Below are 56504 nucleotides of genomic sequence, written 5' to 3' on the forward strand. Positions count from 1 at the left end.
AGCGAATCGCAGTTCGCATACTGGGAGCACACACAGTTGATCATCGATTGCGTGAAGGGCAACGGCGGCATGTTCTCGCTTGAGCGGCCCACGGGTCTGCGTTTTCTGACACGCTCGCGTCTTTATGACGACACCGAATGGGCGTGGCTCGAACAGCATCCCGTCGAGCACGTACAAAACTGATCGCCTGTATGATCGCCGGGTTGTTTCGAGGCGCATCGTCGACGGTGTGTGCACAACTTAAGTGATTTCTTCGAGGATTCCCACATCATGGTGAAAGCATCTTCATACGCCGCGCAATCAGCCGAGTCGCCGCTCGGGCCGTTCGAAATCCAGCGACGCGACGTCAAGGAACATGACGTACGCATCGACATCCTGTATTGCGGCGTTTGCCATTCAGACTTGCACACGGTGCGCAACGAATGGGGCAACGCGGTATATCCGGTGGTGCCGGGGCACGAGATCGTTGGACGTGTGTCCGAGGTCGGTTCGCAAGTGACGAAGTTCAAGGTGGGTCAACTAGCGGGCGTCGGCTGCATGGTCGATTCGTGCCGCACCTGCGCGGCGTGCAAGGAAGGACTCGAGCAATACTGCGAAGGCCCCGAGAGCTTCACGCAAACCTACAACTCGCCCGACAAGCATACAGGCGGCTTGACGTTCGGCGGTTATTCATCGTCGATCGTGGCCGACGAAGCCTTCACGCTGCGGATACCGGAAAACCTCGAACTCGCGGGCGTCGCGCCGCTCTTGTGCGCGGGCATCACGACGTACTCGCCGTTGCGTCACTGGAATGTGCAGAAGGGCCACAAGGTGGGCATCGTGGGGCTCGGCGGGCTCGGGCACATGGGCGTGAAAATCGCGGCGGCCTTGGGCGCGCATGTCGTGCTGTTCACGACATCGCCGGGCAAGATCGAAGATGGCAAGCGACTCGGAGCGCATGAAGTCGTGGTCTCGAAGGACCCGGATCAAATGTCCGCGCACGCGAACAGCTTCGACTTCATTCTGAACACCGTAGCGGCGTCGCATGACCTCGATCAGTTCGTTGCGCTGCTCAAGCGTGACGGGACGATGACGCTCGTCGGCGCGCCCGAGCATCCGCACCCGTCTCCGTCGGTCATGAACATGATCTTCAAGCGGCGCTCGCTGGCGGGATCGCTGATTGGTGGCGTTGCTGAGACGCAGGAGATGCTCGATTTCTGCGGCAAGCACGGCATAACGTCCGACATCGAGATGATCAGGATCGACCAGATCAACGAGGCCTATGAACGAATGCTCAAGAGCGATGTGAAGTATCGCTTCGTCATCGACATGGCTTCTCTCAATTAACGTAACGCAGAACGCAAAGGGTCGCGCCACGAGCGCGATCTTTTTCGTAAGGCCGCTATTGCCGAGGCGCAGGCGTGTTCGTCGTCCACGTATCGCGATACATTTTCCAGTGCCCGTTCACGCGCTTCCAGATCACGATGTAGTCGCCCGCGTCGTACACCTTGCCTGCTTCGCCGGGGACCATCCATTTGCCGACTTCATACGCCGTGTCGCCGCGCGCTTCCAGTTCGACTGTGCTGAGTTTTATTGCCTTGAATCCCGAGTTGATTGCTTCCTGCCAATACGCAGTGATCGCTTTGTGTCCGCTCACTACCTGACCGTTGGCCGGAAGAAGTTTCGCGTTATCAGAATACGTGGAAGCAATGCCGGCCGCATCGCCACGGCTCACAGCCTTTTCAAAAACCTTGTTGCTTGCTTCGACCGACGTTCGCACGTTGCCTTGCGCAAGCGCGGCAGCTTCGACACTGCAAAGCGCAACAAAGATTGCGACTGAAGCGAATGCTGCTTTCAATGTGCGATGCATACGTCCCCCTCCGGTCGACTACATCATCTGGAAGGTTAACGTAAGCGTTTCGCGACACCAAAACTTTATGCTGCATGTATGTGCGGTGGACCGCAAATCGTTTGCAACCGGGGAGGGACGGGATTCACTCCCCGGCGATCATCCTCAATCGAATCACGCCACTTCCTCGGTCTGCGCCACGCGCGGCAGCATCCGGTCGAATTCCCGCTTGACGATGCCATAGCATTCGCATGCACGTGCTTCGAGTCCTGCACGGTCGAGCACTTTGATGCAGCCGCGGCTGTGATGAATCAAACCGTCGTCATGCAGCTTGCCCGCCGCTTCCGTCACGCCTTCGCGACGCACGCCCAGCATGTCGGCGATCATCTGTTGCGTCACTTGCAGCGAGTCCGACGGCGTACGGTCGATCTCGATCAAAAGCCAGCGGCACAACTGCTTGCTCAGCGAATGGTGACGATTGCACGCGGCGGTTTGCGCAACCTGCGTCAGCAGGGCTTGCATATAAAGCAGCATCAGGCGGCGCAGGAAGTCCGAGCGTTCGAACTGGTCACGCAGCGCGCTTGCGCTCATGCGATAAGCGAAACCGGGGCATTGAACCTGTACGCGGGTCGGCATCGTATCGCCGCCAGTCAGGATCGGAACGCCCGTCATCCCTTCACGGCCGACCGCCGCGATTTCGACCGAGCCGCCGTCTTCCATCGTATGCAGAAGCGAGACGACGGCTGTCGTCGGAAAATACACGTGATGAATGCGTTGTCCCGAATCGCACAGCAACTGGCCGGTACGAAGCTGAACGAGTTCCAGGTGAGGCGTCAGCGCTTGCCATTCGTGCGCCGGAAGCGCGCCCAACAGATGATTGCCGTGCAGGTCCGATTTAAGGGTCAACATTTTTTTCTTCTCTTTTTTGCGCTGTGCGCCGTACTTTTTATTCCGGTCAACTCCGCGCCTTGCGATGCTCTGACGGCATCCATCGAGATCGCGTTGCTGACCAGCCCCGTAAGCAGCTCCGTCACGGTCGTTGGCTTGATATGGGTTTCGACCGCAACGAGTGCTGCACCACATACTTAGCGAAGACTGTGCCAGGGGGCGTCAATCCCAATGCCAGCAAGGAACGGGCTGAAATATGCCGCACCGCACACAGCGGGCTGACCGGGTTTTGTTGCATTCGTGAACCGTCAAGCCGCGTTAAGGGGCAATCTGTATGAGCAGGCGGTCACACGCTTTGATCGGCCTAATGCCCGGCTGGAAGCCCGGCCAGCATGTAAATGTCCGCTGAATGCCGGGTCAAAACGCGCGATGGCGAAGGCATTTGTACGGTGTTTGAAAAACGATACAAATTTGGTCAACGATTCGATGCGTCTCACGAGGACTTCGCGCTTTGGATGAACTCGACGCAAGCGGGGCGCGGATAGACGGCTATTGGTCATTCATTCGATTGGCGCGGCGCCGACCGATTTACCGCGTGGGCGTAAATCGAAAAACGTTGCATTCTTGGCAACTAGCGGACTTTGCCGTTCTAAACGGCGGGTGGCGCGCCGTACGGACCAGCATCGCGCGCTCGGATGCGCGGCCGTTAGCGAAATTAATGCTCACCACATCCAAGGCATGAGTGTCTGTTCCCAGCCGACATTGCGCGGTGCGCTGTTGTTTTTGGCCCTAGTAGTCAGCGCCTCCAGGCGTTGGAGTGCGTTGGAGAAATCACGGAAGCGAACACGCTACGTCAGTTATTCGACGTTTTTCGTGTTTTGCGGCATTGGCATGGGGCGTGCAAACGTTAAACCGAGCGTCTTACCGTCGCTCCTTTTCCCATTCACTCCGTGGAGACCAGTATGAACACCCTCAGAATCACCGATTTGCCCGCTGCCGAAACAATGGACCACAAGGCAATGTCCGCCGTACGCGGCGGCATCGCGTATATAACGAAGCCCGGCACTTCGCCTGTCGGCCCGGGCGGGCTTCCTCCGCTCGACTCGCTGCCGTATCCCTTCGGTTCGGTTTTCAAGGATCTGCATTTGCCGGGCTGGCCTCAATCGCCCGCGCATCCGGCGCTCGATCCACGATTGCAATAGAGAAGCCTCCGAGCAGCCTCGGTGGCCGAGGCTGCCGCTTATGTGGCAACACGTTCGACCGCGTCGCACGACTTCACCGGAAAACTCGTACGGCAAATGTTTCGCGCGACTTCATCATGGCCTTCATCACCACAACGATCTCAACGGAGAAGGCAATGAACATCATCACTCGCATCGCGCGGCATGTCGGCGCCGCGCTTCTCTTCGCGGCAACACTTCATACACCCGCGCACGCTGCGCCGGCCCCGTCGATACAAGCTCATTCGATCAAGGCGAACGGCGTCGAGCTGAACTATCTCGAAGCGGGAGCGGGCACGGACGGTACGCCCGTCGTGCTCCTGCACGGCTACACGGAAACGAGCCACATGTGGCTGCCGCTGATGAAGCAGCTCGACGGAAGACACGTCGTGATCGCGCCCGATTTGCCGGGCGCGGGCAACTCGTCGATGCCTGCAAGCGGCTACGACAAGAAAACGATGGCGCAGGACATCCACGCAATGGTTCACGCGCTCGGCTATCGCAAGGTGAAGCTCGTCGGTCACGACATCGGCCTGATGGTGGCCTACGCATACGCCGCGCAGTATCCGGACGAAGTGGATAGCATTGTGCTGATGGATGCGTTCTTGCCGGGCGTTGGCGACTGGCAGAAGGTCTGGCTGTTGCGCGACAAGTGGCACTTCAACTTTTACGGAGACACACCGGAGAAGCTGGTGCAGGGACGCGAGCGCATCTACTTCGAGCACTTCTGGAACGACTTCGCGGCCGATCCTTCGCATGCGATGCCCGAGGCGGACCGCCGTCTCTATGCTGCCGCTTACGCGCAGCCCGGCCGGATGCGTGCGGGCTTCGAATACTTCCACACGTTCAGCCAGGATGCGCAGGACTTCGCGGGCTTTGCGAAGACGCCCCTGCCGATGCCCATGCTCGTCCTCGCAGGCGAAAAGGCCTCGGGCACTTTTTTGATCGATCAGGCGCGGCTGGTGGCGCCTGACGTGCGCGGCGTCATCGTCAAGGGCAGCGGGCATTGGCTGCTTGAAGAGGCGCCGGCGCAGACTATCGCTGAGCTCGTGAAGTTCATCGACTGACGAGGCATCTATGGCATCGAGCATCGCCGCGGGACGTTGCTCTTGTTCCGGATCAGCACAAGTGTTGTACTCCCGCGGGCGTTTACGCTCACTGCTTCCCTGCAGATAATGCCTGCAACTACCGCGAACCAGAGTTAGCGGCCGACGAAGGCAGTGATGATGGGCAATTAAGAAAGCATTTGCTCGGGATTTGCATCGCTCCTTCCATCCAGGGACTTTGCAAACAGGAGCTTGTATGTCAAACGATCCTCTTCCACAAATTTCGTCGCGCCGCCGATTCATCGGTGTGGCTGCGGCGGCCGTAGTCGCGGGCTCATTGAGCCGGCTCGCTTTTGCAGACACCGACCAATCAATCGCTCAACTCGCACCGCCTGCGGCCAACGACAAGACGGCGCTTCGTCCGCTTCGCGTGCACGTACCGGAATCGCAACTCGCCGACTTGCGACGCCGCATCAAGGCGACGCGGTGGCCCGAGCGCGAAACGGTAACGGATGCATCGCAAGGCGTGCAGCTCGCGACGATGCAAAGACTCGCGCGTTATTGGGAATCGAGCTATGACTGGCGCAAGGTCGAAGCGAAGCTGAATGCGCTGCCGCAATTCGTGACCGAGATCGATGGACTCGATATTCACTTCATCCACGTTCGTTCGAAACAGGCGAATGCGTTACCGCTTATCGTCACACACGGCTGGCCCGGTTCGATCATCGAGCAACTCAAGATCATCGATCCGTTGACCAATCCGACCGCGCATGGCGGCAACGCTTCGGACGCGTTCGATATCGTGATTCCGTCGCTGCCGGGCTATGGGTTTTCAGGCAAGCCGACGGCGACCGGCTGGGATCCCGCTCGCATCGCACGCGCGTGGGTCGCGTTGATGAAGCGCCTCGGATACACGCGCTATGTCGCGCAAGGCGGCGATTGGGGGAACGCTGTCACCGAACAGATGGCGTTGCTGGCGCCGCCGGAATTGCTGGCCATTCACACCAACATGCCAGCCACGGTCCCCGACGACATCGCAAACGCACTCAAGTCGGGCGCCCCGGCACCGGCCGGCCTCTCGGATGACGAGAAGCACGCGTACGATCAACTCGATTTCTTCTACAAGCACGGGCTTGGATACGCGCAGGAGATGGCGGGCCGCCCGCAAACGCTTTACGCGCTCGAAGATTCACCCGTCGGTCTCGCCGCATGGATACTCGATCACGATGCGAGCAGTCAGGCGCTCATCGCACGCGTGTTCGATGGTCAGTCCGAGGGCCTCTCGCGCGATGACATCCTCGACAACATCACGCTCTATTGGCTGACGAACACGGCGGTCTCTTCGGCTCGTTTGTATTGGGAAAACAAGCTCAACTTCTTTGCGCCGAAGCATGTCACGATTCCCGTCGCCGTCAGCGTCTTTCCTGACGAGATCTACGCGGCGCCGCGTAGCTGGACCGAGAAGGCGTATCCTCAACTGATTCATTACAACCGTCTGCCCAAAGGCGGGCACTTCGCGGCGTGGGAACAGCCGCGCGCTTTCACTGAAGAGGTGCGCGTGAGCTTTCGATCGTTGCGGTGACGGCGAGTTAGGCCATCTATGACAACAGTGACCGCGCTTGTTCAAGCAACGCATGTGACGCCTCAAAAGCGTTGCGTCCTGCCAGATCAAGCGCGGCTTGCGCGGTGAGTGCGAACAGCCGGTCGTCGGATGTCGTTGTCGTTGCCGAATCAAGCGCTGGATTGTCGTAACGGCGAAAGAATGCGAGCAACTGGAACGCATCCAGCCGCCCATCGGAAGGACCCGCCTTCGCCAGTATTTCGGCGGCTGCAGCCAACTGCCGTATTGCTGCGAGGAATTCAGCGCGTTGCATTTGATTGGTCGAAAGTTAGACGAACTTCGTGAGTTTAGGGCCAGGTCGGCGGACACGCGAGAAATTCGTCGCGTTCGCGCATCGTCACGCTCATCGTGCATTACACTGCAAATCCCCGCAGCAAAACTCCAGCCTTGAGCATTGGGAGACCTTCTGATGAAAGTCCTCGTGGTCGACGATTACCGCACTACCACCGACTTGCTCGCCGACGTCGCATGCTCCATGGGTCATGCTGTCACGCGAGCCTACACCGGCAAGGAGGCATTGGTCGCGGCCAATGGCGAAGGCGCGTTCGAGCTGATTCTTCTGGATATTGGTTTGCCCGACATGAACGGCCACGAGTTATGCATGCGACTGCGTGCGTCGGAGAAGTACGCTTCGCGGCGCATCTTTTCTCTCACGGCGCACGACGACGTCCATGAGCGCTTCGATATGTCCTGCTTCGATGGCCAGCTTTCGAAGCCGCTGTCGCTCGAGTTGTTCGAGTCTCTGCTCTCGGGCAAGAAGCTCGCGGAGCAAAGCGCTCCATAATCTTCCGTCAGTTGCAGCCGTATCCCGTACGGCGACTCCACCAGCAAATCGCCTGACCATCCGTGCATACGTACATGTTGCCCACGGTGTCGCATTGAACCGTTGATTGATGACGTGTGGCCGGAGTGTCCTTCGCGATCTCCAGGTCCGACGAGGCCACCGCGGCCTCGGTTGCCGCACGAACCTTTGCAACGCCTTCGGCAGGCTTCTTTGCGGGCGCAGAGGCTGGCGTGACGCTACATGCCGAAAAGAGACAGCTAGTGCAGATCGATATCAGCTTCAAGTTGGTCGTCGATGAAAACATGGCCGTTCCCCTTTTTTGTGACCGGCAGAATGCCTGAGTGTCTGTTGTGTGGTCTTGCGCACACGCTGCTATGACCCCAAGCATACGTCGAAGCGTCTCGCTATGCGCAACGAAGAGCGGTAGTGAATTAGTTATCTGCCGCACGGAATAGAATGGTCGTTAGCCCCAGACTCGCCGCTAGAGGCTGGAGACCAATCATGCTTAGAATTCTGGCAAACGCCATCTTGATCACGTCGATGCTGATCGCGTCATCGAGTCATGCGGAAGAGCCGTTTTACACCTCGGGTGATAGCGCAATCCGCGCATGCGCGGAGTTGACCGACTACACGCGGCGTCATTATGGACGCACGTTCGAATGCGATTCGTTCAATGATACCGGCCGTACAACGGGCGATAGCGTCGCCGTGCTCGATAGAGTGAATACGGTTGTCGCCGTGCTCAATTTCACCGTGTTGAATGAAGACCCTTCGTCGAATCGCAAGGGTTATTCGCTGTCGTCGGAAGACATGACGCAATTCCTCGCACTGCTGTGGCAGCGAGGACTCACGACGACCGAGTGGCTCAAGATGAGCTTTGCACAGTCTCACTGGCATACGGAGCACGAGTATGCGACGGCGCTGCAACGGGCAGGCGATGACGCTGTGGCAAGAATGAAAATCGTCGCTGCGCATGAGCGCGATCTCGAGGCACATCGCCGAGTCAGTGAGCAAGTGATCGCCAAAGGTTACGCACTGGACCCTGTGGACATCGCCTACTTCAGCAAGACATCGCCTTAGCGTTTTGTTTTCACGTTGCCGACGAGCGTGAGTCTGAAAATCTCGACGAGCGGCCGCAAGTTTATCCTGTGCCATGCCGCCCACAACGGCGTGCGGTAAGTGAACCACGGCACCTCTCGTAACACGACGCCCGCAGGCGCCTGATGGCGAAGGCTGCTCTGAATCATCGCAACACCAAGACCTGCCGCCACCAGCCCTAGCGCTGTCAAAGGCTCCGGCGCTTGCATCGAAATGCTTGGCGTAAAGCCGGCGCGCGCACAAGCCGCGACGAAGTTGTCGTGCTTGAGCATGCTCTCCTTGTGCTGCACGGCGATCCAGTCGAGTTTGCCGAGCGCAGCAGGCGTGAGCTTCGATGTTCCCGCCAGCCGATGCGAATCGGGTAACGCTAGCAGCATCGGATCGTTCAGAAGTTGCGCGCGGTCGAGGTCGGGGTCGTCCTCGAGCGGCGGCTCGCAGACGAGCGCCACATCGAGACTCCGTTGACGCAGCCCTTCCAGTTGCTCGGCCGACGGCAGGTTATAGAGCGCGACATGCACGGCAGGCCGATCCTTTCGCAACGTGCGAAGCGCGTCGGACAGCATGCCCGAATGCATCGCGTTTTCCAGATAGCCGATACATAGTCCCCCTTCATCACCACGACCCAGCCGGCGCGCGAGCGACTCGAGCCGGTTCGCATGCGTCAATAGCGCGCGTGTTTCCTGAAGAAACGTTCGACCGTCCGAAGTCAGGCGAATCCGCTGCTGACTGCGCTCGAATAGCGTCAGGCCGAGGCGTTCTTCGAGTTGCGCGATTTGCCGGCTCAGCGGCGACTGCGAGATGTGCAGCCGCTCCGCAGCCCGTCCGACGTGTTCCTCCTCGGCGACCGCGACGAAATATTGGAGTTGGCGGATATCCAGCACTTGAGACCTCTCGGGACACAATATTGGCCAATTATGTCTTGGACGGACTTGCCTTGGCAATCTAGACTGCGTGCACGGTGATCAACAAGGAGTTCGAGATGGGCATCAAGGACAAGCTGCAAGGCGTGCTGGGCTTCGGAACCGCGCCGTTGGGCAACATGTATCGAAACATCCCTGAGGCGGAAGCGCGTGCGACCGTCGATGCCGCATGGGAGCAGGGCGTACGTTACTTCGACACGGCGCCGTTCTATGGCGCGGGCCTCGCTGAAATCCGCTTGGGCGCAGCGCTGCAGAAGCACAAGCGCGACGACTACGTGCTAAGCACGAAGGTGGGCCGGCTCGTGCTCGACGAAGTCGAAGAAACCACCGCGCGCGACCTCGGCGAGAAAGGGGGCCTGTTCGAATTTGGCCGACCCAACAAGCTCGTCAACGACTACAGCGCGGACGCAACATTGCGCTCGATCGAAGACAGTCTCAAGCGTCTGAACACGGATCGGCTCGACATCGTCTGGGTGCACGATATCGCGCAGGACTTTTACGGCGACGAATGGCTCGCGCAATTCGAAACCGCGCGCAAGGGCGCGTTTCGCGTGCTCAGCCGCCTGCGCGATGAAGGCGTCATCAAGGCTTGGGGTCTTGGCGTGAACCGCGTGGAGCCTTGTGAACTGACGCTGGATCTCTCCGAAGCGCAGCCCGACGGCTTTCTGCTTGCGGGCCGCTACACGCTGCTCGACCACGAGCGCGCGCTTCAGCGCCTGATGCCGGCGGCCATTCAGAAGAAGGTGGATATTGTTGTTGGCGGCCCTTACAGCTCCGGTGTGCTTGCTGGCGGCACGCACTTCGAATACCAGAAGGCTTCGCCTGAAATCCTCGCCAGGGTGGAGCGCATCAAAGTCCTCGCGCAACGCCATCGAGTGAGCGTGAAGGCCGCAGCGTTGCAGTTTTCGCTCGCGAACCCCGCTGTGGCCGCCGTGATTCCAGGCGCCAGCAAGCCCGAACGTATCGCTGAGGACGTCGCCGCTTTGTCGGAGACGATTCCCGCTGCGTTCTGGCATGAGATGCGCGAACAGAGACTCGTCGCCGACGACGCTCCGTTGCCGTCCACGAAGGAAGGAGTTTGAAATGGCACACACTACGGCATCGCTCGAAATGCCCGCAAGCGCCGACCGGGTCTGGCAATTGATTGGCGGTTTCAATTCGCTGCCTGACTGGCTGCCATTCATTCCTCACAGTGAGTTGAGCGAAGGCGGTCGCATGCGGCATCTGAAGACCGCTGACGGACATACCATCGTCGAACGGCTCGAAGCGTTCGATGAGAAGGGGCGTTCATACAGCTATTCGATCGTCGAAGCACCGTTTCCAGCACGCGACTATCTGGCCACCATCAGTGTGCAGGGAGTCGCGGATACGGACAGATCGCTCGTGACATGGTCCGGCAGTTTCTCGCCGGTCGGCGTCAGTGAAGATGAGATCGTCCGGCTTTTTCACGGCATCTATGAGGAGGGACTGCTAACGCTTGCAGAAGGGTTACAAGCGCATGCGAGAAATATGGCCGGAAACTGACCGTCCACGGTCTATAGCGACATGCGAGATCATTTCGTGTGATGGTCGCCTATGCTTAATCATTGGTACAGGAACATAAAGTTTGTAACCAGCTAATGAAACAAGCCTGGAGGTAGGCCGTCATGAAATCGCTGATCTATGCTGTCGTGGCCGCATCGGTTTTGGCGGCGCCGCTTGTGTCGTTTGCGCAATCGGATTCGTCGGTGACCAGAGCGCAAGTGCGCACGGAACTCAAGCAACTCGAGATGGCGGGATATTCACCGGCTAGCGGAGACGAGCCGAGTTATCCTGCGAATATTCAGGCGGCAGAAGCGCGTGTAGCCGCTTCCGGTGATGCCACCGGATACGGTGGAGCGCTTAGCGGTTCGTCGGCATCCGGAGGCGGAGCGGCAATCAGGCCTGCTTCGCCCGCCGATTTGAACAAACTCTATTCCGGCGGCCAATAAAAAAATAAGTCAGCTTCACCTGTAGCTCAATCGACTTAAAGTTCTCCAAGCGGTTGTTACCGCGAGAGCGTTAAGGCGCCATGCGACTCCTCTGCGTGGCGCCTTTTTTTTTTAGTACCTAGCAAGCGCTTTCTCCACGAGCAAGGCAAGTGCTTGATTTAAGCACTCTTTCGAAGACTCTGTGTCATAGTTCGACCGTCAACCACATTGGAGGTCGAAATGACGACATTAGAACGAATCCAAGCCAAGTTGAAGCAATTGCAGCAAGAGGCCGATGCACTGATCGCAAAGAAGGCACAAGTAGCAGTCGATCAGATTCGAGAGTTGATGCTCAAGCATGGTCTTACGACCGCCGACATCGAAGCAAAGGCAAAAGCCAGGCGCGAAGCCGCGGCAAAAGGAAAGCTGCCGCCCAAGTACAGGAATGCCAAAACCGGCGAGACATGGAGCGGTCATGCGCGTCCACCGGCATGGATCAGGGACGTGAAAGATCGAACGAAGTTTCTTATCGACGGGATCGGTATTCCGTCAGTGAAACTCAAGCGAGTCGCGACCAAGGGAAATGCGAAGCGCACGCCGCTGCCGGCAAAGTATCGCGATCCTAAGTCCGGAGCCACATGGAGCGGTCGCGGTCCGGCGCCCGCATGGCTCGCTTCAGCGAAGGATCGAAACAAGTTTTTAATCGACTCAGGCGCGACCGTTTCACTTAAAGCCACCAGGTCGAAAGCAGTCTTGAACGGAAGCGCCGCGGCTAAAAAGACGCGTGCAAAGACATCCGCGACGACGGCTGCCAAGAAGGCATCCGCCAGTCGCAAGTCGACGGCGGCACCGGCGAAGACAAAGGCCGCCGCGAAGAAGACGTCTACTCGCCGAGTGTCCGCGCCGAAAAAGGCATCGAACGCCGCCGCAGCGACGTAAGGTATCTGTAAAATGTCGCAGCGATTAATCCGACCATTCGATTGCGTAACTCATTGAAAAATCACAGCTTACGGAGTAAAGTTAATGTGAATTATCAGATTGCGCGTTTCGAGGTCCGCTATGCCCGCACGTCATCAATCGCCGCTTCATCGCGAGGTCTGCCGATGGTTCAAGCCTGACAGTGGCGCCTACCTCTCGCATTTCGGCCGGGTCTATCTCGGCGGGTGCCGGTATGTCTGCGTCCGTGCCCCTCTCATGTCGGGTTTCTTTTCCCTGAATTTCTTTCATCATGGGCGGAAGGATTGGCGCATCTACCCGCCGCTGGCTGTCGGGCCGAGCCTTGTGTATTCGTCGGTCCGGGTAGCGCAGCGATTGCCGGTGCGCTCGCTTCGACGCCTTCCACGCGGATGAGCATCGCGGCTGACGGAGTTTGAACACGCGAGTTGAAAGCGGGAGACGAGAATGATGCAGGAGATTGTCGGTACGTTTGGTTCGTTTGGTAAAGTCAGTGAGGCGCTGGAAGAGTTGTATTCGGAAGGTATCGTTGCCGACCGGGTTCACGTCGAGACGGCGTGTGCACCGTCGAACAGCGCATTTCAACTGTCCATCGACGAGAAGCATTGGACGAGTGCTGAATACGCGGGTCATGGCGAGCACCTCGGCGTAGTGGATTTCCATGATCACTTGTTTGAATCCGTGGATCTGGTCTGCGACGGCCTCATCGAAGATGAAGGCCACACGACAATCACGGTCTGCATCAAGAACGACGCCGAATTGCACGCTGTCTGCGACATCTTCTCGCGGCTCGGCACGGTCGATATCGATGAAGCGAAACGCGCGGCTTAGCGCGACGACAGATACCCGGCCAGCATATCGAAGACGACGTACATCCCGGGCACCGCTGCACGGGCGCTGACTGTGATTGTCCTGTCGAGCGACTCACGGTCCGTCGGGACGAAGAGCAGTTGCGCGTGCTCCCACGCATCGTCGGCGGATGCTGCGCGACGCAGAATGCCGGACGCTGCGAAAGCGGGGTTCGAACCTCGCATATCCGCGACTGCGACGACGGTGAGGTCGAGTGTCTCCTGGCTGTGCATGAGGCCGAGAACCTTTAAAGCCTTAGCCGGCACATCGGCTTCGACGATATGCAGTTCCTCCGACAACGCGCGCAGGACGGCTGGCTCCAGCGTGCCGGCCTGAAAATCCTTTGCCTCCAGACCCTCGCCCAGGCCGAGCGTCCATTCGTTTGCGTGCACCGCAACCTTGTCGCCGCGCAGTGCTGCGAGCATGAGGCCGTCGGCGGAGATGACGAGGACCACGAGACCGATCGATGACATATAGCCCGCCGGAAGGCGTTCGAACGCATCAGGAGAGTCGCGACGCAGGTTCTTGAGGCATTGCTTTAGCGCACGCAGCTCGCTGTAGTGAATCGGTCCTCCGGTGAGTTCGACAGCATCGTTTCGAATCAAGACGCTCGATGGCTGAACACGCACGCTATCGAATGCGAGTTGGGCCTTCCATTGAGCGAGTGCGTCGGAGAACTGCGCAGACAGGATTTCGGGCACGACAAACGTCGCGTCGGACAAATACGTGGCCGTCAAGTCAAGGCCAGTGCGCGAGTAGGCAACCACGGTGATTGGACTGATCGATGTCACGGTTGTCGCCTTAAAGCATCGAAGTATACGGCTCTTCCTTCAAATAGCGCTTGGAACGAAAAAGGCCTCCGGCGATTGCGGAGGCCTTCGAAACAACAACGATGCCTCAATACGCGTTCTGCTCCGCCTGATAGTCCCGTCTCGGCTTGCGTTGCATTCTGCTTACCGAGGCCAGCGCGGCAAGACTGATCACGGCGGTAAGCATCAGGTAAAAGCTGGGCGCCGCCTTACTCCCCGTGACGCTGAGAAGCCAGATAATGATCGCAGGAGTAAAGCCGCCAAAGACGGTCACGCCGATGTTATAGCCGATCGACATGCCAGTCGCACGCGTCGACACTGGAAAGATTTCCGACATTAACGCGGGCAGCGCGCCGAAGTAGATCGCCTTCAACAACGCGAGCCAGCCGACGAGCACGAACAACCCGCCGACCGTCACGTGCGACACCACATACGAGAACGCAGGATACCCGGTGACGAGAAACAGCAGCGCGGTCAGCGACATCTGCTTCATGCGTCCGATGCGGTCGGACAGATAGCCGGCGAAAGGCGTCACGACCGTCAATATCGCGCCTGCAAGGATGCTGGCAGCGAAGCCTGTCGACGGGTCGAGGTGCAACTCACGGATCGCGAACGTCGGCACGTATTGCAGCAAGTAGTTCACGGCCGTCGAGACGGTCAGCGCGCCGATCGATACGAGCAACATGACCTTCTGCCTGGAGAAGACATCTCGAATGGGCGTCGTCGTATGCCTGGCTTCGGTGAAGTCCGGTGCATCTTCCAGGAATCGGCGCAGATACAAACCGACCGGTCCGATCAACAAGCCGAAGTAGAACGGAATGCGCCAGCCCCAAGCCGACAATTCCGCCGGCGGCATGAACTTCGCCAGCGCATACCCGAAAATCGAAGCCATGAGCGTCGCCAGGCCTTGCGTCGCGAACTGCCAGCTAGCGAGCAATCCCCGGCGATGGGGTGCATGCTCGATCAGCATCGCCGTCGAGGCTCCGAACTCTCCACCGGCCGAGAAGCCTTGAATCAGGCGCGCGACGAACACGCCGATCGGCGCCGCGAGTCCGATCGTCGCGTAGGTCGGGATCACGGCGATGATCGCGGTGCCGACCATCATCAAGCCGACCGTCAGCAGGAGCGCTGCCTTGCGCCCGTGTTTGTCGGCATAAGCGCCGAGGACCATGCCTCCGAGCGGACGAATCAGATACGACGCGCCGAACGAGCCGAACGTCAAAAGCATCGACGCGGTTTCGTTGACGGTCGGAAAGAAGTGCTTGGCGATATACACGGCAAAGAACGCATAGATCGCGATATCGAACCATTCCAGTGCGTTGCCGGCGGACGTAGCAACGACGATCTGCGTCAGACTAAGAGGTTTCTTCTGCATGATTCGGTCCGGAGCAAGAGGTTTAGCGGGATGCGCACTTCCGACGTTCAACAATGGCGGCCCCGGACTCGCCCAGGTCCCACCACAGTCCGGCCATGACGCCGAGGGCTTCGCGCGCGACCGAGCCCAGAAGATGCTCGTTCGGTGCGTGCTGATTGCAGGCCGGATACGAATGCGGCACCCACAGCGTCGGAAGCGCGAGCGTTTTAGCGAACACGTCGTTGGGAACCGTGCCACCTAGATTCGGAAGCAACGCGGGCTTCTTGTCGGTCGTGTGGCGCATCGAGTCGAGTGCCCAGTGGACCCAGGGGTCGTCGAGGTCGAGACGCGTCGCGGGCGTACCGCTCGATACTTTCACTCGCACATGTTTAAAACCGTGCTGCTCGAAGTGATGCTCCAGGTGCTCGCGCACGTGTTCCCAATCCGTGCCGACGACGAAGCGCAACTGGCACACTGCCTTGGCTATCGGCGGAATCGCGTTGACGGGCGCGTCCGCGTTGCCGGACTTGATCGCGAGCACTTCGAGCGCGTTCCATCCGATGACGCGCTCGGTCGGTGTCAGTCCGGGCTCGCCCCATGTGGGATCGATGTCGGGCGAACTGTCGTCGCGACCGAGTTCGATATCGGCAAGCGCATGTCTGACCGCATCCGAAATCGGCGGCGGACGCAGCCCCTCGACGATGATTCGTCCATCGCGATCGACGAGTGTCGCGAGTGCATGCGCGAGCACGACCGCCGGATTGCGCAGCACGCCGCCCCAGTTCCCCGAATGATGTCCGCCCTCGCGCAGATCGACGAGCAGTTCGAACGGCACGCCGCCGCGCGAACCGAGGAACAGCGTCGGACGCTCCGCTGATACGCGGGGGCCATCGGAGGCGAGGAAGACGTCGGCGCGAAGTGCGTCGGCTTCGGCGGCGCAGACTGCATCGAGACCGGGCGAGCTGATTTCCTCGCCGGTCTCGAAGATGACCTTCACGTTGTAGCCCAGCTTGCCGCCGCGAGCCTCGATCACCGCCGCGAGCGCCGCGAAGTTCACCGAATGCTGACCCTTGTTGTCCGCCGTGCCGCGGCCGTACCAGCGGTCTCCATCGACGGTGACTTCCCACGGTTTCAGGCCGCTCTGCCACTGCTCGTCGTATCCTCTGACGACATCGCCATGCCCGTAGGTCAGCACGGTAGGCAGCTGGCCGCCCTCGTGACGCTCGGCGATAAGAAACGGCGCGCCTTTGCCGGCGGGGTTGTCAACGATGCGGCTTGTGAAGCCCAACTTTGAAAGCGTCGGCGCGATCTCGGTTTGCAGATATGCATGAAGCGCCTCGACACCTGACGCTTCCTGGCTTTCGGTTCTGAACGCGACACGGCGGCGCAAATCGGCGAGCAGCGCACCTGAATCGAAGTTTTCATACGCGCCGGCAATCGCCGAGGCGCGCGTGATTTGACGAGCTTCCACTGAAATTCCTCGTAGTCTTTGAAGAGGCGAGAGCCAGTCTATGAACGCCAAAAATTCGCCACAATTTCAAAATTAGCGGATAGCATTGCCGAAATTGCAACGCAAAGGACGGAAGAATGCTTCACGGAATCGCGCTCAGGTACTTTCTTGAGGTCGCGCGGACGGGGTCGCTGGCGGCATCGTCGGAGAATCTGCATGTGGCCGTGTCCGCCATTAGCCGACAGATTGCCAAGCTCGAAGACGAGGTCGGGACGCCGCTCTTCGAGCGCATGCCGCGCGGCATGGTGCTCACCGACTCGGGCCAACTCCTCGCGGAACATGCGCGCCGCGCGCTGCTGGACGCAGACGCCGTCTTGAGCGAGATCTCCGAGGCACACGCGTTGGGCCGGGGCATCGTGAGAGTCGGGTGCACCGAGGGCTTCACGCGCAATTTCCTGCCCAGCGTGCTCGCGGGCTTTCATGTGGAGCATCCGCGAGCGCGGTTCGTGCTGCGTTCGGGAACGCCCGCGCAGGTGGAACAGTGGGTCGCGCAAGGCGAGGTCGATGTGGGTTTGGCATTTTCGACTTCGACGTCCACCGCCGTTCACGCCGAGTTCAGCATGAGCGCGCCCGTGTGCGCGTTATTGCGTCCGTCGCATCCGCTCGCCGACAAAGACGCCCTGACGTTCGACGACCTCTTCGACTATCCTGTCGCCGTCCTCGAACGCGGCACGACGGTTCGTCAACTCATCGACTGGTGCTGTTCGCTGCGGGGAAAGCACCTTGAGCCGCTTTTCACGAGCAACAATTCCAGCGCGATGCATCAGTTCGCCGCGCTGACCGGCGCGATCACGCTAGGCAGCGCGATCGCGTTGCAAGGGATGGAGGCCGAGCCGACCCTGCTGGCCAAGCACATCGACGAGCCGCTGTTGAACGAGCGCTTCCTGCAAGTCACGACGATGAAGGGCCGCCATCTTCCTCCGCCTGTCAGCCAGTTTCTGGAGACGCTGAAGTCGGCGTTATCCATGGCAGACGTCGCAAAGCCCAGAAAAGGCCGCACGCGTGTCGCGCGTTGACGGCATCTTCCTTGCTACATTGCTCCGGGCACGGTGCTAAGCTTGGCACCAGCGGAGGATATCGGCCGACCTCCCGCTGCTCGTACGCGCCACTGAGGCCGCTATCGCCACATCTGTGAGCTGATGCCGCGCGAATTCTCCGTCGCCGGCTACGAGGAGACCTTTATGGCAGCGCGTTCGATCGCTTCGTTGACTCTCTCCTTCGGTCTCGTTTCCATCCCGGTCAAGCTCTACTCGGCGACCGAGAGTGCCTCCGGCGTGGGCTTCAATTTTCTGTCCCCCGACGGCGGGCGAGTCAAGCAGCAGTACGTCTCCGAAGCCACCGGCGAGGTCGTGGCTCGCTCCGATATGAAGAAAGGTTACGAGTTCGAGAAAGGGCAGTACGTCGTCTTTACGTCGGATGAACTGAAGGCGCTCGAAGAAGGCGCGAGTCATGTCGTCGAGATCGTTTCGTTCGTGCCGGAGAAATCGGTCGATCCGCTCTACTACGACAAAGCGTATTTCATCGCGCCGGACAAGCGTGGCGGCAAGCCCTACAGTCTGCTTCGGCAGGCCATGCAGGAGAGCCAGCGCTGCGCGCTCGCCAAATGGTCGTATAAGGGCAAGACGCGCATCGTGCAGGTGCGTCCCGCTGAAGACGGCATGATTTTCCAGCAGCTTCTGTTCGCGGACGAAGTGCGCGCATTGAGCGACTTGAACATCGAAAACGTGGCCGTTACCGGTACGGAATTGCAGCTCGCGTTGCAGATCATCGATCAGGTTTCGGAGGACGCATACGACCCGTCCGCTTACGAGGACGAAGAGAAGAAGCGCGTTCTCGCCGCTATCGATCAGAAGATCGCGGGCAAGCAGATCGTGTCGCCGGAAGCCACTGGCGATGAGCCGGGCGGGCAGGTCATCGACTTGATGGAGGCATTGCGCGCGAGTCTTTCGAAGAGCAAGCCCAAGAAGGCTCCGGCCAGGAAAGCCGCACCTGTAGAAGAAGAGGAAGTGCTCGCTACCAAGCCGCGGCGACCCGCCAAACGTGCTGTGGCCAAGGTCGAGGAAGCGCCGCCCGCAAAGGTCCGGGCCCGCAAGTGACAAGACGCGATGCTCCGCAGGATTACTCGCTGCGCAGCCTGCAGTCCTTGTTGGGCGTATCAAGGAGCGTGCTGACGGGCTTGATCGACGCGGGGTTCGTTCAACCCACGCGCGGCCGGCGCAACGAACTGCGCTTCACGTTTCAGGACGTGGTGGTGTTGCGCACGGCTTTTCAGTTGCAGTCCGCGAAGATCGCGTCGCGCAAGATCTTGCGCGCGCTTGCCAAGCTCAAGTCGGAGCTGCCGGACGAGCTTCCTCTCTCGGGAATCCGCATCACGGCCGTCGGCGACAGCGTCGCGGTCAAGACGGGATCGGGCCAATGGGATGCCACTTCCGGCCAGCATCTGTTCGATTTCGAAGTCGCGCCGATCAAGGGTGATGTCACGTTTCTCGATGTCACCCCGCGCAACGTGAAGAGCCGCGAGCAGCAAGCCGATGAGTGGTTCGCGCTGGCGGAACAGCTTACGGACAGTGATGGCGTCGGCGCGGAGCGGGCGTATCGCAAGGTGCTGGAGTTGTCGCCGAATCCGCACTACAGCGCGTACACCAACCTCGGCGTGCTGCTCTCCGAGGGCGACACGCGCTACGAAGAAGCGCTATCCATGTTCGATCAGGCGCTTGCGCACTTTCCCGACGACGCGCTGCTGCATTTCAATCGCGCGGTCGTACTCGAAGAACTGAAGCGCTTCGACGCAGCCGCGAAAGCGTACGAGCGATGCATCGAACTCGACCCCGCTCATGCCGATGCGCACTTCAACCTTGCACGGTTGAGCGAAATTCGCGGCGACAAGCAGGGTCTGGTGAGGCACCTGAGCGCGTATCGCAGACTCGGCGGATGACCGTTCGACCTTCCACGCCTCACGACAACGCAAACCGTCTGCAATGTTCGAGATACGCCGTCTCGTGACTGCTGATCAGCGGCAAAACGCTTTTCCAGAGCCACGACGGCGCATCGAGCGTCTTCGAACTGCGCCCTCTCAACACGCCGAGCCACGCGCGCCTGTTCGCTTCGTTCATCTGACGCGCGTGAGCCTTGCCGACCACCCGCGCGAGAAACCGCGCGACTTCGGTCGCGTCCCTCGGCGATAACTCGTCGATGGTCAGTTTCATGTCCTGCGGCAGCAACTCGCGGATAAAAACCGCGCGATCATTCAGCCGCGCCGCGCGCATCCGATGGCCGAGCGCCGGCGTCAGATGTCGCGCCCCTTCGATCACCCGTTCCGCCTGATCGCGCGGCATCGATTCGCTGCTGTAGCGCGGCGCGGCGGCTTTCACCGCCTCCTTCACGTCGATGAGACACAGGTCGTCGCCATCGATGACGCCGCCGTCGATATCGAGCAGTACCGCGAAACGCAGTCGCCCGAGCGAGCTGCAGCCTTTGACCCAGTACGCGGCATCGAGCACGGTGACGGCCGATTCGTCGCCGCCGCCTCGGAGCGATGTCGCAAGCGACGCCACAGAATGCTTACCGAACAACGCGTCGATTTCCTCTTTTTCCGCGGACGATATCGGCCAGAAGCGCTTGCCGAGCGGAATCGCCGGCTTGAGGTCCTCGATGCGCTCGGCCGCGAGGTGACGCCACGAGCGCCGCGTCGCTTCCTTCATCACGAGGCGCACCATTTCGGGCTTGTTGCGCTTCGGATCGGGTTCGCTGGCGGCGGGATCGAAGGAACTTTCGTAGCCATCGGCGACCGCTTCCATCAGGCGCACCGTGATCGCGCCGGGCAGATCGGAGCCGCGCGCGGCCGTCGCGAGCGACAATGCGAGCCGGATGATGTCGTGCGCCGGATTGCCGATCACGGTCTGATCGAGATCGCGGATCGCGATTTCGACTTTGCCCTGCGCATCGGCGACGGGTCCGAGATTGCCCGTGTGGCAGTCGCCGCAAATCCAGACGGGCGGGCCATCGGGCAGCGCGTGGCCTTCGATGCCGTCGAGCCATTCATAGAAACGCATCGTGTTACCGCGCACGAACGCGTGCGCGGAGACCGCCATTTTTTCGTTGCGAAGGGCGGTGAGCAAGGCTTGCCGGTCTGGAGGCAGCGGAAGGGCGCGCGCTCGTTTTGTTTTGGCCATATCGGTCGGGTTCCTGAAGCGCGGTAAGTTGCCAGGAGGCTTCGCTTGTGTGCGAGAGCCAGCGTCGCCCGACTTACAGCACATCCCGTGCCGTGTGCCCTTGTCGTAGGCGTTCCGTAAGTAACGAACGCATGAACGCGGTATCAAGCCTCCCGCAAGACGAGCTCGACCGCCTTATCGTCGATAGGAAAATGCAGCAGCGCCGCGACGACGCCCGCAACGACCGTCGCTTCCCACACGAGCGAATACGAACCGGTGACGTCGAACACGAACCCGCCGAGCCACGCCCCGAGAAACGAGCCGATCTGATGGCTCAGGAAACACACGCCGAACAGCGTCCCGAGATGTCGCGTGCCGAACACCTTCGCAACGAGCCCGCTCGTCAGCGGCACGGTGCCGAGCCACGTCAATCCCATTACCGCCGCGAAGATCGTGACGGAGGCCGTCGATTTGGGTAGCAGGAAGAACCCGCCGATCGCCGCGCTCCTGATCAGATAGAGCCAGCCGAGCACGTGTTGCTGGCGAAAACGTCCGCCGAGCCAGCCGCAGCCCCAGCTTCCCGCCATGTTGAAGAGACCGATCAGCGCGAGCGCGGTCGCGCCGAGCGCTATCGGCATGTGGCAGAGGAGCAGGTATCCCGGCAGATGCGTCGCGATGAACGCAAGCTGGAAGCCGCAGGTGAAGAAGCCGATCGTCAGGAGCCGATAGCCGCGATGCCGTCGCGCCTGGCCCAGCGTCTGCCTGAGCGACGGCGCCTCGACAAGCGCATCCGATGCGGCCGCGCGTCCGTTGCGATCGAGCACGATCCCGAGTGGCGCGACCAGTAGCAGCACGACGGACAGCACGACGAGCGACGCGAAAACGCCCGACGATTCGCGGACCGTTTGCGCGAGCGGGACCATGAGCACCTGTCCGAGCGACCCGCCCGCGCTCACGAGCCCCATCGCCATGCTGCGCTTCTCGGCGGAAACCGCGCGCCCGACGGCTGTCATCACGACGCCGAAGGTCGTGCAACTGATGCCGAGCCCCACGAACAACCCGAGGCCGATCACCATGACCCAGCCCGACGGCGCGATGGCCGCGAGCGCGAGGCCCGCGGCATACATCGCGGCACCGAACGCGACGACCGGCGACGCGCCGTAGCGATCCGCCGCCGCGCCCGCGAACGGTTGCGCGAAGCCCCAGACGAGGTTGTGCAGCGCGATGGCGAACGCGATCAGCGTAACGGGCAGTCCGCGATCGAACGAGAACGGGTTGATGAAGAGGCCGAAGGTCTGACGCACGCCCATCGCCGCGCTCAGAATGAGCGCCCCCGCGATGATCGCGAGCGTGACGTTGCGTTGCGTGACTGCGAAAACACGGGGCGTTTCGTGACTTGCCGTCGACATGGTGATGTCCTCCTCGTCGTCATGCTCGCAGCGCGGTGCGGGCACGGCAAACGAAAAGTCCTCGACGGCGGATGAAGAAAATTCAACTGCCCGCGGGTGTTCTTTCTTCGATGTGACCCGCTTCTTCCAGCAGCCACTGCCTGAAGCCGATGAGATCCGGCCGATGCCCGGCGCCCTCCGAGCTCACGAGCCAGTACGCCGTCTGCGACTGGATCGCCGGCTGCCCGATCTCGACGAGCGCGCCGCTTTCCAGATCGCGATCGACGAGCGGCCGGCGGCCGAGCACGACGCCGAGCCCGGCCGTGGCCGCTTCGAAAGCGAGCTGGATCGTATCGACCCGCAAGCTGCCAGCGGTCCCGACGCCTTCGATTCCCGTCGCTTCGAGCCAGGCCTGCCAGTCCTCGCTCGCGGTATCGACGTGGATCAGCGTCGCGTTTTGCAGAGCGGGCACACGCTCGCGATACGCGGCGCTGCACACCGGCACGTGCACTTCGCCGAACAGACGCGCCCATCGATCGCCCGCCACCGGCGCGCGCGAGAGGCGGATCGCGAAGTCGAAGCCATCGACGGGAAAGCCGACCTGACGGCGCGACGTATCGACCGTGACGTCGATCGCGGGCCAGCGCTCGTAAAAGCGCGCGAGGCGCGGCAGCAGCCAGCGGGACGCGAACGTCGGCGCGCAGGTGACGAGGATCGAGCGGCGCGCGCGCTTGTCGGGCAGTCGCTGCGTGCCGATCGCGATCAGCGAGAACGCCTCCGACACGTACACGAGATAATCGGCGCCCGCTGGCGTCAGCGAGAGCCGGCCGGGCTCGCGCACGAACAGCTCGACGCCGAGCGCTTCCTCCAGCCCGACGATGCCGTGGCTGACCGCGCTCGGCGTCACGCTCAGTTCCGCTGCGGCGAGCTTGAAACTGCAGTGCCGGCCAGCCGCCTCGAAGAAGCGGAGAGCCGACAGGGGAGGAAGGCGAAGCGGCATTGCGTGTCCTTCGTGCGAAAGCTTGGTCTTCGGCCGAGGATAGCGATCGACGGAGGAAGCGGCAAGCGCGCGCCTCTATGAACGCATCGGCCTCAGCCCCGCGCGGACCTCTTCGGCGAACAACTGCGGCTGTTCCCATGCCGCGAAGTGGCCGCCCCTGTCGGGCCGGTTGTAATAGACGAGATTGTGATAAGCACGCTCCGTCCAGCTGCGCGGCGCCTGATAGTTCTCGCCGGGGAAGGCGCTCACGGCCGCCGGCACGGAGACATCGGCGGTGAGGACGAAGTTGAAGTGCGACTCCCAATAAAAGCGCGCCGCCGAGACGCCCGTGTTCGTGAGCCAGTAGAGCGTAATGTCGTCGAGGACGTCGTCGCGAGTCAGGTCGCCTGCGGAGTGGCCGTTGATCGTGCGCCCCAGCACGGCCGACGTGATCGCCGCCGCCGGCTGGCCGTAGCCGTCGCCGTGGTCGAGCAGCCAGCCGGCCAGCCCGACGGGCGAATCCGCGAGTCCGTAGAGCGTCTGCGGGCGCGTCCCCATCTCGAACGCGTAGCCGCGCCGCTTCATGGCGTTGACGCTCAATTGCTCATAGGCCAGCTTCTCGTCGGCGGAGAGATTGGAAGGCGGTGGATCGCCCGCCTGGATCGACTTGACGATGTCGGCGGGCACGGTCGCCGGAAAGTTGACGTGAATCCCGATCAGTTCGGGCGGCGCCTGCTTGGCCATCACGTTCGTCACGATGCCGCCGAGATCGCCGCCCTGCGACGCGAAGCGCGTGTATCCGAGGCGCGTCATCAGCACGACCCAGGCGCGCGCCGTGCGCTCCGGACCCCAGCCGGTCGTGGTCGGCTTGCCCGAAAATCCGTAGCCAGGCAGCGAGGGAATCACGAGATGGAACGCGTCCGACGCGTTCGCGCCATGCGCCGTCGGATTGACGAGCGGATCGATGATCTTGAACTGCTCGATGACCGAGCCGGGCCAGCCGTGCGTGACGATCAGCGGCATCGCGTTCTGATGTTTCGAGCGCACGTGGATGAAGTGAATGTCCAGGCCGTCGATTTCAGTGACGAACTGCGGCAGGGCGTTGAGCCGTGCCTCGCACTTGCGCCAGTCGTAGTCCGTCGCCCAATGGTGCGCGAATTCCTGGATCATCGCGAGCGGTACGCCTTGCGAATCGTCCGCGACGGTCTCGCGATCGGGCCAGCGCGTCGCCTTGATGCGTCGTCGCAAGTCGACGAGTTGTGATTCCGGCACGTGGACGCGAAGTGGACGTATCGCAGTTTTGTCACCATTCACGGGCTTTTCAACCGAGGTGATGGCTTGAGCGGTGTCTGCAAACGCGAGCGGGCTTAGCGAGCCCGCTGCAAGGCTCGCCGCCGTTGCGCCGACGAAACGGCGGCGGGAGGGCGATTGAATCGGGACTGCGGTGGCTTTGACGTCTGTCATCTGCATCTCCAAGGAAGGGCTTAACGCCTGACGAGACACATTGAAACGCGCAGACGTATCTGCACTATGTCGTAGAGGACGATTCGTGTAAGCGCAAGTATCTCCGCACATCGCCGATACAGTGTCGTACAAAGGCAAGTGCTATCGGCTGCGGCCTTTGCCTCGTTTAGTCGATGAAAACATCGGCATCCTTTCCTGAATCCACTTAAGCAATTCAAGCGGACCGGGCGCGAGTGGCCTGTCGGTTTTGACCAGCACTCTCGCTTGCGCTCCTTCGAACAATTGATGCGCGATCGGGATCGTCGTCAGCTCGCCGCTGGCAATCTCGCGATAAGCGGCGAATTCACCGATCAGCGTCACGAAATTTTCCGCCGTCACGAATCGCTTCAACGCGCCTAGCGAGTTCGTCGTGAGCGTGGCGCGGATCGTGATGTTCTCGGCCAGCTCCAGCATCTTCACGACGTGACCGATGCCGAACGTCGGCGGCATCAGCGCGAGCGGATACGCGCGCAGATCGTCGATTGTCGCGGGCCCTTTGCGCTTGACGAGCGGATGATCGCTTCTCAACAAAAGCACGACTGGCTGCGACGAACTCGCCCGAATCGCGATGCGCGGATGCGGCGGTGGGTTGTACGCGAGCCCGATATGCGCGCGGCTTTCCGCAACTTCATCGAGGATCGCGTCGACGGCCAGCATCTCCATGCCGATGTCCAGTTCCGGATAGCGGGCACAGAACGGCGCGAGCACGTCGTCGACGAGCGTATCGACATAGCCTTCGCTGACCGCCAGTTGAATATGCCCTTGCTGCAGGCCTTTCAGCGCGTGCAGTTGATCTTCGAGCTTCTCCTGCTGCGACCGATAACCCTGCCAGAACTCAAGCAAGTGAGCCGCCGCTTCCGTCGGCTTCACGCCGCGCGCCTGGCGTTCGAAGAGCGTCGTATTCAGTTCGTCTTCGAGCAGTTTGATCTGACGCGTGATCACGGACGGCGACGTATTGAGGCTATCCGCAGCCCCACGGATCGTGCCGTGCGCCAGCACCTCATGAAAATACCGAAGCCGCTGCTGATTGATCTCTCGCATTTTGCGTCGCTCCCCGGCCGTTACTGCGTTGCTCACAGAACAACGATATGTGAACTTTGTTGCTCTTGCTAGTGGGTTTTCGCCCTGCCACCATGAATCAACCCCAAAAGACGGGTCCAGTGGAAGAGAACCGGGAGACACCCATGTCAGCAATCCATCCATCGATCACCGCCGATTCCGCCTCGGCGCTCTATACCAGGCTCAACTGGCGGCTCTTGCCGTTCCTTGTCATCTGCTACATGTTTGCGTATCTGGATCGCGTGAACGTCGGGTTCGCGAAGCTTCAGATGCAAAGCGACCTCGGTTTCTCGGACGCGGCGTACGGCGTCGGCGCCGGCATCTTCTTTCTTGGTTATGTCCTGTTCGAAATCCCCAGCAACCTGATGCTGCCGAAGGTCGGCGCGCGGCTCACGTTCAGCCGCATTCTCGTGCTGTGGGGCATCACGTCGGCGTGCATGCTGTTCGTGCGCAACGTGCCGGCGTTCTACGCGATGCGCTTCCTGCTCGGTGTCTTCGAAGCGGGCTTTGCGCCAGGGATGATCTATTACCTGTCGTGCTGGTATGGGCCCGCCCGCATGGGGCGCGCGATTGCGCTCGTATTCGTCGCGGGGCCACTGGGCGGTATCGTCGGCGGTCCGTTGTCGGCGTGGCTCATGACGACGCTTTCCGGCGTCGGCGGCCTCGCGGGCTGGCAGTGGATGTTCCTCGTCGAAGGCTTGCCGTGCATCGCGCTCGGGCTGCTCACGCTGCGTGTTCTGTCCGATCGTCCGGCGGACGCCCGCTGGCTCACCGACGACGAAAAACGCCTGCTCGATCGCGAGACCGCTCCAGCGCTGCATCGTGCGGATTCGTTCAAAGAGATTCTGCGAAGCCCGCGCGTCTATGTGCTCGCCATCGCGTATTTCAGCATCATCTTCCCGATCTACGCGATCAGTTTCTGGCTCCCGGCGCTGCTCAAGGATCAAGGCGTGAACAACACGATCCGCCTCGGCTGGTTCGTCGCGATTCCCTATCTGGCGGCTGCGATCAGCATGTACGCGGCGGGCCGTCATTCCGACACATCGGGTGAACGGCGCTTGCACTGCGCGATTCCTGCGCTCGGCGCTGCGGGCTGTTTGATCGCGGCCGTTTTCGCCGATGGGAACCTCACGCTGACGCTCATTGCGCTCACTTGTGCAACCGCATGTCTGTGGATGGCTTACACGGTGTTCTGGGCCATCCCTTCGCAACTCGTCGAGGGAACCGCAGCGGCGGGTGGTATCGCGCTCATCAATACGGTCGGGTTGTCGGGCGGATTCTGGGGACCAGCGGTGTTCGGCTGGGCCAAATCCTGGACCGGGAACATGCACCTGGGCCTCATCGTCATGGCGTGTGTATCGGCAACGGCGGCCGTTCTGATTCTCACGGCCAGGCTGACGATGAAGAAAGCGTAACTTTGCGCCGCATAAAACTTGAAGCACGGAGAGTGAAATCATGAAGATCCTGATCGCCGGTTTTCAGCATGAAACCAATACTTTCGCGCCGACCAAGGCGTCCTACACGAGCTTCGTTCAAGGCGAAGGCTTCCCGCCAATGGCACGCGGCGCAGGCGTACTTGCACTGCGCGACGTGAACGTTCCGATCGGTGGATTCATCAAGGCCGCCGAAGCTGCCGGGCACGAACTGATACCCGTGATCTGGGCGGGCGCGAGCGCATCGGCGCACGTCACGAAGGACGCGTTCGAGCGGATCGGCGGCGAGATCATCGATGCGGTCAGCCAGGGCGGGTTCGATGCGATCTATCTCGACCTGCACGGCGCGATGGTGACCGAGCACGTCGATGACGGCGAGGGCGAGCTGCTTGAACGAGTGCGCAGGATCGTCGGCGATGAGATGCCGGTTGTCGTCTCGCTCGATCTTCACGCGAACGTCACCGCGCGCATGTTCAAGCACGCAAGCGCGCTCGTGGCCTACCGGACCTATCCGCACGTCGATATGGCCGAGACAGGCGAACGCGCCGCGCAGATCCTCGAACGCCTCGTGTCCGAGGCACGCCCGCTGCATTGCGCGGTGCGCCGCATCCCGTTCCTGATCCCGGTGAACGGCATGTGTACGCTCGTCGCGCCCGCCAACGACATGTACGGGATGCTGGCGACGCTGGAGAAGGAACCTGTGGTATCGGTGTCGTTTGCACCGGGTTTTCCTGCGGCCGATTTCCCCGAATGCGGTCCGACGCTCTGGGCCTATTCGTTCGATAAAGACGATGCCGAACGCGCAGTCGATGCACTATATTCGAAGCTCGTCGCGGAGGAAGCGCGCTGGGACGTGCCTTTCCTGACGCCCGATGAAGCGGCGCTCGAAGCCATCCGCTTGAGCCAAAGCGCGGACAAGCCGGTGATCATCGCGGACACGCAGGACAACCCCGGCGTCGGCGGCGATTCGAACACGATGGGCATGGTGCGCGCGCTCTTGCGCCACGATGCGCGCGATGCGGCGGTGGGCGTGATCTGGGACGCCGATGCCGCTGCCGCCGCGCATCGTGCGGGCGTGGGCGGGCGGATTTCGATCGCGCTGGGAGGCCGTTCCGGCGTGCCGGGCGATGCGCCGCTCGAAGCGGTCTACGAGGTCGAGCATTTGTCGGATGGACGCTTCCGCTTCGACGGGCCGATGCTCAACGGCATGCACGGCGAACTGGGCCCGGTCGCTTGCTTGCGGATCGATGGCGTGAGGATCGCGGTGAGCTCGATCAAGATGCAGGTGTTCGACCGCAACCTGTTTCGCGTGGCGGGCATCGAGCCCGAGCGAATGAAGATCCTCGTGAACAAGAGTTCGGTGCATTTTCGCGCGGATTTCGAGGCGATCGCCGAAGCGATCCTCGTGGCGAAGGCGCCGGGGCCGATGGCCGCCGATCCGGCCGATCTTCCCTGGGAACGCCTCGACGCGGACATGCGCGTGAGACCGATGGGCACGCCGTTCCACGCGTTGCGTGCAGTCGCCGCTTGACGCTGACGAACTTAATCATCGAAAAGGAGAAACGCCCATGCCGGACTCGATCAACACACGACGTCGCGCCTTGTTGCGCACGACCATAGCCGGAGTCAGCTTGATGGAGCTTGGACTGAGCGGACTCGTCCGCGCGCAGTCGAGCGACACGACCGCGAGCACCAAAGCCGCAACGCGAGTGACTTCATTCGAGCACATCCGTCAGGTCAATGCGGGTGCGTTGAACATCGGCTACGCGGAAGCGGGGCCGCGCAACGGACCCGTCGTGATCCTGCTGCACGGCTGGCCCTACGACATCTACAGCTTCGTCGAAATCGCGCCGATGCTCGCGGCCGCCGGCTATCGCGTGATCGTGCCGTACCTGCGTGGCTACGGCACGACGCGCTTCCTTTCGCCTGATACGCCGCGCAACGGCCAGCAGGCCGTGGTCGCCGCCGACATCATCGCGCTCATGGATGCGTTGAAGATCGACAAGGCCGTGCTGGGCGGCTTCGACTGGGGCGCGCGGACGGTGAACATCATGGCTGCGCTCTGGCCCGAGCGATGCAAGGCGATGGTGTCGGTCAGCGGATACCTGATCGGCAGCCAGCAGGCGAACAAGGCGCCGCTGCCTCCGAAGGCGGAACTCGCGTGGTGGTATCAGTTCTATTTCGCCACCGAGCGCGGCCAAGCGGGTTACGAAGCCAATCGATACGACTTTAACAAGCTGATCTGGCGTCTCGCATCACCGACCTGGAATTTCGACGATGCGACTTACGATCGATCGGCGGAGTCGTTCAAGAATCCGGATCACGTCGCGGTCGTGATTCACAACTATCGGTGGCGTCTGGGTCTCGTCAACGGCGAACCGCAGTACGACGAGTTCGAGAAGCGTCTTGCGATGGGACCGACGATCTCGGTGCCGACCATCACGCTCGAAGGCGACGCCAACGGCGCGCCGCATCCTGACCCGGCTGCTTATGCGAAGAAGTTCACGGGCAAGTATGAGCATCGGAACATTGGCGGCGGAATCGGTCATAACCTGCCGCAGGAAGCGCCTAAGGCATTCGCCGATGCGGTGATCGATGTCGCACGGCTTGCTTGATCTCCTAAGCCGCGAGCCGATAAGCGGTCATTGAAGGCTGCGCGGCGCGGGGAGGAAACACGCACCAGCGGCCGTCGTCGTGCCGGAAGAAGAACATCGCACGCCGGCCGCTATGCGCCGACGTTTCGACATGAACGAAGCGTCCGCCGTCGCCACGCATGCGGCCGAATCGAACGACGCGGACGTGTCCGGCCGCGGACGGTGCAAGCCATTTTTCGACGAGGTAGTGCAGGGACGTGCTCATGATCGACTCCTTCGATCTCGCCTCTCGAATTGCTTGAGAGGTTGACTAAAGAGTAGGTCCGTCGAACGATCCACGACAGTTAATGTTTTCGATGGATATGATTGGGAAGGCGTAATGCGTATGGTGGCGCTTAAGAAAAACGCTTGGCGGTGACGATGTATGCCTGAATCTTGCCGTCCACAGCGCCCTGTCCGAATCGCTCGGCGAGCGCAGCGGTGCAGGCCGATGTAGCTTCCGCGACGTTTTCAAGCTCTGTACGCAACGGCGTTCCCTGACAATACGCGACAGCCGCCACTTGAGCCGATGCAGCGCGACTGCGCGCAGTTACCGTGTCGAAGCTGGGCGTCGCGTCGAAGCCCGCATCCGCGAGATCTTTGGAGATTGCGTTCGTATTGCAATAGCCGTGCGGCGTGCGTTCGAGAAAGCGTGGCGGATCGGCGGGATAGAGTTTGCCGAGCGCTGCGGAAATCGTCTCCGCGAACTCGTTCTCTTCGATCCTGTCCCACACGTTAAACAGCAGCACGCCATTACGCTTGAGCACGCGCCGCGCTTCCCGGTACGCGTCCGCTTTGTCCGGAAAGAACATCGCCCCGAACTGGCAGACGACGACATCGAAACTCGCATCGTCGAAGGGTAAGTGCATCGCGTCGGCTTGTCGCCATCTCACCGGTCTTTCGATGCCGACCGCCGCCGCGCGATCCAGCATCGGTTGATTCAAGTCCGTCGCCACCAGTTCTACATGCGCTGGCAATGCATGCGCCATCGCGCGTGTCACGACTCCAGTTCCGGCAGCGGTCTCCAGCACGCGTGACGGGTTGAGTGCAACAACGCGCTCGGCGAGATCGATCGCGTAGGGCGAGAAGATCATCGGCACGAGGAGACTGTCGTAGAGCTCGGGGATCGGGCCGGCGAAAGTCGTATCCGTACGAAGCGTGTTCATGAGCCGTCTCCTTATCACTCATGGTTCCAAGCTTAGACACAGGATGCATATACGCCAGCGATTGTTCGTGAAATCCTGCCAGTCAATTCGTTCGGCGCTGCTTTATCCCCGGCGGAGACACGTCTACATTTGCACCATCGCAAGCCGGACGGCTCAGACAGCCGCCGGTCACTCTCCGCGTTAAACAATCTCTCCATAAGGAAACGATCATGAGCAAGCTCGCAGGCAAGGTAGCCATCGTCACGGGTGCATCGAAGGGTATCGGCGCCGCTATCGCCAAGGCACTCGCGGCAGAAGGCGCGTCGGTCGTGGTCAACTATGCAAGCAGCAAGGCAGGCGCCGATGCCGTCGTTGCCGCTATCACCGCGGATAACGGCAAGGCGGTGGCCGTCGGCGGCGATGTGTCGAAGGCAGCGGATGCGAAAGGCATCGTCAATGCGGCGATCGAAACGTATGGACGTCTCGACATCCTCGTCAACAACTCGGGCGTCTACGAGTTCTCCCCGATCGAAGAGATCACCGAGGAGCATTTCCACAAGCAGTTCAATACCAACGTGCTGGGCGTGCTGCTCACGACGCAAGCCGCTGTCGGCCATCTGGGCGAAGGCGCGAGCATCATCAACGTGAGTTCGGTCGTGACCAGCATCACGCCGGCGACGAGCGCCGTCTATAGCGGCACGAAGGGCGCCATCGATGCGATCACCGGCGTGCTGGCTCGCGAGCTGGGCCCGAGGAAGATTCGCGTGAACTCGATCAACCCGGGCGTCGTGGTGACGGAAGGTACGCACGCGGCGGGCATCATCGGTTCCGAATTCGATGCAGCCGCGCTCAGTCAGACGCCGCTCGGCCGCCTGGGCCAGCCGGACGACATCGCGACGATCGCGGCTTTCCTCGCATCGGACGATGCGCGCTGGTTGACGGGTGAGCACATCGTCGCGAGCGGCGGCATGCGGTAAATAGAAGCACACTCGCCCGGCTCCCGCCGGGCGATCTGGCTCTAAGAGGTGCTTTCCGGACTCGCCGATATCGAAAGCACAGCATCGCGCTTTTCGAGCAGATGGTGACGCAGGATGGCGGACAGGCGCTTGCCGTCACGCGCATCGAGCGCTTCGAGCATTTCCTCGTGATCGTGAATCGCGCGGTCCCACTTCGGCGTCTGGAAATTCGACCGGAAGCGCAGCGCCTGCAAGCGCCGGTTCACCGAGACATATGTCTGCCGCAGCGCCGAATTGCGCGCCGCTTCGTTGATTTTGTCGTGGATCGCCTGATTGCGGCTGTAGTAGCCGGCAAGATCGTTCTGGGCGCGGCACGCAAGCATCGCGTAATGCAAGGCCTTGATCTCCGCGATCTCCGCCGCAGTGATCCGTTCGCACGCGAGTTCGCCCGAAAACGCCTCCAGCCCACTCATCAATTCGAACGTCTCGCGTAACTCGGCCTCGGACATCTTCGAGACCGACGCGCCCCGATTCGGCGAAATCTCGACCAATCCCTCCGACGCCAATACTTTCAGTGCTTCGCGCAGTGGCGTGCGCGAAATGTCGAGTGTTTCGCACAGCTCGCGCTCGTTGAGTTTCTTCCCCGGCTCCAGCACCCCTTCGACGATAAACCGCCTCAGATGATCGACAACTGTGTCGTGCAGACGTTGCCGTTCGACTTTTGGCAGCAGGGGCGGGGCGTCCTTACCGATTTCGAGATTTTGCATACAAAATGCTCCTGATCTTTGCCGACATTTTATCTCAACTCTGGCGATGCTCGAAATAACGGGGTAAACACTAGTCGAAATTCACTTGGTGGATGTGCGTCTCCAGTCGTATAGTTTTTTGCATGCAAAATTCAATCGGAGGAGCCAAATGCTCAAGTTAGACTTTCACCCCGCCGGACGCCACTTCCTGCAAATCCCCGGACCGAGCCCGGTGCCGGATCGCATCCTGCGCGCGATGAGTTACCCGACCATCGACCACCGTGGCCCCGAATTCGGCGCGCTCGGCCTGAAGGTGCTCGACGGCATCAAGAAAATTTTCAAGACGCAGCAGCCGGTCGTGATCTATCCGGCGTCGGGCACGGGCGCCTGGGAAGCAGCGCTCGTCAACACGCTGAGCCCCGGCGACACCGTCCTGATGTTCGAAACGGGCCACTTCGCCACGCTCTGGAAAAAGATGGCGGAAAGCCTGGGCCTCAAGCCCGAATTCCTCGGCTTGCCCGGCGTCGAAGGCTGGCGGCGCGGGGTGCAGTCGCAGATGATCGAAGAGCGCCTGCGTGCCGACACTGAACGCAAGATCAAGGCGGTCTGCGTCGTGCACAACGAGACGTCGACGGGTGTCACGTCGGACATCGCCGCCGTGCGCCGCGCCATCGATGCCGCCGATCACCCCGCGCTGTTCCTCGTCGATACGATCTCAGGCCTTGCAAGCGCTGACTATCGCCATGACGAATGGGGCGTGGACGTCACCGTGTCCGGTTCGCAGAAGGGCTTGATGCTGCCGCCGGGGATCAGCTTCAACGCGGTATCGAAGAAGGCGCTGGCCGCGAGCAAGGAGGCGAAGTTGCCGCGCAGCTTCTGGGGCTGGGACGAAATCATCGAGATGAACAAGGGCGGCTACTGGCCCTACACGCCGAACACGAACCTCCTGTACGGCCTGAACGAAGCGCTCGAAATGATCACCGACGAAGGGCTCGACAACGTCTTCGCGCGCCACAACCGTCTCGCTGAAGCGTGCCGCCGCGCGGTGCGCGCGTGGGGTCTCGAAATCCAGTGCGAAGACCCGGCCGTGTACAGCCCGGTGCTCACTGGCGTGATGACGCCGCAAGGCATCGACGCCGACGCCGTGCGCAAAGTGATCTACGAACGCTTCGACATGTCGCTTGGAACCGGCCTCGGCAAGATGAAGGGGCGCATGTTCCGCATCGGGCATCTCGGCGACTGCAACGATCTCACGCTGATGGCGACGCTCGCCGGCTGCGAGATGGGCCTGCAACTGGCGGGCGTCCCGCTCGCGGGAAGCGGCTTGCCGGCGGCGATGGCTTTCCTTGCCTCGGAAGCAAAAGCCGCGACGCTAAAAGCCGCTGCCTGATCCCAACCCGTACCCGAGCCTGAACGCGCCGCGCAAGAGAACGCGGCCGCTCGAACTCGGCTGCGCGTCATCGACGGCGCGCTGCCGGCGCACATAAAGTCACGGAGACAAACGATGAAACGGTTTCGTATCAACAGTGCGACAAGCATCGTTCTAATCATGTTGTGCATCATGTATTTCATCACCTACCTCGATCGCGTGAATGTCAGCACGGCGGCGGCGGGATTCGGCAAGGAGTTCGGTCTTTCGAATACGCAGATCGGGCTCGTGTTCTCCGCTTTCGCGTATCCGTATCTGGTGTTTCAGGTTATCGGCGGCTGGGTCAGCGACCGCTTCGGCGCGAAGCGCACGCTGCTGTTCTGCGGCGCTCTATGGGCGCTGGCGACGCTGCTGACGGGCTTCGCGGGCGGTCTCGCATCGCTCCTGGCCGCGCGAGTGCTGCTCGGTTTGGGGGAGGGCGCGACCTTCCCGGCGGCGACGGCTGCGATGTCGCGCTGGGTCGCGAAGGAGCGGCGCGGCTTCGCGCAGGGCATCACGCATGCGGCGGCGCGCATTGGCAACGCGGTGGCGCCGGGTGCGATCGTCGTGGTGATGGCGGCTTATGGATGGCGTGAGTCGTTCTTTATCTGCGGGGCGATCAGCCTTGTGTGGGTTGCGGTCTGGTGGCTCACGTTCACCGAGCATCCGAAGGACCATCCGCGCATCACCGCCGCCGAGCTCGAAGTGCTTCCGCCGCCGAAGCCGAAGCCCGCCAAGGTACCGTGGATGCCGCTCTTCAAGCGCATGATGCCGGTGACGATCGTCTATTTCTGCTACGGCTGGACGTTGTGGTTGTTCCTGAGCTGGATACCGCAGTATTTCTTGCACAGCTATCACCTCGACCTCAAGAAATCGGCGATCTTCGCGTCCGCCGTGTTCTTTGCGGGCGTGGTGGGCGATACGTTGGGCGGGATCGTCACGGACAAGCTGCTCGAACGTACCGGCAGCCTCAAGCGCGCACGCAGCTACATGGTGTCGGTGTGCATGCTGCTCACGCTTGCTTCGCTCGTTCCGCTGATGTTCACGCACAACCTGTATCTGTCGATGGCGTGTCTTGCCGCCGGGTTCTTCTTCGCGGAAATGACGATCGGGCCGATGTGGGCCATTCCGATGGACATCGCTCCGCAGTATTCCGGCACTGCGAGCGGCATGATGAATACGGGTTCGGCGCTGGCCGCGATCATTTCGCCGGTGCTGTCGGGGTATCTGATCGACCGCTTCGGCAGTTGGGAACTGCCGTTCGTTGGGAGCATGGTGCTGATGGCGATCGGCGTCGTGCTCGCGTTCCGGATGCAGCCGGAGAGCAAGTTCGAGCTTGCCGCCACGCCCGGTAAGCATGCGGCTTCTTCGCGGATTGGCGCCTAGCGGCGGGGGCGGTTTTTGTCTTAACCGTTTGATGCGCTAGTGCTCCCAGGAAACTTGCTTTCTTAGCGGTCTATTAGCTCTGCCCCTGTCCGGGGCGGGACTCACTTTCTTTGCTGCTGCAAAGAAAGTAAGCAAAGAAAGCAGCTTTCAACCGCCAGTGCTAACCAATCCATCACTAGCGTTTGATTGGGATTGGCGCTGGAGAGTAAGTGTCGCCCTCACGGTGTAACCGGGCTTGGCTCGCGGACCCACTGTGGCAACTCGCAGTACAACGGACCGGTGCAGCAGTCATACATCCGTCATGGCGCTTCGCGCTCAGACGCTGGGTGCATCGGGCAGGGCGTAGGGAATTAAGGCAAGAGGAGCGCAAGCAAAAGATGGTTTTTGTGAATCTGACGTCGGAGCGGAGCGAGGACGGCGCTATCCTCGCGCTACGCGCTTAGACGATGAGTGCAAGCGCAGGAGTCAAGTTAAGTGGACGCTAGTCAAACGATGGGTTTTAGTGGACCCCACGTCGGAGCGAAGCGAGGACGGAGCCAAACGGAGTGCACACCACTCAGAGGAAGTGCGCGTTGTCACAGTGGGTCCGCGAGCCAAGCCCGGTTCCATCGTGAGGGCGACACTTACTCTCCAGCGCCAATCCCAATCAAATGCTCGTGGTGGATTGTTAGTTTTGGCGGTGGGAAGCTGCTTTCTTTGCTTACTTTCTTTGCAGCAGCAAAGAAAGTGAGTCCCGCCCCGGACAGGGGCAGAGCAAATAGACCGCTAAGAAAGCAAGTTCCATCGAAGCCCAAGCGCATCAAACGGTGTTAAGCAACCCAACCCCACCCCGAGCGCCAGCAAACATCACGAAGGTACTCACATGACTCCTCCGACCTCAGGCTTGCTCGTAAAGCCGATCCATCTGGTCCCGTCGTCGGCGCGTTACGCGTCGCCTCTCGCGCGGCGGCTGCGCGAAGCCTTGCGCGGCGACGTCTACTTCGATACCGCGAGTCGCGGCCGCTATTCCACCGATGCGTCTATCTACCAGATCATGCCGACCGGCGTCGTCGTGCCGCGCGATCAGGACGACCTGCGCGCGGCGCTCGAAATCGCCCGCAACGAGAAGGCGGCGGTGCTCGCGCGCGGCGCGGGAACGAGCCAGTGCGGGCAGACGGTGGGTGAAGCGCTCGTCATCGACACGACGAAGTGGCTCAACAACATCGTTTCCTTCGATGCGAACGCGCGCACCGTGACGGTCGAGCCGGGCGTCGTGCTCGATCACCTGAACGCGTGGCTGAAACCGCACGGCCTGTGGTTTCCCGTCGACGTATCGACGGCCGCGCAGTGCACGATCGGCGGGATGGCCGGCAACAACTCGTGCGGCTCGCGCTCGATCGAATACGGCAACATGGTGCACAACGTGCTGTCGATCGATGCCGTGCTCGCCGACGGCAATGAAGCGCGCTTCCAGTCGCTGAACCTGCCCGCGGACGACGCGCGGCTGAAAGGCATCATCGATGGCGTACGCCGCATCGCGACGCGCGAGCGCAGCGAAATCGCCGAGCGCATGCCAAAGGTGCTGCGCCGCGTGGCGGGCTACAACATCGACCTGTTCGATTGCCAGAATCCGCTCGCCTACACCGATGACGGCTCGGCGAACCTCGCGCATCTGCTGGTCGGATCGGAGGGGACGTTGGCCTTCAGCCGCCAGCTCACTCTGAAGCTCGCGCCGCTGCCCGCGCACAAGACGCTCGGCGTCGTGAACTTCCCCACCTTCTACCAGGCGATGGACTTCGCACAGCACATCGTGAAGCTGCGCCCGACGGCGGTCGAACTCGTCGACAGCACGATGATCGAGTTGTCCCTCACCAATCCGGCGTTTCGTCCGGTGATCGAGAAGGCGTTGGTCGGCAAACCGGCTGCGATCCTGCTCGTCGAGTTCGCAGGCGACGATCACGCGGCGCAGGTACAACGTCTCGCGCAACTCGACGACCTGATGAGCGACCTCGGCCTGCCCGGATCGGTCGTGAAAATGCCCGAGGCCGACGAGCAAAAGGCGCTGTGGGAAGTGCGCAAGGCGGGCCTCAACATCATGATGAGCATGAAGGGCGACGGCAAGCCGGTGTCTTTCATCGAGGACTGCGCGGTGCCGCTCGAACACCTCGCGGAGTATACGAACCGGCTGACCGCGATGTTCCACGAGCACGGCACGGAAGGGACGTGGTACGCGCACGCGAGCGTCGGCACACTGCACGTGCGGCCGATTCTCGACATGCGCCGCGATGGCGCCGCGAAAATGCGCGCAATCGCGGAGCAGGCCGCCGAACTCGTGCGCGAGTACAAGGGCGCGTATTCGGGCGAACATGGCGACGGCCTGTGTCGCGGCGAATGGGTCGCGTGGCAATACGGGCCGCGCATCAACCGGGCGTTCAGCGAGATCAAGCAACTGTTCGATCCGGAGAATCGCTTCAGCCCCGACCGGATCGTGCGTCCCCCGAAAATGGACGACGCGCGCAACTTTCGCTTCGCGCCGGGGTATCGAGAGAAGGCGTTCACGCCGTCGCTAGACTGGTCGGCGTGGAACGTGACGCGCGATCCGCTCACGGGCGCCGAAACGCTCCCCGGTACCGGCGACGACCTGAGCGGCGGCCTCGCCAAGGCCGTCGAGATGTGCAACAACAACGGCCATTGCCGCAAGTTCGACGCCGGCACGATGTGCCCGAGCTATCGCGTGACGAAGGACGAACAGCACGTCACGCGCGGACGCGCCAACACGCTGCGCCTCGCGATTTCCGGACAACTCGGCGACGAAGGGCTCGCGAGCCGCGACGTGAAGGAGACGCTCGACCTGTGTGTGTCGTGCAAAGGCTGCAAACGCGATTGCCCGACCGGCGTCGACATGGCGAAGTTCAAGATAGAGGCGCGCGCGGCGTGGGCGAAGCGCCACGGCATCACGCTGCGCGAAAAGATGGTCGCATATATGCCGCGCTATGCGCCCCATGCGGCGCGGGCCGGCGGCTTGATGGCGGCTGCCGAGCGCATTCCGGTGGTGTCCGCGTGGGTGAAGCGCGCGATCGGCTTCGCGCCCGAGCGATCGATGCCGCGTTTTCGCAAGTCGTTCCTGTCGGACGCGGTGAAACTCGGCACGAACGCATCGGCGGCGAAGGAAGTGCTGCTCTTCGTCGATACCTTCAACAACTACATGGAGCCGGACAACGCCCGCGACGCGCAACGCGTGCTCGAAGCCGCCGGTTACACCGTGCACTTCAATACGCGCGAAGGCGAGCGGCCGGTCTGCTGCGGGCGGACCTTTCTCGCGGCGGGTCTCGTCGACGAAGCGAAACGCGAAGCGCGGCGCTTGCTCGATACACTGATGCCGTTCGTGGAGCGCGGCGTCGCGGTGGTCGGACTGGAGCCTTCCTGCCTGCTCTCGATGCGCGACGAATTCCTGCAATACGGCTACGGCGAGGAAGCGCGCAAACTCTCGGAATCGGCGTTCCTGTTCGAGGAGTTTCTCGTGCGCGAGAAGGCGGCGGGGCGCCTGAACCTCCTGCTGCGCGCGCTCGATGCGCCCCGCGCATGGGTCCACGGCCATTGCCACCAGAAAGCGTTCGACGCGTTTCGCCCCGTGCAGACCGTGCTCGGCTGGATTCCGGGGCTGGAAGTGAAGGCGATCGAGTCGTCGTGCTGCGGGATGGCCGGCAGCTTCGGCTACGAGGCGGAGCACTACGCGGCATCGAAGGCGATGGCGGAGCTGTCGCTCTTGCCCGCCGTGCGCCAGGCGGCGCGAGGAGATGTTATCGTCGCCGACGGCACCAGTTGCCGCCATCAGATACACGACGGCGCGGCGGCCGAGGCCCTGCACGTCGCGCGCGTGCTGGCCCTTGCACTCGATTCCGGATCATCCACATGACACTTGCTGTTCCTCCCGCCGCGCTCGTCGGCGATTCGCTCGGGCGCGTCGGCACGCCGTCGCTCCTGATCGACCTCGATGCCTTCGATGCCAACCTGCACGAGATGGCGGCCTTCGCAGCATCGAGCGGAGTCGCGCTACGGCCGCACGCGAAAGCGCACAAATCGAGCGCCATCGCGACGAGGCAAGTGGCGGCGGGCGCGGTCGGCGTGTGCTGCCAGAAGCTGAGCGAGGCGTATCCGTTCGCGGCGGCGGGTATCGAAAGCATTCACGTCAGCAACGAGTTCTTCGGCGCGGACAAGCTCGCGATGGCTGTGGAACTCGCGTCGCACGTGCGCTTGAGCGTGTGCGTCGATGCGCGCGTCCAGGTGGACGCGCTCGGCAAAGCGGCGGCGCGGGCGGGCGTCACGATCGACGTGCTGCCCGAAGTCGATGCCGGCCAGCATCGCTGTGGCGTGACGACCCCGGCTGCGCTCCTCGGACTCGTCGACGCCGTGACCGCGCACGCGTCGCTGCGCTTCGCGGGCGTGCAGGCGTATCACGGCGGCGCGCAGCACATTGCCGGGTGGAACGCGCGCAAGGAAGAAGCAGCGCGCACCGCCGACCGGACGGCCGCGTTCCTGCGAGCACTCGAAGCGCGCGGCGTCCGATGCGCGGTCGTGACGGGCGGCGGAACGGGCACGGTCGAATTTGATGCCGTGAGCGGCGTCTACACGGAAGTGCAGCCCGGCTCGTACCTCTTCATGGATGGCGACTACGGCGGCCTCGACTGGTCCGGCGCGATGCGACCCCGCCACAGCCTCTTCGTCCTCTCGACGATCATGAGCGCGGCGCGCGAGGGCATCGCCGTGTGCGATGTGGGACTGAAGGGCTTGGCTGTCGATTCGGGATTGCCGCGCAGTGTCGGCTGGGCACCTGGGTCGAAAGGACCGGCGCTGCGGTACGTCGCCGCGAACGACGAACACGGCATGCTCGAAGCGGACGGCGATACCGCCGGCGTGATCGGCGAGCGCGTTCTGCTGCCGCCGGGACATTGCGATCCGACGGTGAATCTTTATGACGAATATGTGTGCTTTCGAGGCGATCGCGTGGAAGCAATATGGCCGATCGACGCGCGGGGATTGTCGCGGTAATCGGCACGCGCGAATCGAGTTCACCACGCGGGCGCGCGCGTTCAAAGCGTTAGCGCGCCTTCGTCCGGCCGCTCTTCCTGGCGCTTCCCGCGCGAGGCGCGTCCTTGGCTGCCGGTACGCCGCCGTTCAACTGCTCCATCCACGACAGCGCATCGACGTAGGAAAGAAACTGCTGCAAATACCCCGGCGACAGCTCGCGCATCAGCGAAAGCGACCGATGCACAAGGCTGCTCGAATTGAGCGGACCGGCGTTCCCCGGCACTTGCGCGAGCGATTGGCGCAACTGCCGCGCGGTGCTGACGCGCGACCAGGTTTCCCTGAAGTGATCGAGCGCCTCCAGTTCGGGATACGTGCTTGCGTCGTCCGAAACGTTGCTGGCGATGTAATCGACCAGTTCGGCGAGCGGTCCGCGAGTGGTTTCGATCGGCGGTGACGCTGCGCAATCGTTCTTGTCCAGATCGTCCGCATAGGCTTCGAGCAGCCCCGCAAGCCGCTCATCCAGAATCCGGCGCGCTTCGCCAACGTGACCGGCCGCGCGCCGTTCCAGCGCATCGATAAAAAGAAACCGCACCGGATTCAGCCGATCGGCGCCGCGCTCGCGCCATGCATCGAGCATTTCCCGGGCGGTGCTCGTCGTCATGACGCAGCCTTCGCGGTCGATGATGGCCTCGGCATCGGCGCCATCTCGACGCGGCGATTCTTCGCGCGCCCGGCGTCGTCGGCGTTCGAACTCACCGGCTGACCCGAGCCGAACGCCGCCGCGAATACCGACGAGGAGGGCACGCCTTCGTCGATCAGCGCGCGCGTCACCGTCAGCGCGCGCTGCGCGGACAATTCCCAGTTGTCGGCAAAGCGTCGATTGCCTTCGCGGACCTGCCGGTCATCGGTGAAGCCGCTCACCATCAAAATCTCTTCGCGAGCCCGCAGATACGCGGACAGCGGCCCCGCAAGGCTCTTCAGCAAGTCCCGTCCCTCGGGCCGCAACTGATCGGAATTCAGCGCGAAAAGCACGCTCCCGCTGATCCCGATGCGCCCGTTGACCAGCGTCACGCGCCCCGCCGCGAGCGGCCCGGCGAGCGCCTCTTCGAGCGTCTTGCGGCGCTGCGTCTCCGCCTGACGCTGCTTGACCTCCTGATCCAGCTTGCTCGACAGTTCGAGCTGCACGCCGATCACGCCCACCAGAATCAGCACGAACACACCCAGCAGCACGGACATCAAGTCGCCGAAGACGGGCCAGATCGGTGCGGCCGGCTCCACGCCGCCGTCGATGTCTTCGCTCATGCCGCTTCGGCTCCGGCGGACGCGCGCTGGCCGGCGAGCTGCTGCAATTCCTCGACGATCTGCTTTTGCGACAGCATGCTCAAGTCGATGACTTCCCGCGCCTGCGCGACGTAATAGGCAAGCTGCTCGTCGCTGCGGGCGAGCGACTTGTCGAGCGCGGTTTCGATGCGCTGCAGGTGCGCCGCGAGCTTGTCATTCGACGCGCCGAACACGTGCACGGCCGCGCCGAACGCTTCGCCAAGGCTCGCCACCTCGACGGCGCTGCCGGTCACTTGCGCGGCCACCGCACCGAGCTTGCCGGTTTCGGCCTCGACGTGATCGGTAAATCTGGTGCCGACGCGATCCAGCAGATCCGCCGACGTCGACACGAGCGCGTCGACAGCCGTGCGCTGCTCGGTGGACGCGTGGTTCACGGCATCGAGCAGGGTTTCGAGCGTGGCGAGCAGGCGGCTGCGTTCTTCGAGCATCGCGGTATCGCGGACCATGCTGTCGGAGAGCTTCTGGCGCAATTCCGCGACGACTTCCGCCGCCGCGCGCGGCGCTTCCGACGCGGCCTGCACGAGCCGCGAGATCTCGCCGATGGTGTCGGCAGCGTGCGCTTTGGTTTGCGCGGTCATGTCGCGGGCGGTGCGTTCGAGCGTGTCGCAGATTTCCTGCTGACGGGCCGCGGCGTGCGTGCTGGTCGCCTGCCAGTCGGCGTGGAGTGCGGATGCCATCGATCCGAGCGATGCGGTCCATGCCGCGAGGCGCTCCTCGTCGCGCGACGCGAGTTCGGTGCGCAAGCCTGCGTGCGACTGGTTGAGCGCGCGCAACAGCGACTGCGAGTGCTGCTCGAAGGTTGCGGCGGCGGCCGACAGCGCTTTCTGGTTGTCGGCGGCGAGCGTTTCGCCGGCGCGTTCCTGTCGCGAGAGCGCTTCGTTCCACGCTGCCGAGACGCTGTCCGCCGTCGTGTCGAGGCGCGCGGCGACGTTGTCCAGCAGGCCGGCCGAGCGGTGTTCGAAGGTGCCGGTGAAGCCGTCGAGCGTGGTGCGCAGGTCTTGCGCGAGTGCTTCGCTCGATTGCTGGTGGCCGGCGAGCGCCTGCTTCCAGAGGTCGGCGAGAGTCGCGGTAGCCGATTCGAGACCGGTCGAAACACCGGCGAGTTGCCGCTCGACCGCGTTTGTGACGGTGTCGTGCAGCGTGGCCGTATCGCGCGCGATGCTTGTCATCGTCGATTCGATACCGGTCGTCAAATCGCTGAGTTGCCGCGCGACGGCGCTTGTGACTGTCTCGTGCAACGTGGCGGTATCACCTGCAATTTTGGTAACCGTCGATTCCAAACCGGTCGTCAGTCCGCCAAGTTGCCGCTCTACCGCGCTGGTAACCGTGTCGTGCAACGTAGCCGTGTCGCGTGTGATGTTCGCTAACGTCGATTCAAGGCCGGTCGTCAATCCGCCAAGTTGCCGCTCTACCGCGTTTGTAACCGTGTCGTGCAACGTAGCCGTGTCGCGTGTGATGCTTGCTAACGTCGATTCGAGGCCGCTGGAAACCCCGCCGAGTTGTCGCTCCACCGCGTTCGTGACGGTGTCATGCAGCGTGGCTGTTTCCCGCGCGATGCCTGCCATCGTCGCCTCCATGACCGGCTGAAGCGCGGCCCCGGCGGCGCGCGCGCTTTCCGCGACGCTCCGTCTCAACGACTGCTCGACCGACGACGCCAGCCGCGTATAGGCCGCTTCGGTCTTGCCGTGGAACGCGTCCTGGCTCGCGATCTGGCGCTCGTTCAGCGCGAGGCTCTGACGCTCGATGGCCGTCATCATCGATTGCAGCCGATCGACCAGGGTCGGCATCAGCTCGGACTGACGTTGCAGCAGCCGGAAAGCCTCGTCGCGCTGATGCGCCTGCGAGAAAACGCGCAAGGTCGTCGCGATCCTGACATCGAGCGTCTGCGCCGCCTCGATCCGCTCGCGCCGGAACAGCGCGGACAGCAACCCGAGCATCGCCGACGTTGCGACGCCCGCGATCGACGTGCCGAACGCGAACCCCAGCCCCTTGACCGGCGCGGCGAGCGACGCGCGGATCGCCTGCAGATCGGAAGCGCTTTCGAGCGCCATGCCGGTGCCGCGCAGTGTCGCGACCATGCCGAGCAGCGTGCCGAGCATGCCGAGCAGCACCAGCAGACCGACTAGATACGGCGTCAGCGCCGGGCCGGGCAGAGCCACGCGCTCACCCTCGACGCGCAGCCGCACCGCATTGCGCAGGCTCGGGTGCAGCCGATCGAGCCAGCCGGCGATCCCCGGCGGCGGTCCGGCAAGGCCGCTTACAGCGCCCGACAGCGTGGCCGTGGCCTGGCTGTAGCGCCACAATTCGAGCGCGCCCGCGACGTAGCAGGCGCCGATCAGCAGCGTGACGGCGAACGCCAGCGGGTTCGAGACGACGTAGCCGCCGCCGATCCAGCACACGGCGGCGAGGCCAGTCAAAAAGACGGCGAGATGAATCGGATATCTGGACATGGCGTCCCGGTTAGCGGGCCTGAAGGGCGGCGAGCAACCCTTCGACCGGTTGAAAACGAATGTCGAGTTCGGCCAGCATGACGCTCTGCAGGTCCTTGCGGAACACGTCGAGCCATGCGCCGGGCGTGTCGTGCTGGGCGTCGTTCGCGGCGAGCGTCGCCTGCTCGGCCCGACGCAGGCGCTCGAAATGGCCGCCGAGCAGCACGGGCACCGTCGCGAACAGGCTGCGTTCGCGTGCGGAGAGCGACTGCTCCATGACGGCATCCACCATCGCGAGCCGGGTCATGGCGGGCGACCTCGTGGCGAGCATCGCCCGCAGACGGGCCCGCACTGTGCCGGTCGACGTTTCCATCGTCTGTTGAAGCGAGAGACAGCGCTGGCGGAAAAAAGCGTAATCGACTGATGTTTCCTGCGCATCATTGCGGCGCTTGACGCTAAATGCGCTGTCGCCGGCGATCGCTTTCGCCAGAGACGCGCGCACGCGGGCGCATTCGTCCCCTTCAGCGTGAGCGCCTGATCGCGCGCCCGGGGCGGCGGGCGGATTGGCGGTCAGCGCGGTCGAGAGGGCGATCGCGTCGGTCCAGCCGAGCCATTGGCTCAGCCGGTCCGAGAGCGATAGTCTGGATTCGGGAACGTCGACGTCCGTCAGGCGCGTCAACAAGCGAATGAGCGTCGGGCCGCTGAAAGCTGTGCGCTGGGAGGCTTGCACGATGCACCAGAGTGTGAAAAACCCGACAGTTTACACGTCCGCGGAGGCAGGTGAGTTTCGGTTGGGGTCGTCGCGGGTCGTTTGTAATGCCAGCAAGGCTTGGCGCGGTTTGAGAGTCATCCGAGACGTAAAAAGCATCAAGCAGGAAGATTCCGATGGCAAAACGCCTGATCCTAAATTCGGCTTACCATGCTCGTAAGCCCTGAGAAAGGAGTCCACGATGCGCACGAGAAGGGTCAGCCACGCGCGGCGCGCGTTTCTCCGCCAGTCGGGCGCGGTCCCGCCGACGCTGCTCCTGCTCGCGTTCGGCCGGCCCGGCACCAGCCGCGCCGCCACTGTTCTCCCGACGCCCGCCTGCGCTGGCGATCACGAATCGACTCCGCGTCAGACCGCCGGCCCGTTCTTCCTGCCGCGCTCGCCGGAGCGCGCGTCGTTGCTGGGGCCGGGGATCGGCGGGACGCGGATCGTCGTGACGGGGCGGGTGATGTCGACGCGCTGCCAGCCCGTGCCGGGCGCGCTGCTCGACTTCTGGCACGCCGACGACGCCGGCGACTACGACGTCCACGGCTATCGCCTGCGCGGCCACCAGTTCGCCGACAGCGACGGGCGCTATCGGCTGGAAACTATCGTGCCGGGCGTGTATCCGGGACGCACGCGGCATTTTCACGTCACGGTGCAGGCGCCGAACGGCCGGCCGCTCACGACCCAGATGTACTTCCCCGGCGAGCGGCAGAACGCGCAGGATTCGCTGTACGACAGGCGGCTCTTGCTGACGATCGATGGCGACGCTCACGCCGCGCGTTTCGATTTCGTGCTGGCCTGAACCGCCGATGGACGACGCCACCCGCATCTTCGACCGACTGCGCCGCCGCTTGCAGGGCATCGCGTACCGGATGCTGGGTTCGGTCGCGGAGGCCGAGGACGTCGTGCAGGACGTCTGGCTGCGCTGGCACGCGGCGGCGCGCGAGACGATCGAGAACGCCGAGGCGTGGCTCGTCTCGGTCACGACGCGGCTCTCGATCGACCGCCTGCGCGCCGCGCGCGTGCAGCGCGAGCAGTACGTGGGCATCTGGCTGCCGGAGCCCGAACTCACCGATTCGCCCGACACACCCGAGCAGGTCACCGAGCGCGCGGACGACGTCTCCGTCGCGTTCCTGATGCTGCTCGAACGCCTGAGCCCTGAGGCGCGCGCGGCGTTTCTGCTGCGCGAAGTCTTCGACGCTGACTACGGCGAAGTCGCGAACGCCGTCGGCAAGAGCGAAGCGGCGTGCCGCCAGCTCGTCAGCCGCGCGAAGGCGCAATTGCGAGACGATCGGCCGCGTTTCGCGGTGTCGCGCGAGATTCATTTGCGGCTGTTGAAGGTGTTCGCGCAGGCGCTTGCGCTCGGCGATTTCGCGGCGATCAGTTCGATGCTGGCCGACGATGCGATGCTCATCGGCGATGGCGGTGGACGCGTGCCGAGCTTTCCGAAACCGATGGTCGGCGGGCGGCGTATCGCGCAGCTTTTTTATGCCGCGAACCTGCAGTATGGGGATGCGCAACGGGTGGAGCTCGCGCTGCTCAATGGACAGTGGGCGCTGCTGCGGTTTATCGACGGGGAGCTGGAGTCCGCGCAGTCGTATGAGACCGATGGCGAGCGGATCGTGCGGATTCATGTGCAGCGCAATCCGGCGAAGCTGGCGCGATTGGCGGCGGTGTTCGGGAAGGGGTGAACCGGCTGAGGCTCCTCGGATTGTCGCCTCAAGCGCAACAGGATGAGTCGTTAATTCGAAACCCGAGCCCTTGGGCGAAAGCGGGCTGTTTGTCGCCGTTAGCGACGTCTGTAAATCCGGATAGGACAATGCCAGTACCGTACACGGAGATCCGCCGATCATCAGGCAAGTACTCGACGATCAGCGAACCCAATCGATCAACTTTTGTTATTCCCTATATTGGACCGTTGGCACGGACACGCGCGCCGCGGCGAAAGTCCCTGATCAGACCGTGCGTTCGCGAGGCTCGCTCCCGGTTAATCGGTGGGCGCGGCTGGAGGGGTTCGATCGGACGGCGATACCGGTTGCTCGGTAAAGGATATGAACGGCTTGAGTTCCGGCTGGTAGTTCGCGAGCAAACTCAGAACTGCGCCACCAAAGCGCCGGGCAAATTCATCATCGATCTGGTAATCAAAGTCGTCGAGCAGGACTGGGATATCCAGCTTGCCCGCGCACAAAGGCTGAATCTGGTCGTCAGCAACGGTGTTACAGATCAACATTTTCCGCGCGTCGTCGTAACGCACCACAACTGAACTCGGTGTTCTCTGTCTGCTCATATCGGCCTTGTGTATCCCATGCAAATGTTATATCGATGCCGTGCGTTTTCGAGGCACATCGCGATGCGCGCTGAACCGCCCATCATACGACCGAACGTTTGGCAATCGTCGTGATCCTGCTCCCATTCCGCCAGGCACCGCGCTTGTTCTGCTGGGGAAATGGCAATGTCCTCGACCGCGTTCGATACATCATCCGACAGCGTACCCTCACCCAACTCGAACGACGCTGCCTCGCCGAGCGGCGTCGTCACCGCGCGGTCTTCGCCCCACTTCGAGAGCCCCTCAGGCAAACCGTACTTGCTGATCCATCCCGCGCGCGCGAATAACGGCAACATGCCGAGGGGGTCTCTCAGCACCGCCGCGTGCATGAACTTCTCGTTGATGCTGTCGTTCATCGCTGCGATTTCTTCCCAGGGCGTCGCACTGGCTTCCCACTCCGCTAGCTGCGCCTGATACCGTTCCTGCACGCTTGCATAGCGAGGCGGGTCGTAGTCCTCGACACCCCAGAACGACGACGATCCAGCCTGCTTCGACGCACCCGCAACGCCGGCAACCAGCGGTTTCTCAGGGATCACGACGACACTGCCGCCACGCACCATATCCATCAGCATTTGCACGACGTCAAGATCGGTGCCGCAGTTGGCCAGACGCTCGTGCCAGTGGAAATTCTCTTTAAGGAAGGCGCGCGCCCGGCTGGCTAGTCCCGCGTCCCTGGCCCACACATCCGCATAAGCCGATGCCGTGAACTTCTTGCCCGCTTCGACTGCGTTCCGCCGCTCGTCATCGGGGGCGAAGGGCATGTATCGGTCGCTGTTCCGGTACAGCACGTAGCGGTGCCACGAGTCCGTCTTGAGTTCTGTCGCCATCCAGTCTCGCTCAAAGAACGCCCCGAAGGGCAGCGAATGTGCGACGTTCAAGGAGCGTCGCGCGAAGAATGACGGCTACGTTACCGAGGGAGGGCAGCGGCAAATATCAGATTCCTCCGATTGTCGCTCCACGCGCAACAGCATGAGCCCCTCCTCATGCCTACCGCACGCGCAACCCCACCCCTACGATGACTCCACCCGGCGCCTCGCCGTCACTTGTGGAGAAACCATGTCCCAACGCCTTAAATACATTCAACAATCCCCCGCTCTATTCAAAAAATTCCTCGAATTCAGCAACCTCATCAAGGAAGGCGCGATCGAGGAATCGATCCGCGATCTGGTCGCGATCCGCGCCTCGCAGATCAACGGCTGCGCGTTCTGCGTCGATATGCACGTGAAGCAGGCGAAGATCAACGGCGAGCGCGAACTGCGCATCCATCATCTGACGACGTGGCGCGAATCGACGCTCTTCGCCTCGCGCGAACGCGCCGCGCTCGCGTGGACCGAAGTGCTGACGAAACTGCCCGAAGAGGGCGTTGCCGACGAGCTATACGAACGCGTGCGCACGCAGTTCTCGGAAAAGGAACTGTCCGACCTGACCTACGAAGTGATGGCGATCAACGGCTGGAACCGCGCGAACATCGCGTTCAGGACGGTGCCGGGTTCGTCGGACAAGGCGTTCGGCCTCGACAAGGCCGGTCTCGCCTAATCTGTATGAAGCCGCGGCGCTGCAAGGCCGCGGCGCGACAACCTTCGACCTCATCGAGACCCATCATGTCCAATCCGATGAAAACCGCCTCGCCGATGCTTCTGCTATGCGCCGCGCTGCTGACCCAGCCGGCCGCGGCGGCGGCGCCGGAAGCCGTCGTCACGCCGCTCATGACCGAGCCGCTGCCGGACTATCCCGGCAAGGAAGCGCTGATGATCAGCGTCGTGTACCCGCCCGGCGCCGTGGACCCGATTCACCGCCACGACGCGCACGCCTTCGTCTACGTGCTCGAAGGAACCGTCGTGATGCAGTTGCGCGGCGGCAAGCAAGTCACGCTCAAGCCGGGCCAGACGTTCTACGAAGGCCCGAACGACGTTCACACCGTCGGCCGCAATGCCAGCAAGACGAAACCCGCGAAATTCATCGTCCTGTTGCTGAAGAACAAGGGCGCGCCGGTCCTCACGCCGGTGCAGTAATAAAAACGCCGGGCGCTGTCACAGGTTGTGCAGGTCGAACGTCTTATCGGGTATGGACACTTCGACCCGCACCTTCATGTCTGACATCTCCTTTTCTCGCAGCGCGAACGCCGACGATTCATTCGCGTGCAGTTTCGTCACGAGCTACACGGGCGTCGTCGCGTTCCTCGCGGTGGCCGCCGAAGGCAGCTTCGCAAAGGCAGCGGACCGGCTCGGCATCGGCCGCTCGGCGGTGAGCCGCAACGTGCAGAAGCTCGAAGCGCAACTCGACGCGCGCCTCTTTCAGAGAACCACGCGCCGCACGTCGCTGACGCGCGAAGGCGAACTCTTTTACGAAAACTGTCATCCGGGCGTGGAGCGGATCATGCAGGCGCTCGACGACATGCGCGAACTGCGCAGCGGCCCGCCGCGCGGCCACTTGCGCATCAGCTCGACGACCGGTTTCGGCCGAAGCGTCGTCGGGCCGCTGCTGCGCGGCTTTCACGCGGCGTTCCCCGATATCGCGCTCGAACTGCTTCTCTCCGATAACCCGGCCGATTTCACCGCCGACCGCGTCGATGTCGCTTTCCGCGACGGGCGCATGGAAGACAGCCAGGTGGTCGCGCGACAGTTGATTCCGATGCAGATGTTCGTCTGCGCATCGCCCGGATATGCGAACGCGCACGGCCTGCCGCGCACGATCGAAGAAATCGCCGCGCATCGCTGCATCAATTTGCGCGGGGCGTCGGGCCGCGTGTGCGAGTGGGAATTCAAGGTCGGCGGCCACGCGCAGAAGCTGACACCGAAGGCGCGCCATACGTTCAACGATCCCGATCTCGTCCTTCAGGCCGTGCTCGAAGGCGAGGGCATCGCGCAACTGGCCGGGTACCAGGTGTGCGAACCGTTGCGGCGCGGTCAGTTGCTCTCGTGTCTCGCGCAGCACGCACCCGACGATAGCAACCATTACATCTGCTATCTCTGCCGCAAGCATTTGCCGGCCCGGATTCGCGTCTTCGTCGATTACATGATCGAGCACACGCGCGCGCTCGATCTCGATTGTTTCAGCGGCGTCATCAATCAGACGGTGCAAACTGCGCGCTGATTGGTGTCCCGGGCGCAACACCGAGCGTCCGCGCGGGAGGCTACTGTCCTGCCAGGCCCGCGCCTAGGATGGCTCCTGTACGCGGTCCGGCTTCATTGGATTCACCAAAAGCCCGGCCGCGCGACATCCCGCGGCATCGCGTCCGCGCAATCATCGGAGGGGATCATGAAGATCGTAGTCATCGGCGGTAGCGGACTCATTGGCAGCAAGGTGGTGAAGGAACTGCGCGCGCGGGATCACGAGGCGATCGCGGCATCGCCCGCGTCGGGCGTCAATACGATCACAGGCGAGGGACTGGCCGAGGCGCTGGCGGGCGCGCAGGTCGTGGTCGACGTGGCGAATTCGCCGTCGTTCGCCGACGACGCCGTCCTCGAATTCTTCGAGACGTCGGGCCGCAACCTCTCCGCCGCCGAACGCGCGGCGGGCGTGAAACATCACGTTGCGCTGTCGGTCGTCGGGACGGACCGGCTCGCCGAAAGCGGTTATTTTCGCGGCAAGATCGCGCAGGAGAAGCTGATCCGCGCGGCCGGCATTCCGTACACGATCGTCCATTCGACGCAGTTCCTCGAATTCCTCGGCGGCATCGCGCAATCGGGGACGCAGGGCGACACCGTGCATCTCTCACCGGCCTACATCCAGCCGATCGCCTCCGACGACATCGCGCTCGCCGTCGCCGACTACGCGCTCGGCGAGCCGCTGAACGGCGTGGTCGAAGTGGCGGGGCCGGAGAAAGTGCGCCTGTCGGACCTCGTGCAGCGGTATCTCAGCGCGACGCACGATCCGCGCAAGGTCGTGTCCGATGTCCACGCGCGCTACTTCGGCGCCGAGTTGAAGGACGACACGCTGGTGCCCGGCGCGAATCCGCGTCTCGGCAAGACCGGCTTCGACGCGTGGTTCAGCCAGTCGCAAGCGGTGCGCTGACATCCGCATCATGCCGCCGCCGCTGCTCCCGCAGCCGCTCACGCTGCTCGACAAGTACCACGGGCCCGACTTCAAGCGCTCTATACGACGACCGTGAGCGTGACGGGCGGCGACGCGGCGCACGGCCGCGCGTCTGGCGCCGCCCGCTCGGGCGACGGCAATCTCGACGTCGCCTTGCGCCTGCCGGCCACGCTCGGCGGCCTTGGCGGCGGCACGAACCCCGAGCAGCTTTTCGCGACGGGCTACGCGGCGTGCTTTCACGGCGCGCCAAGCCTTTTGGCCGCGAAAGCCGGTTTCGCGATTCCCGATTCGAAAGTCGGCACCTCGGTCACCTTCGGCCGCGATCCCGTCGATCGCCTCTTCATGCTCAAAGCCGACATCACGATCCGCCTGCCCGGCATCGACCGCGCAGGCGGAAGCGCTCGTGCGCCACACCGAGCGCTTTTGCCCGTACGCGAAGATGGCGCGGCAGGGCATCGTCAATATCGTTTCACTGGCTATCTAACGCCGCGATTCGTCACACCAAACTCCTCCGCAAACCCCTCGCGTATTCCCCGATATCTAGTGATCAGGCCACATGGTCTACTCATCACACCAGCACAAAAAGAAATCGGTTCATACCATCCCCAGGCGGAGGAGGCGAAATGCAAACTGCAGATCTCGCGTCGATCGAACGATCGGCGATTCGCAAGGTGTCGCTACGGCTCGTGCCGTTCGTGGCGCTGATGTTTTTCATCAACTTCCTCGACCGGACCGCGATTTCCTTCGCCGGTCCGAACGGGATGACCAAGGATCTCGGCCTCACCGCCGCGCAGTTCGGGCTCGCCGCGGGCGTGTTCTTCATCGGCTACATCCTGCTGGAGATTCCCAGCAACCTCGCGCTGCACAAGTTCGGCGCGCGCCGCTGGCTCGCGCGGATCATGGTGACGTGGGGCGTCGTCGCGCTGCTGTTCACCTGGGTCAGCAGCATTCAGGGCCTCTACACGCTGCGCTTTCTGCTCGGCGTCGCGGAAGCCGGCTTCTTCCCCGGCGCGATCCTGTTCCTCAGCATGTGGGTGCCCGCGCGGCACCGCAGCCACATCCTCGCGCTCTTTTACCTCGCCCAGCCGCTGACGATCGTGATCGGCGCGCCCCTCGCGTCGCTCCTGATCGAGGCGAACGGCGCGTTCGGCCTCGCCGGCTGGCGGATCATGTTCTTCGGCGTGGCGGTCCCGGCGATCGCGGTCGGTTTCATCGCGTGGTTCTACCTCGCAGACCGGCCGTCGCAGGCCAAATGGCTCACGCCCGCCGAGCAGCAATGGCTCACGGCTGAACTCGAAGCTGAAGAACGCGCGAAGACGCAGTCCGCCGCCCCGCACACGCTGCGTCCCGGCGCCGCGATGATGAGCGGCCGCGTCTGGATGTTCGCGCTGATGTACTTCGGCCTGATCTACGGCCTCTACGCGCTGGCGTTCTTCCTGCCGACGATCATCGGCGGCTTTGAAGGCCGCTTCGGCACGCACTTCAACGTGTTCCAGAAAGGCCTGATCACCGCGATTCCTTACCTGCCGGCCGCAGTCGCGCTGTTCCTGTGGAGCCGCAATGCCACGAAGCGCGGCGTGCGGGCGTGGCACATCGGCATCCCGGCGCTGATCGGCGCGGCGAGCATCCCGGTGGCGCTCTTCATGCGCTCGCCGACGGCCAGCATCGCCGTCATCACGATCACCGCCTGCGCGATCTTCTCCGCGCTGCCGAACTTCTGGGCGCTGCCTGCGCGCTTTCTGTCGGGCGCGGCGGCCGCTGCCGGTATCGCGCTGATCAACACGGTCGGCAATCTCGCGGGCTTCATGGCGCCCTACATCACAGGCGCCGTCAAGGATGCGACGGGTTCCTACCAGGCGCCGATGTTCATCGTCGGGGCCTTCATGCTGATGTCGGCGGGACTCGCGTTCGCCATCGGCTCGACGACGCGGCAAGGTGCGCGCGACGACGCCGTCCCGGCTGGCCTAAAGCCGCACACGCCCGTCAAATAACGCTTTTTCACCGAAACGAATTTCCGGAGATATTGAAATGAACGAGAAGATTGCACTCTTTGGCGCAGGCGGAAAGATGGGTTACCGCCTGACGAGCAACCTGTTGAAGTCAGATTACCGCGTCGCGCACGTCGAGCCGGGCGAGGGCGGCAGGAAGCGCCTGAAGGACGAGTTGAACGTGGAATGCGTGTCGGCGGATGCGGCCCTCGACGGCGCCGATGTCGTGATCCTCGCCGTGCCCGACACGCTGATCGGCAAGCTGAGCCACGACATCGCGCCGAAGCTGCGTCCCGGCACGATGGTGATGACGCTCGATGCCGCCGCGCCGTTCGCCGGCCACCTGCCGGACCGCAAAGATTTGACGTATTTCGTCGCGCACCCGTGCCACCCGCTGATCTTCAACGACGAAGCTACGACCGAAGGCCGCCGCGACTTCTTCGGCGGCGCGCATGCGAAGCAATCGATCACGAGCGCGCTGATGCAGGGGCCTGAAGAAGCGTTCGATCTGGGCGAAGCGGTCGCGAAGGTGATCTATCAGCCGATCCTGCGGTCGTACCGCCTGACCGTCGACCAGATGGCGCTGCTGGAGCCGGGCCTTTCCGAGACGATCTGCGCGACGCTGCTCTACGTGATGCGCGAGGCGATGGAGGAAACGGTCGCGCGCGGCGTGCCTAAGGAAGCGGCGCGTGACTTCCTGCTCGGGCACATGAACATCCTCGGCGCGGTGATTTTCAACGAAATCCCGGGCGCCTTCTCCGATGCGTGTAATAAAGCGATCGAGTTCGGCAAGCCGCGCCTGATGCGCGACGACTGGAAGAAGGTCTTCGATCGCGAGGAGATCGCGGAAAGCATCCGGCGCATCACGTAATTTCGAGACGCCGCGCGCCTGCTCATTCATTCGAGGAAAACCACTGTGACCGAACGCATCCACGCCACTTACTGGCTCGAAACCGGCGTCGATCCGCAGCTTGCCGCCGACGTGATCGCCGGCGAGCAGTCGAGCGGAACCTTCGTCGCGCTGCCGACCGAGACGCCCGAACTCAAGGCGCGCTCGGGCGCGCGCGTCGAGCGGCTCGATGTTCTGGACCGTTCCGATACGCCGAGCCTGCCCGGCGGTATCGAAGGGAAGGTTTATACGCGCTGCGCGCTGGAACTGTCGTGGCCGATCGAGAACATGGGTCCATCGCTGCCGAACCTGATGTCGACGATCGCCGGGAATCTCTTCGAACTGCGCCAGGTGTCCGGCTTGCGCCTGACGGGGCTGAAGTTGCCGCAGTCGTTCGCCCGGGCCTATCCGGGGCCCGCGTTCGGCATCACGGGCACGCGCAGGCTGGCGGGCGTCGAGCGAGGGCCCTTGATCGGCACGATCATCAAGCCGAGCGTGGGCTTGTCGCCGGAACAGACCGCGCAGCAGGTGCGCGAACTGGTGGCGGGCGGCATCGACTTCATCAAGGACGACGAGTTGCAGGGCGACGGCCCGCACTGTCCGTTCGACGAACGCGTTCGCGCGGTGATGCGCGTCGTGAACGAACACGCTGATCGCACCGGCAAGAAGGCGATGGTCGCGTTCAACCTGACCGGCGACCTCGACCAGATGAAGCGCCGCCACGACCTCGTGCTCGCGGAAGGCGGCACGTGCGTGATGGCGGTGCTCAATTCGATCGGCCTCGTCGGCATGCACGAATTGCGGCGCCACAGCCAGTTGCCGATCCACGCGCATCGCGCGGGCTGGGGATATTTATCGCGCAGTCCGCAGCTTGGCTGGGATTACGCGCCGTGGCAGATGCTCTGGCGTCTCGCGGGCGCGGATCATTTGCACGTGAACGGCTTGCGCAACAAATTCAGCGAACCGGACGACAGCGTGATCGCCGCCGCCCGTTCGGTGCTCGCGCCGGTCATGCCCGAAGCGCCGATGGCCGCGATGCCGGTCTTCAGTTCCGGCCAGACCGGCCTGCAAGCCGCCGACACCTACGCCGCGCTCGGCTGCGCGGACCTGATCCACACGGCGGGCGGCGGTATCTTCGGGCATCCGGGCGGCGTCGCGGCGGGCGTCGAGGCGTTGCGCGAGTCGTGGGTCGCGGCGATCGAAGGCGTGCCGCTCGACACGCACGCGGAGCGCCATCCCGCGTTGCGCGCCGCGCTGGGGTTCTGGAAATGAGCGCGGCGGCGCCGAACGCGTGGCCCGCCGGGCCGCTTCTGGCCTATTACGGCGACGACTTCACCGGATCGACCGACGCGATGGAAGCGATGACCGCCGCCGGCGTCCCGACGCTCCTGTGCCTCGACACGCCCGCGCCCGATTTGCTCGCGCGCTTGCCGGAGGTGCGCTGCGTGGGCCTCGCGGGATCGTCGCGCGGACGCAGCCCCGAGTGGATGGACGACGCGTTGCCGCGCGCCTTCGCGAGCCTCGCCGCGCTCGGCGCGCCGATCCTGCAATACAAAGTGTGCTCGACGTTCGATTCGTCGCCGGAGATCGGCTCGATCGGGCGCGCGATCGAGCTCGGCGTGCAGCACATGCCGGGGAAATGGTCGCCGATGATCGTCGGCGCGCCGCGTCTCAAGCGCTATCAGGCGTTCGGCAACCTGTTCGCGGTGGTCGACGGCGAGGGCCATCGCCTCGACCGCCATCCGACGATGTCCCGCCACCCCGTCACGCCGATGAACGAAGCCGATCTGCGCGTGCATCTGCGTCGGCAAACCGCGCGGCGCATCGAGCTGATCGACATGGTGCGCCTGCGCTCGCACGATGCTGCCGCCCAATGCCGAGCGCTCACCGGAGACGACACGCCCATCGTCCTGATCGACGTCCTCGACGACGAAACGCTCGCCGCGGCGGGACGGCTCGTCTGGGAAGCGCGCGGGGAGGGCGTGTTCAGCGCGTCGTCGTCGGGACTGCAATACGCGCTCGCGGCGCATTGGCGCGCGTGCGGGCTGCTGCCAACCGCGCCGGGACTGCCGCGCATCCAACCCGTCGATGCGATTGCCGCCGTCAGTGGAAGCTGCTCGC

General features: G+C 62.8%; 55 protein-coding genes and 1 pseudogene (1 of these 56 running past the window's edge). 35 read left to right on the top strand and 21 right to left on the bottom strand.

What is annotated here, in order from left to right; all coding sequences use genetic code 11:
• The coding region (locus AWB65_RS11525; protein WP_125474116.1) for a DUF779 domain-containing protein at positions 1–183 on the top strand (183 nt) is incomplete at its 5' end.
• A gap of 87 nt (positions 184–270) precedes the next feature.
• Positions 271–1326, top strand: coding sequence for an NAD(P)-dependent alcohol dehydrogenase (locus AWB65_RS11530; RefSeq protein WP_087667295.1), 1056 nt, complete (start codon positions 271–273; stop codon positions 1324–1326).
• Positions 1327–1381: 55 nt separating this feature from the next.
• On the opposite strand, the gene AWB65_RS11535 is transcribed toward AWB65_RS11530, so the two are convergent.
• Positions 1382–1849, bottom strand: a complete 468-nt coding sequence (locus AWB65_RS11535; RefSeq protein ID WP_235007597.1) for a YybH family protein — start codon at positions 1847–1849, stop codon at positions 1382–1384.
• A 153-nt stretch (positions 1850–2002) separates the two neighbouring features.
• Positions 2003–2737 (bottom strand): Crp/Fnr family transcriptional regulator, encoded by a 735-nt coding sequence (locus tag AWB65_RS11540; protein ID WP_087659346.1) that lies wholly within the window; start codon positions 2735–2737, stop codon positions 2003–2005.
• A gap of 941 nt (positions 2738–3678) precedes the next feature.
• Between AWB65_RS11540 and AWB65_RS11545 the strand changes: the two genes are divergently transcribed.
• The 3 genes from AWB65_RS11545 to AWB65_RS11555 all read left to right on the top strand — a co-directional run bounded on the left by AWB65_RS11545 (position 3679) and on the right by AWB65_RS11555 (position 6564).
• On the top strand, positions 3679–3918 hold the full coding sequence (locus AWB65_RS11545; protein ID WP_087667296.1) for a hypothetical protein: 240 nt from the start codon (positions 3679–3681) through the stop codon (positions 3916–3918).
• Between the two features lie 155 nt (positions 3919–4073).
• Complete coding sequence (locus AWB65_RS11550) at positions 4074–5003, top strand: alpha/beta fold hydrolase (RefSeq protein ID WP_087667297.1); 930 nt, start codon at positions 4074–4076, stop codon at positions 5001–5003.
• A 235-nt stretch (positions 5004–5238) separates the two neighbouring features.
• A complete protein-coding gene (locus AWB65_RS11555) occupies positions 5239–6564 on the top strand; it encodes an epoxide hydrolase family protein (RefSeq protein ID WP_087667298.1) in 1326 nt (441 codons plus the stop codon).
• Positions 6565–6580: 16 nt separating this feature from the next.
• Here AWB65_RS11555 and AWB65_RS11560 read toward each other — a convergent pair whose 3' ends face one another.
• Entirely contained in the window at positions 6581–6856 is a 276-nt protein-coding gene (locus tag AWB65_RS11560) for a hypothetical protein (protein ID WP_087667299.1), read from the bottom strand.
• A gap of 156 nt (positions 6857–7012) precedes the next feature.
• Between AWB65_RS11560 and AWB65_RS11565 the strand changes: the two genes are divergently transcribed.
• The 3 genes from AWB65_RS11565 (at position 7013) to AWB65_RS11575 (ending at position 8467) form a co-directional block, all read left to right on the top strand.
• Positions 7013–7387 carry a response regulator gene (locus AWB65_RS11565; protein ID WP_087667300.1) on the top strand — a complete coding sequence of 125 codons (375 nt, stop codon included), beginning with the start codon at positions 7013–7015 and terminating at the stop codon, positions 7385–7387.
• Positions 7388–7512: 125 nt separating this feature from the next.
• A complete protein-coding gene (locus AWB65_RS11570; RefSeq protein ID WP_125474117.1) occupies positions 7513–7728 on the top strand; it encodes a hypothetical protein in 216 nt (71 codons plus the stop codon).
• Between the two features lie 160 nt (positions 7729–7888).
• On the top strand, positions 7889–8467 hold the full coding sequence (locus AWB65_RS11575; RefSeq protein ID WP_087667302.1) for a hypothetical protein: 579 nt from the start codon (positions 7889–7891) through the stop codon (positions 8465–8467).
• Here AWB65_RS11575 and AWB65_RS11580 read toward each other — a convergent pair.
• Positions 8464–9366 carry a LysR substrate-binding domain-containing protein gene (locus AWB65_RS11580; protein ID WP_087667303.1) on the bottom strand — a complete coding sequence of 301 codons (903 nt, stop codon included), beginning with the start codon at positions 9364–9366 and terminating at the stop codon, positions 8464–8466. The genes AWB65_RS11575 and AWB65_RS11580 overlap by 4 nt on opposite strands.
• Positions 9367–9464: 98 nt before the next feature.
• Between AWB65_RS11580 and AWB65_RS11585 the strand changes: the two genes are divergently transcribed.
• From AWB65_RS11585 to AWB65_RS11605, 5 genes are all read left to right on the top strand, one after another.
• Complete coding sequence (locus AWB65_RS11585) at positions 9465–10487, top strand: aldo/keto reductase (RefSeq protein WP_087667304.1); 1023 nt, start codon at positions 9465–9467, stop codon at positions 10485–10487.
• A gap of 1 nt (position 10488) precedes the next feature.
• The gene (locus AWB65_RS11590; RefSeq protein ID WP_087667305.1) at positions 10489–10929 is read left to right on the top strand and encodes an SRPBCC family protein; all 441 of its coding nucleotides are present in this window, start codon (positions 10489–10491) and stop codon (positions 10927–10929) included.
• Positions 10930–11051: 122 nt separating this feature from the next.
• Positions 11052–11375 (top strand): DUF4148 domain-containing protein, encoded by a 324-nt coding sequence (locus AWB65_RS11595; protein ID WP_087667306.1) that lies wholly within the window; start codon positions 11052–11054, stop codon positions 11373–11375.
• 219 nt (positions 11376–11594) lie between these two features.
• Entirely contained in the window at positions 11595–12293 is a 699-nt protein-coding gene (locus tag AWB65_RS11600; protein WP_087667307.1) for an H-NS family nucleoid-associated regulatory protein, read from the top strand.
• Between the two features lie 462 nt (positions 12294–12755).
• Entirely contained in the window at positions 12756–13139 is a 384-nt protein-coding gene (locus AWB65_RS11605; RefSeq protein WP_087667308.1) for a hypothetical protein, read from the top strand.
• On the opposite strand, the gene AWB65_RS11610 is transcribed toward AWB65_RS11605, so the two are convergent.
• The 3 genes from AWB65_RS11610 to AWB65_RS11620 form a co-directional block, all read right to left on the bottom strand.
• On the bottom strand, positions 13136–13948 hold the full coding sequence (locus AWB65_RS11610) for a hypothetical protein (RefSeq protein ID WP_087667309.1): 813 nt from the start codon (positions 13946–13948) through the stop codon (positions 13136–13138). The two genes, AWB65_RS11605 and AWB65_RS11610, sit on opposite strands and share 4 nt — an antisense overlap.
• Before the next feature lie 106 nt (positions 13949–14054).
• Positions 14055–15344, bottom strand: a complete 1290-nt coding sequence (locus AWB65_RS11615) for an MFS transporter (RefSeq protein ID WP_087667422.1) — start codon at positions 15342–15344, stop codon at positions 14055–14057.
• A gap of 19 nt (positions 15345–15363) precedes the next feature.
• Positions 15364–16791: a M20 family metallopeptidase gene (locus AWB65_RS11620; protein ID WP_087667310.1), complete on the bottom strand. Its 1428-nt coding sequence runs from the start codon at positions 16789–16791 to the stop codon at positions 15364–15366.
• A 116-nt stretch (positions 16792–16907) separates the two neighbouring features.
• Between AWB65_RS11620 and AWB65_RS11625 the strand changes: the two genes are divergently transcribed.
• The 3 genes from AWB65_RS11625 to AWB65_RS11635 all read left to right on the top strand — a co-directional run bounded on the left by AWB65_RS11625 (position 16908) and on the right by AWB65_RS11635 (position 19765).
• A complete protein-coding gene (locus AWB65_RS11625; RefSeq protein WP_087667311.1) occupies positions 16908–17846 on the top strand; it encodes a LysR family transcriptional regulator in 939 nt (312 codons plus the stop codon).
• Positions 17847–18011: 165 nt separating this feature from the next.
• A complete protein-coding gene (gene ku, locus AWB65_RS11630) occupies positions 18012–18926 on the top strand; it encodes a non-homologous end joining protein Ku (protein WP_087667423.1) in 915 nt (304 codons plus the stop codon).
• Positions 18923–19765, top strand: a complete 843-nt coding sequence (locus tag AWB65_RS11635; protein WP_087667312.1) for a tetratricopeptide repeat protein — start codon at positions 18923–18925, stop codon at positions 19763–19765. Before ku ends, AWB65_RS11635 begins: the two co-directional genes overlap by 4 nt.
• 19 nt (positions 19766–19784) lie before the next feature.
• Here AWB65_RS11635 and AWB65_RS11640 read toward each other — a convergent pair whose 3' ends face one another.
• The 5 genes from AWB65_RS11640 to AWB65_RS11660 form a co-directional block, all read right to left on the bottom strand.
• Positions 19785–21002, bottom strand: coding sequence for a DUF2252 family protein (locus AWB65_RS11640; protein ID WP_087667313.1), 1218 nt, complete (start codon positions 21000–21002; stop codon positions 19785–19787).
• Between the two features lie 143 nt (positions 21003–21145).
• Positions 21146–22390, bottom strand: coding sequence for an MFS transporter (locus tag AWB65_RS11645; protein WP_087667314.1), 1245 nt, complete (start codon positions 22388–22390; stop codon positions 21146–21148).
• Between the two features lie 82 nt (positions 22391–22472).
• Positions 22473–23369, bottom strand: a complete 897-nt coding sequence (locus tag AWB65_RS11650; RefSeq protein WP_087667315.1) for a LysR substrate-binding domain-containing protein — start codon at positions 23367–23369, stop codon at positions 22473–22475.
• Positions 23370–23444: 75 nt separating this feature from the next.
• Entirely contained in the window at positions 23445–24812 is a 1368-nt protein-coding gene (locus tag AWB65_RS11655; protein ID WP_087667316.1) for an epoxide hydrolase family protein, read from the bottom strand.
• 141 nt (positions 24813–24953) lie between these two features.
• A complete protein-coding gene (locus AWB65_RS11660; protein ID WP_087667317.1) occupies positions 24954–25892 on the bottom strand; it encodes a LysR family transcriptional regulator in 939 nt (312 codons plus the stop codon).
• A gap of 143 nt (positions 25893–26035) precedes the next feature.
• On the opposite strand from AWB65_RS11660, the gene AWB65_RS11665 reads away from it, so the two are divergent.
• From AWB65_RS11665 to AWB65_RS11675, 3 genes are read left to right on the top strand one after another with little or no spacing between them, the layout of a single operon-like run.
• Complete coding sequence (locus tag AWB65_RS11665) at positions 26036–27325, top strand: MFS transporter (protein ID WP_087667318.1); 1290 nt, start codon at positions 26036–26038, stop codon at positions 27323–27325.
• Between the two features lie 40 nt (positions 27326–27365).
• Positions 27366–28874, top strand: coding sequence for a M81 family metallopeptidase (locus AWB65_RS11670; RefSeq protein WP_087667319.1), 1509 nt, complete (start codon positions 27366–27368; stop codon positions 28872–28874).
• Between the two features lie 37 nt (positions 28875–28911).
• Positions 28912–29958, top strand: coding sequence for an alpha/beta fold hydrolase (locus tag AWB65_RS11675; protein WP_087667320.1), 1047 nt, complete (start codon positions 28912–28914; stop codon positions 29956–29958).
• A gap of 4 nt (positions 29959–29962) precedes the next feature.
• Here the strand turns inward: AWB65_RS11675 and AWB65_RS11680 are convergent, their stop codons facing one another.
• Both AWB65_RS11680 and AWB65_RS11685 read right to left on the bottom strand, forming a co-directional pair.
• Positions 29963–30202, bottom strand: a complete 240-nt coding sequence (locus tag AWB65_RS11680) for a hypothetical protein (RefSeq protein ID WP_087667321.1) — start codon at positions 30200–30202, stop codon at positions 29963–29965.
• Positions 30203–30332: 130 nt separating this feature from the next.
• On the bottom strand, positions 30333–31142 hold the full coding sequence (locus tag AWB65_RS11685; protein WP_087667322.1) for a class I SAM-dependent methyltransferase: 810 nt from the start codon (positions 31140–31142) through the stop codon (positions 30333–30335).
• Positions 31143–31351: 209 nt separating this feature from the next.
• Here AWB65_RS11685 and AWB65_RS11690 point away from each other — a divergent pair, with 209 nt between their 5' ends.
• Positions 31352–32098, top strand: coding sequence for a glucose 1-dehydrogenase (locus AWB65_RS11690; RefSeq protein ID WP_087667323.1), 747 nt, complete (start codon positions 31352–31354; stop codon positions 32096–32098).
• A gap of 41 nt (positions 32099–32139) precedes the next feature.
• On the opposite strand, the gene AWB65_RS11695 is transcribed toward AWB65_RS11690, so the two are convergent.
• The gene (locus AWB65_RS11695; RefSeq protein ID WP_087667324.1) at positions 32140–32844 is read right to left on the bottom strand and encodes a GntR family transcriptional regulator; all 705 of its coding nucleotides are present in this window, start codon (positions 32842–32844) and stop codon (positions 32140–32142) included.
• A gap of 148 nt (positions 32845–32992) precedes the next feature.
• Here AWB65_RS11695 and AWB65_RS11700 point away from each other — a divergent pair, with 148 nt between their 5' ends.
• The 4 genes from AWB65_RS11700 to AWB65_RS11720 all read left to right on the top strand — a co-directional run bounded on the left by AWB65_RS11700 (position 32993) and on the right by AWB65_RS11720 (position 40645).
• On the top strand, positions 32993–34213 hold the full coding sequence (locus AWB65_RS11700) for a pyridoxal-phosphate-dependent aminotransferase family protein (protein WP_087667325.1): 1221 nt from the start codon (positions 32993–32995) through the stop codon (positions 34211–34213).
• Between the two features lie 114 nt (positions 34214–34327).
• Positions 34328–35617: an MFS transporter gene (locus AWB65_RS11705; RefSeq protein WP_087667326.1), complete on the top strand. Its 1290-nt coding sequence runs from the start codon at positions 34328–34330 to the stop codon at positions 35615–35617.
• Positions 35618–36479: 862 nt separating this feature from the next.
• Positions 36480–39512, top strand: a complete 3033-nt coding sequence (locus AWB65_RS11715; protein WP_087667328.1) for an FAD-binding and (Fe-S)-binding domain-containing protein — start codon at positions 36480–36482, stop codon at positions 39510–39512.
• Entirely contained in the window at positions 39509–40645 is a 1137-nt protein-coding gene (locus AWB65_RS11720; protein WP_087667329.1) for a DSD1 family PLP-dependent enzyme, read from the top strand. The genes AWB65_RS11715 and AWB65_RS11720 overlap by 4 nt, the downstream gene beginning before the upstream one ends.
• A gap of 49 nt (positions 40646–40694) precedes the next feature.
• Here AWB65_RS11720 and AWB65_RS11725 read toward each other — a convergent pair whose 3' ends face one another.
• From AWB65_RS11725 to AWB65_RS11740, 4 genes are read right to left on the bottom strand one after another with little or no spacing between them, the layout of a single operon-like run.
• The gene (locus AWB65_RS11725; RefSeq protein WP_087667330.1) at positions 40695–41285 is read right to left on the bottom strand and encodes a DUF2894 domain-containing protein; all 591 of its coding nucleotides are present in this window, start codon (positions 41283–41285) and stop codon (positions 40695–40697) included.
• A complete protein-coding gene (locus AWB65_RS11730; protein ID WP_087667331.1) occupies positions 41282–41926 on the bottom strand; it encodes an OmpA family protein in 645 nt (214 codons plus the stop codon). The genes AWB65_RS11725 and AWB65_RS11730 overlap by 4 nt, the downstream gene beginning before the upstream one ends.
• Complete coding sequence (locus tag AWB65_RS11735; protein ID WP_087667332.1) at positions 41923–44415, bottom strand: DUF802 domain-containing protein; 2493 nt, start codon at positions 44413–44415, stop codon at positions 41923–41925. The genes AWB65_RS11730 and AWB65_RS11735 overlap by 4 nt, the downstream gene beginning before the upstream one ends.
• Positions 44416–44425: 10 nt before the next feature.
• Positions 44426–45127 carry a DUF3348 domain-containing protein gene (locus tag AWB65_RS11740; RefSeq protein WP_087667333.1) on the bottom strand — a complete coding sequence of 234 codons (702 nt, stop codon included), beginning with the start codon at positions 45125–45127 and terminating at the stop codon, positions 44426–44428.
• A 217-nt stretch (positions 45128–45344) separates the two neighbouring features.
• Here AWB65_RS11740 and AWB65_RS11745 point away from each other — a divergent pair, with 217 nt between their 5' ends.
• On the top strand, positions 45345–45947 hold the full coding sequence (locus tag AWB65_RS11745) for a dioxygenase family protein (protein ID WP_087667334.1): 603 nt from the start codon (positions 45345–45347) through the stop codon (positions 45945–45947).
• 7 nt (positions 45948–45954) lie between these two features.
• Positions 45955–46836, top strand: a complete 882-nt coding sequence (locus AWB65_RS11750; protein ID WP_087667424.1) for an RNA polymerase sigma-70 factor — start codon at positions 45955–45957, stop codon at positions 46834–46836.
• 296 nt (positions 46837–47132) lie between these two features.
• Here AWB65_RS11750 and AWB65_RS11755 read toward each other — a convergent pair whose 3' ends face one another.
• Together AWB65_RS11755 and AWB65_RS11760 are read right to left on the bottom strand one after the other, a co-directional pair.
• Positions 47133–47399 carry a hypothetical protein gene (locus AWB65_RS11755; protein WP_235007598.1) on the bottom strand — a complete coding sequence of 89 codons (267 nt, stop codon included), beginning with the start codon at positions 47397–47399 and terminating at the stop codon, positions 47133–47135.
• 29 nt (positions 47400–47428) lie between these two features.
• A complete protein-coding gene (locus tag AWB65_RS11760) occupies positions 47429–48298 on the bottom strand; it encodes a hypothetical protein (RefSeq protein WP_087667336.1) in 870 nt (289 codons plus the stop codon).
• A 229-nt stretch (positions 48299–48527) separates the two neighbouring features.
• Between AWB65_RS11760 and AWB65_RS11765 the strand changes: the two genes are divergently transcribed.
• The 9 genes and pseudogenes from AWB65_RS11765 to oiaK all read left to right on the top strand — a co-directional run.
• Positions 48528–49007, top strand: coding sequence for a carboxymuconolactone decarboxylase family protein (locus AWB65_RS11765; RefSeq protein ID WP_087667337.1), 480 nt, complete (start codon positions 48528–48530; stop codon positions 49005–49007).
• Between the two features lie 77 nt (positions 49008–49084).
• The gene (locus AWB65_RS11770) at positions 49085–49483 is read left to right on the top strand and encodes a cupin domain-containing protein (RefSeq protein WP_087667425.1); all 399 of its coding nucleotides are present in this window, start codon (positions 49085–49087) and stop codon (positions 49481–49483) included.
• Between the two features lie 76 nt (positions 49484–49559).
• Positions 49560–50564 carry a LysR family transcriptional regulator gene (locus AWB65_RS11775; protein WP_087667426.1) on the top strand — a complete coding sequence of 335 codons (1005 nt, stop codon included), beginning with the start codon at positions 49560–49562 and terminating at the stop codon, positions 50562–50564.
• A 165-nt stretch (positions 50565–50729) separates the two neighbouring features.
• Positions 50730–51485 (top strand): SDR family oxidoreductase, encoded by a 756-nt coding sequence (locus AWB65_RS11780; RefSeq protein WP_087667338.1) that lies wholly within the window; start codon positions 50730–50732, stop codon positions 51483–51485.
• A gap of 10 nt (positions 51486–51495) precedes the next feature.
• Positions 51496–51990 (top strand): annotated as a pseudogene (locus AWB65_RS11785) (Ohr family peroxiredoxin).
• Between the two features lie 139 nt (positions 51991–52129).
• Positions 52130–53497 carry an MFS transporter gene (locus AWB65_RS11790; protein ID WP_087667339.1) on the top strand — a complete coding sequence of 456 codons (1368 nt, stop codon included), beginning with the start codon at positions 52130–52132 and terminating at the stop codon, positions 53495–53497.
• 37 nt (positions 53498–53534) lie between these two features.
• Positions 53535–54365, top strand: coding sequence for a phosphogluconate dehydrogenase C-terminal domain-containing protein (locus AWB65_RS11795; protein WP_087667340.1), 831 nt, complete (start codon positions 53535–53537; stop codon positions 54363–54365).
• A gap of 45 nt (positions 54366–54410) precedes the next feature.
• Positions 54411–55655, top strand: a complete 1245-nt coding sequence (locus tag AWB65_RS11800) for a ribulose-bisphosphate carboxylase large subunit family protein (RefSeq protein ID WP_087667341.1) — start codon at positions 54411–54413, stop codon at positions 55653–55655.
• On the top strand, positions 55652–56504 hold the 5' portion of the coding sequence (oiaK, locus tag AWB65_RS11805; RefSeq protein WP_087667342.1) for a 3-oxo-isoapionate kinase OiaK. Its footprint extends 515 nt past the window's final position; only the first 853 of its 1368 coding nucleotides appear in the window; the start codon lies at positions 55652–55654; its stop codon lies beyond the right edge, outside the window. Before AWB65_RS11800 ends, oiaK begins: the two co-directional genes overlap by 4 nt.

Origin of the sequence: Caballeronia humi (genome assembly GCF_001544475.1) — a bacterium.
GTDB classification, from domain to species: domain Bacteria; phylum Pseudomonadota; class Gammaproteobacteria; order Burkholderiales; family Burkholderiaceae; genus Caballeronia; species Caballeronia humi.

Coding starts and splice junctions, on each gene's coding strand:
- AWB65_RS11725 (WP_087667330.1), bottom strand. CDS start 41,285: ATGACGACGAGCACCGCCCGGGAAATGCTCGATGCATGGCGCGAGCGC.
- AWB65_RS11550 (WP_087667297.1), top strand. CDS start 4,074: ATGAACATCATCACTCGCATCGCGCGGCATGTCGGCGCCGCGCTTCTC.
- AWB65_RS11625 (WP_087667311.1), top strand. CDS start 16,908: ATGCTTCACGGAATCGCGCTCAGGTACTTTCTTGAGGTCGCGCGGACG.
- AWB65_RS11750 (WP_087667424.1), top strand. CDS start 45,955: ATGGACGACGCCACCCGCATCTTCGACCGACTGCGCCGCCGCTTGCAG.
- AWB65_RS11780 (WP_087667338.1), top strand. CDS start 50,730: ATGAAGATCGTAGTCATCGGCGGTAGCGGACTCATTGGCAGCAAGGTG.
- AWB65_RS11560 (WP_087667299.1), bottom strand. CDS start 6,856: ATGCAACGCGCTGAATTCCTCGCAGCAATACGGCAGTTGGCTGCAGCC.
- AWB65_RS11585 (WP_087667304.1), top strand. CDS start 9,465: ATGGGCATCAAGGACAAGCTGCAAGGCGTGCTGGGCTTCGGAACCGCG.
- AWB65_RS11745 (WP_087667334.1), top strand. CDS start 45,345: ATGCGCACGAGAAGGGTCAGCCACGCGCGGCGCGCGTTTCTCCGCCAG.
- AWB65_RS11730 (WP_087667331.1), bottom strand. CDS start 41,926: ATGAGCGAAGACATCGACGGCGGCGTGGAGCCGGCCGCACCGATCTGG.
- AWB65_RS11545 (WP_087667296.1), top strand. CDS start 3,679: ATGAACACCCTCAGAATCACCGATTTGCCCGCTGCCGAAACAATGGAC.
- AWB65_RS11760 (WP_087667336.1), bottom strand. CDS start 48,298: ATGGCGACAGAACTCAAGACGGACTCGTGGCACCGCTACGTGCTGTAC.
- AWB65_RS11675 (WP_087667320.1), top strand. CDS start 28,912: ATGCCGGACTCGATCAACACACGACGTCGCGCCTTGTTGCGCACGACC.
- AWB65_RS11540 (WP_087659346.1), bottom strand. CDS start 2,737: ATGTTGACCCTTAAATCGGACCTGCACGGCAATCATCTGTTGGGCGCG.
- ku (WP_087667423.1), top strand. CDS start 18,012: ATGGCAGCGCGTTCGATCGCTTCGTTGACTCTCTCCTTCGGTCTCGTT.
- AWB65_RS11790 (WP_087667339.1), top strand. CDS start 52,130: ATGCAAACTGCAGATCTCGCGTCGATCGAACGATCGGCGATTCGCAAG.
- AWB65_RS11535 (WP_235007597.1), bottom strand. CDS start 1,849: ATGCATCGCACATTGAAAGCAGCATTCGCTTCAGTCGCAATCTTTGTT.
- AWB65_RS11605 (WP_087667308.1), top strand. CDS start 12,756: ATGATGCAGGAGATTGTCGGTACGTTTGGTTCGTTTGGTAAAGTCAGT.
- AWB65_RS11700 (WP_087667325.1), top strand. CDS start 32,993: ATGCTCAAGTTAGACTTTCACCCCGCCGGACGCCACTTCCTGCAAATC.
- AWB65_RS11765 (WP_087667337.1), top strand. CDS start 48,528: ATGTCCCAACGCCTTAAATACATTCAACAATCCCCCGCTCTATTCAAA.
- AWB65_RS11655 (WP_087667316.1), bottom strand. CDS start 24,812: ATGACAGACGTCAAAGCCACCGCAGTCCCGATTCAATCGCCCTCCCGC.
- AWB65_RS11645 (WP_087667314.1), bottom strand. CDS start 22,390: ATGTCGACGGCAAGTCACGAAACGCCCCGTGTTTTCGCAGTCACGCAA.
- AWB65_RS11735 (WP_087667332.1), bottom strand. CDS start 44,415: ATGTCCAGATATCCGATTCATCTCGCCGTCTTTTTGACTGGCCTCGCC.
- AWB65_RS11600 (WP_087667307.1), top strand. CDS start 11,595: ATGACGACATTAGAACGAATCCAAGCCAAGTTGAAGCAATTGCAGCAA.
- AWB65_RS11650 (WP_087667315.1), bottom strand. CDS start 23,369: ATGCCGCTTCGCCTTCCTCCCCTGTCGGCTCTCCGCTTCTTCGAGGCG.
- AWB65_RS11695 (WP_087667324.1), bottom strand. CDS start 32,844: ATGCAAAATCTCGAAATCGGTAAGGACGCCCCGCCCCTGCTGCCAAAA.
- AWB65_RS11670 (WP_087667319.1), top strand. CDS start 27,366: ATGAAGATCCTGATCGCCGGTTTTCAGCATGAAACCAATACTTTCGCG.
- AWB65_RS11770 (WP_087667425.1), top strand. CDS start 49,085: ATGAAAACCGCCTCGCCGATGCTTCTGCTATGCGCCGCGCTGCTGACC.
- AWB65_RS11660 (WP_087667317.1), bottom strand. CDS start 25,892: ATGCGAGAGATCAATCAGCAGCGGCTTCGGTATTTTCATGAGGTGCTG.
- AWB65_RS11555 (WP_087667298.1), top strand. CDS start 5,239: ATGTCAAACGATCCTCTTCCACAAATTTCGTCGCGCCGCCGATTCATC.
- AWB65_RS11680 (WP_087667321.1), bottom strand. CDS start 30,202: ATGAGCACGTCCCTGCACTACCTCGTCGAAAAATGGCTTGCACCGTCC.
- AWB65_RS11775 (WP_087667426.1), top strand. CDS start 49,560: ATGTCTGACATCTCCTTTTCTCGCAGCGCGAACGCCGACGATTCATTC.
- AWB65_RS11565 (WP_087667300.1), top strand. CDS start 7,013: ATGAAAGTCCTCGTGGTCGACGATTACCGCACTACCACCGACTTGCTC.
- AWB65_RS11795 (WP_087667340.1), top strand. CDS start 53,535: ATGAACGAGAAGATTGCACTCTTTGGCGCAGGCGGAAAGATGGGTTAC.
- AWB65_RS11640 (WP_087667313.1), bottom strand. CDS start 21,002: ATGGCCAAAACAAAACGAGCGCGCGCCCTTCCGCTGCCTCCAGACCGG.
- AWB65_RS11720 (WP_087667329.1), top strand. CDS start 39,509: ATGACACTTGCTGTTCCTCCCGCCGCGCTCGTCGGCGATTCGCTCGGG.
- AWB65_RS11595 (WP_087667306.1), top strand. CDS start 11,052: ATGAAATCGCTGATCTATGCTGTCGTGGCCGCATCGGTTTTGGCGGCG.
- AWB65_RS11705 (WP_087667326.1), top strand. CDS start 34,328: ATGAAACGGTTTCGTATCAACAGTGCGACAAGCATCGTTCTAATCATG.
- AWB65_RS11665 (WP_087667318.1), top strand. CDS start 26,036: ATGTCAGCAATCCATCCATCGATCACCGCCGATTCCGCCTCGGCGCTC.
- AWB65_RS11685 (WP_087667322.1), bottom strand. CDS start 31,142: ATGAACACGCTTCGTACGGATACGACTTTCGCCGGCCCGATCCCCGAG.
- AWB65_RS11575 (WP_087667302.1), top strand. CDS start 7,889: ATGCTTAGAATTCTGGCAAACGCCATCTTGATCACGTCGATGCTGATC.
- AWB65_RS11690 (WP_087667323.1), top strand. CDS start 31,352: ATGAGCAAGCTCGCAGGCAAGGTAGCCATCGTCACGGGTGCATCGAAG.
- AWB65_RS11530 (WP_087667295.1), top strand. CDS start 271: ATGGTGAAAGCATCTTCATACGCCGCGCAATCAGCCGAGTCGCCGCTC.
- AWB65_RS11590 (WP_087667305.1), top strand. CDS start 10,489: ATGGCACACACTACGGCATCGCTCGAAATGCCCGCAAGCGCCGACCGG.
- AWB65_RS11715 (WP_087667328.1), top strand. CDS start 36,480: ATGACTCCTCCGACCTCAGGCTTGCTCGTAAAGCCGATCCATCTGGTC.